This window comes from Shewanella sp. Sh95 (assembly GCF_001308045.1).
In the GTDB taxonomy this organism is placed as follows: domain Bacteria; phylum Pseudomonadota; class Gammaproteobacteria; order Enterobacterales; family Shewanellaceae; genus Shewanella; species Shewanella xiamenensis.
The window spans coordinates 1-41,610 of the sequence record NZ_LGYY01000272.1 but is presented as its reverse complement, the minus strand read 5'-3'; the positions used below and the strand labels follow the sequence as shown (position 1 = coordinate 41,610).

Annotated in this window: 25 protein-coding genes and 2 riboswitches; of the genes, 5 read left to right on the top strand and 20 right to left on the bottom strand. The window is 45.4% G+C overall.

Annotation, left to right across the window (positions count from 1 at the left end):
- Positions 1–520 precede the first annotated feature (520 nt).
- From AEA42_RS20005 to AEA42_RS19945, 13 genes are all read right to left on the bottom strand, one after another.
- A complete protein-coding gene (locus AEA42_RS20005; RefSeq protein ID WP_037428423.1) occupies positions 521–739 on the bottom strand; it encodes a hypothetical protein in 219 nt (72 codons plus the stop codon).
- 362 nt (positions 740–1,101) lie between these two features.
- Complete coding sequence (locus AEA42_RS20000; protein ID WP_197278467.1) at positions 1,102–2,604, bottom strand: sensor domain-containing diguanylate cyclase; 1,503 nt, start codon at positions 2,602–2,604, stop codon at positions 1,102–1,104.
- A gap of 382 nt (positions 2,605–2,986) precedes the next feature.
- Positions 2,987–3,370, bottom strand: coding sequence for an MAPEG family protein (locus AEA42_RS19995; RefSeq protein WP_037428426.1), 384 nt, complete (start codon positions 3,368–3,370; stop codon positions 2,987–2,989).
- 91 nt (positions 3,371–3,461) lie between these two features.
- On the bottom strand, positions 3,462–4,286 hold the full coding sequence (locus tag AEA42_RS19990) for a cobalamin-binding protein (RefSeq protein ID WP_037428429.1): 825 nt from the start codon (positions 4,284–4,286) through the stop codon (positions 3,462–3,464).
- A gap of 15 nt (positions 4,287–4,301) precedes the next feature.
- Positions 4,302–5,339, bottom strand: coding sequence for a DUF2235 domain-containing protein (locus AEA42_RS19985; protein ID WP_055648651.1), 1,038 nt, complete (start codon positions 5,337–5,339; stop codon positions 4,302–4,304).
- A 155-nt stretch (positions 5,340–5,494) separates the two neighbouring features.
- A complete protein-coding gene (gene cobO, locus AEA42_RS19980; RefSeq protein WP_037428432.1) occupies positions 5,495–6,118 on the bottom strand; it encodes a cob(I)yrinic acid a,c-diamide adenosyltransferase in 624 nt (207 codons plus the stop codon).
- A 15-nt stretch (positions 6,119–6,133) separates the two neighbouring features.
- Positions 6,134–7,666, bottom strand: a complete 1,533-nt coding sequence (locus AEA42_RS19975) for a cobyric acid synthase (protein ID WP_156312383.1) — start codon at positions 7,664–7,666, stop codon at positions 6,134–6,136.
- A gap of 219 nt (positions 7,667–7,885) precedes the next feature.
- Positions 7,886–8,491, bottom strand: coding sequence for a bifunctional adenosylcobinamide kinase/adenosylcobinamide-phosphate guanylyltransferase (gene cobU / locus AEA42_RS19970; protein ID WP_055648649.1), 606 nt, complete (start codon positions 8,489–8,491; stop codon positions 7,886–7,888).
- Positions 8,488–9,276 carry an adenosylcobinamide-GDP ribazoletransferase gene (locus AEA42_RS19965; protein ID WP_037414785.1) on the bottom strand — a complete coding sequence of 263 codons (789 nt, stop codon included), beginning with the start codon at positions 9,274–9,276 and terminating at the stop codon, positions 8,488–8,490. The genes cobU and AEA42_RS19965 overlap by 4 nt, the downstream gene beginning before the upstream one ends.
- A gap of 107 nt (positions 9,277–9,383) precedes the next feature.
- The gene (gene cobT, locus AEA42_RS19960) at positions 9,384–10,436 is read right to left on the bottom strand and encodes a nicotinate-nucleotide--dimethylbenzimidazole phosphoribosyltransferase (protein WP_037414788.1); all 1,053 of its coding nucleotides are present in this window, start codon (positions 10,434–10,436) and stop codon (positions 9,384–9,386) included.
- A 144-nt stretch (positions 10,437–10,580) separates the two neighbouring features.
- Positions 10,581–11,720 carry an iron ABC transporter permease gene (locus AEA42_RS19955; protein WP_050991353.1) on the bottom strand — a complete coding sequence of 380 codons (1,140 nt, stop codon included), beginning with the start codon at positions 11,718–11,720 and terminating at the stop codon, positions 10,581–10,583.
- The gene (locus tag AEA42_RS19950; RefSeq protein WP_037414795.1) at positions 11,717–12,604 is read right to left on the bottom strand and encodes an ABC transporter ATP-binding protein; all 888 of its coding nucleotides are present in this window, start codon (positions 12,602–12,604) and stop codon (positions 11,717–11,719) included. Before AEA42_RS19950 ends, AEA42_RS19955 begins: the two co-directional genes overlap by 4 nt.
- Before the next feature lie 123 nt (positions 12,605–12,727).
- Positions 12,728–12,952, bottom strand: a riboswitch (cobalamin riboswitch).
- Between the two features lie 175 nt (positions 12,953–13,127).
- Positions 13,128–13,850 (bottom strand): histidine phosphatase family protein, encoded by a 723-nt coding sequence (locus tag AEA42_RS19945; protein WP_055648648.1) that lies wholly within the window; start codon positions 13,848–13,850, stop codon positions 13,128–13,130.
- Between the two features lie 230 nt (positions 13,851–14,080).
- On the opposite strand from AEA42_RS19945, the gene metH reads away from it, so the two are divergent.
- Positions 14,081–17,815 carry a methionine synthase gene (gene metH / locus AEA42_RS19940; protein ID WP_055648647.1) on the top strand — a complete coding sequence of 1,245 codons (3,735 nt, stop codon included), beginning with the start codon at positions 14,081–14,083 and terminating at the stop codon, positions 17,813–17,815.
- Positions 17,816–18,241: 426 nt separating this feature from the next.
- On the opposite strand, the gene AEA42_RS19930 is transcribed toward metH, so the two are convergent.
- The 5 genes from AEA42_RS19930 to AEA42_RS19910 all read right to left on the bottom strand — a co-directional run bounded on the left by AEA42_RS19930 (position 18,242) and on the right by AEA42_RS19910 (position 29,730).
- Positions 18,242–22,006, bottom strand: a complete 3,765-nt coding sequence (locus AEA42_RS19930) for an SIR2 family protein (RefSeq protein WP_055648645.1) — start codon at positions 22,004–22,006, stop codon at positions 18,242–18,244.
- A gap of 402 nt (positions 22,007–22,408) precedes the next feature.
- Positions 22,409–22,831, bottom strand: a complete 423-nt coding sequence (locus AEA42_RS19925; RefSeq protein ID WP_055648644.1) for a hypothetical protein — start codon at positions 22,829–22,831, stop codon at positions 22,409–22,411.
- Between the two features lie 233 nt (positions 22,832–23,064).
- Positions 23,065–25,920 (bottom strand): thrombospondin type 3 repeat-containing protein, encoded by a 2,856-nt coding sequence (locus AEA42_RS19920; RefSeq protein ID WP_055648643.1) that lies wholly within the window; start codon positions 25,918–25,920, stop codon positions 23,065–23,067.
- A gap of 871 nt (positions 25,921–26,791) precedes the next feature.
- On the bottom strand, positions 26,792–28,372 hold the full coding sequence (locus AEA42_RS19915) for a Na+/H+ antiporter NhaC family protein (RefSeq protein WP_037414811.1): 1,581 nt from the start codon (positions 28,370–28,372) through the stop codon (positions 26,792–26,794).
- 83 nt (positions 28,373–28,455) lie between these two features.
- A riboswitch (Lysine riboswitch) is annotated at positions 28,456–28,627 on the bottom strand.
- 140 nt (positions 28,628–28,767) lie between these two features.
- Positions 28,768–29,730: a dienelactone hydrolase family protein gene (locus tag AEA42_RS19910; RefSeq protein WP_055648642.1), complete on the bottom strand. Its 963-nt coding sequence runs from the start codon at positions 29,728–29,730 to the stop codon at positions 28,768–28,770.
- Positions 29,731–30,012: 282 nt separating this feature from the next.
- Between AEA42_RS19910 and AEA42_RS19905 the strand changes: the two genes are divergently transcribed.
- The 4 genes from AEA42_RS19905 (at position 30,013) to AEA42_RS19890 (ending at position 37,782) form a co-directional block, all read left to right on the top strand.
- On the top strand, positions 30,013–32,286 hold the full coding sequence (locus AEA42_RS19905; protein ID WP_055648641.1) for a hypothetical protein: 2,274 nt from the start codon (positions 30,013–30,015) through the stop codon (positions 32,284–32,286).
- Positions 32,287–32,298: 12 nt separating this feature from the next.
- Positions 32,299–34,032, top strand: a complete 1,734-nt coding sequence (locus AEA42_RS19900; RefSeq protein ID WP_055648640.1) for a hypothetical protein — start codon at positions 32,299–32,301, stop codon at positions 34,030–34,032.
- Between the two features lie 127 nt (positions 34,033–34,159).
- Positions 34,160–36,472, top strand: a complete 2,313-nt coding sequence (locus tag AEA42_RS19895; RefSeq protein WP_055648639.1) for a toxin-antitoxin system YwqK family antitoxin — start codon at positions 34,160–34,162, stop codon at positions 36,470–36,472.
- Positions 36,473–36,684: 212 nt separating this feature from the next.
- A complete protein-coding gene (locus AEA42_RS19890; protein ID WP_055648638.1) occupies positions 36,685–37,782 on the top strand; it encodes a calcium:proton antiporter in 1,098 nt (365 codons plus the stop codon).
- Between the two features lie 41 nt (positions 37,783–37,823).
- Here the strand turns inward: AEA42_RS19890 and AEA42_RS19885 are convergent, their stop codons facing one another.
- Both AEA42_RS19885 and pbpG read right to left on the bottom strand, forming a co-directional pair.
- Positions 37,824–39,401, bottom strand: coding sequence for a rhomboid family intramembrane serine protease (locus tag AEA42_RS19885; protein WP_055648637.1), 1,578 nt, complete (start codon positions 39,399–39,401; stop codon positions 37,824–37,826).
- A gap of 211 nt (positions 39,402–39,612) precedes the next feature.
- Positions 39,613–40,578: a D-alanyl-D-alanine endopeptidase gene (gene pbpG / locus AEA42_RS19880; RefSeq protein ID WP_037414829.1), complete on the bottom strand. Its 966-nt coding sequence runs from the start codon at positions 40,576–40,578 to the stop codon at positions 39,613–39,615.
- Between the last annotated feature and the right edge of the window lie 1,032 nt (positions 40,579–41,610).

Here is a 41,610-nt window from a genome sequence, read left to right as displayed (position 1 = left end):
AACACGCATCCAGGAACATACGGGAACTGCTTGGCATGGTATGGCATTTTATGGGAACCGTTTCCCCATTTCCTGGCAGTGGGCATGGCACGGCGAAAATGTAGCAGTATTCGGATCAGCTATTTACCATGATCACAATCCCTGATTTACGGTTGGATTAGTGTAAAAGTATAGTAAGGTTTTCCTTAATTGCACTTTTATGAAACAGCACTACTAGGGCGTGCGAGGTTTCAGGATTATTTTGCAGCATTTGACTGACACTTATACAAAGCAAAGTCCGTGCGATGTCATGACTCAATCTAAACAGGCGATAACATAGCAGACACGCCAACACGTCCTAAATCCCCAAAGCCAGCAGCATATAATGCATTCAAAGCAAACAAATTTCTCATCTGTCGTTTATGTAAGCACCTAAAATCAAAGAGGGGCAAACAATCCTATTTGCCCCTCTGATGCAGTGACACTGTGGCGAATCAGTTAGTTACTTATGCGCAGCAAGAACAAACTTGATACATCGCCATTATTGAGTACATGTTTTTGTCGTTTGGCAATCAACCTGCTGCTTAAGTTGCTGTGCATATTGCTCCGCTGCTGCTTTTGCCTTTCGGGCTTCCACTTTTTGCTGCACATCTTCAGCTAATGCCTTATCAAAGGTCTCCATGCCAAAATAGTCGGCAACATCCAAATAAATAAACCAAGCGGCAGCGGCAACGAGGCCATAGGTCAGTAGACGTAACATGGTATTTAAACCTCAATAATTGTATCGACATCTGCAATATAGCTGAGGTTTTTTATAAAGAAAACTGTCAATTTAATGACCAAAAAATGTCAAATAAATACCATTAATCAATGAGATACAAAAACACAAAAACCTTAAATTACAGAGTTTTAGCATTTTAAGATTAAAGTCTGCATTAAACTGTCAAAATTAATGATTTACCATGGAAAAAGATCGATTATTTGACATGTTTTTATAAAGTGACAATAAACCATAATCTCCTTAACTAACGTCAGGAAATCGACGATAAAATCATCAAACCCTATTTTTGGCATAAAAAGCTAAACCCAGCGATAGCCAATTAGGTTAACTTCAAATTCTGTTTAGCCTAAGTGCCAGCAATCCCTCCCAGCAGCTTTACTGCGATATAATGCCGCATCAGCGCTCTCAAATAATTTTTGGGGCAACTTTGGGCCAATGGCAATACCTATGCTTAAGGTTACCCGACACTGTTTCTCACGCCATTGTTGCAGACGGATAGAATCTAATAACCGATTAAGATTGTTCACTAATTCAGCTTTATCTTCCAAAGGGAATAAACAGGCAAACTCATCGCCACCAAAGCGATACACTTGTCCACGAGTGAAAGTCACCGCCAAAATATCTGCGACACGTCGCAGCACAGAATCTCCAAACTGATGACCAAACTGATCATTTATCTGTTTAAAAAAATCGACATCAATCAGGACTAACACATAGGGCGGCTGATGCATTCCAAATTGATTAAGATCTTCATCAAATGCACGACGATTGCCTATATTCGTTAAGGGATCAAGCCTAAGTTTTAAATGTTGCGTTGCTAGTTTATTTTTAATTTTTCGCAGGCTTTTATCCACGAACCAAGATGAATTCACTAACTTATCTTCAGATAACACGCCATTTAACTGTTCAACTTCTAACTCAATTAATTTAAGTTCTTGTCTAAAAACTTTCATTAGTGACCTAGTTCCCATAGCGGCAACAATAAAAAATGCAGCAATAGGAAGTAATAGTAAAACAAGCTGTTCCACAAGTGCCTTTTGGAACCTAACTGCTGGCACATAAATACCTACTTCCCAATCAGCATAGGCTAAAGGTTTCACTAGCAATATGCCATTCAGTAAACCACTAACACAAACTAAAGATTGATTTGCAGAAACAGTATCGAACTGTAATAGCTCACCATTCACTACTGACAACATTTCTTGGCTTTGACGATCACGAATAAAAACTGAAATATTTAAATTGGTCGACATTCGCTCCAACACTTTATCCAAGGTATCAAGAGACATATCAACCAGCATAACACCAATAGGTAATCCACTGTCAGACAATACTTTTTGCCCAAGACTTAGTACTTTTTGATGGCTATTAAATTCCTCATAGGGACCGATCCAAACTGGGGCATTTGATTCAGATTTAAGAATATGAAACCAAGGTCGCGTCTCAGGATTAAAATCAGCGCTTTTTTCCCAATGAGGGTAGCTATCAATATGTCCATTTAAGGCATTATAAAAATAAATATAATGCTCTTCTTCCATTTTAATTTTATGCCCTACAGCCCAAACGGGATTAAATACAGACTCACCTGCAAGAATAGCATTCTGATCAAGCATAGAAATTAAGACTGAATGTTGCTTTTCATTTTCTTTAACTAGCTCATAGATATAGGTACTTTCAAGTACATTCAGTATTTCCTCATACCCCACCATTCTTAATCGAACATGGTTTTGATAATTTAACACTGCTATTAATAATGTAATAATCACAATCGCAATGCTGGCAAATAGAAATGCTTTAGTAAGTAAGTGATGTTGTTTTAGATGAGGTAATAAGGATGATGGCATCGTGTATCTAGATAAAGTAATTTGTACGAATACTAGGGGGATCATCCTCTCACTTCATTGATAGTTATCAAATTTGAAGATAAAAAACGTTAACATTTAAAGCTTTTAAACGCCGAAGCTTACAAAAAGAAAATAGTTTTATGAAATTGTTTAAACCACAAGAAACTGAAACAAAAATAACATGTTTTCAACCACAAAAATCAGCATGGATTTACATATTATCGACAAACGGTTGAGGCAGTTCATAATTCTTTGGCTGCCATACCAGCGTTTTTTATAAAACGATTAATTGATGCTGATTCGATAAAAAAATACTCAAATGCGACTCAAGATCACAACAACATTCCTAAGGTAAGCTCCACCCTCAAAGGGTTTACTCGGCTTAAAAAGCTTGAAAAAAGATCCCAAAGGCACTGAAAATCGCCACAAACCAAGAGAGGGATCGTAAGGTGCCTTTATTCAATAGATATAAAATCTGATACGCAAAGCGCGCCACAATATGCACAATGGCTAACCATTCGGCTGTAGGTGTCACCTTGCCGGTTGCGATTACAGTCAGCACCGCCAAGCCAAATATCAGCAGTGATTCAAACGCATTTTGATGCCCCGCTAACGCCCGAGCACCAAATCCAGTTAACTGCGCCTGCTGGCTGCGAGGATGATGGTTATCATAACCACCCGCTTTAGCCATCGCCCAGGCCACAGGACCTTTGGCTAAGTACGGCAATAACATGGCGACAAACAAACAAGTCAGTAGTGTATTCATAGGATTCCCTTATTGCTTAGAACAATAAATGCATATCAAACAGTGCGTTGTAGTGCTTATAACAGTGAATTTACTAGCAAAAGGCGATTGATTAACGTGCCTTATCTAAGGCATCGCAAACGGCCTTTACACCAAGTAAAGCTCTAGGCGTCGCGCGGTGTAATAAATCGGCATTTAATTGATAAATATGCTGGTTTTTAACGGCGGGGATTTCGGTCCATTTACGCCAATCAATCCCTTTAACATTGCCTTCTTCTTCGCTTTGTAAAATCACCTCGGGCAAGGTCAGTAGCACATTCTCAAGACTCACCTGCGGATAATCACTCGCCGCATCATAAAAGACATTTTGCCCATGGCACACGCCAATAATCTGCTGGATCCAACTGTTTTTCGCAACCGTCATTAAGGGCGTCGACCACAACTGATAAAACACTTTAGGCTCAGATTTAGCGGCGTTTTCATTGCGGAGTCGAAGCAGCTCGCGGCGATAATCCGTTGCCACTTGATTAGCCTGCTCCACATGCCCCGTTAATTGGCCTAACTCTTCAATTTCTTTAGCAACATCCTCAAGGGTGTTTGGGGAACTGCTGTACAGTTTAAAACCTAAGTTTTTGAGTTGGTTGATATCCTCGGCTTTATTGCCCGTATCCCACACCACAATCAGATCGGGATTAAGCTCTAATACGCGCTCAATCTGAATACCATAATAACCACCAATACTAGGGATTTTTTTCGCCGCTTCGGGATAATCCGCATAATCTGTGGCGGCCACAATCGTCTCTCCCGCACCAATGGCATAAAGCATTTCAACCGCGTGGGGAGACAACGCAATAATACGTTTTGCTGGCTCTGCGATAGCTGATATAGGTAACAGGGCAAGACTGACACCTAGGATAATAATGCGTCGAATTAACATGATATTCCTTATGATTTAATCGATTAACTTTTCTGGCCAGCCATATTTTTCAAGGTAGGTCTGCAAGTTTTTAGGGCGATACTGAGGATCTTGATCCCAACGCACCTTGACCGAATGATGCAACAATACAGGCGCAACATTCGGGTCAAGCGCCCGCAAATACGGCTGCTTAATCCGATAAAAACTACGGCGTGAATCGTGCAGCGTCGCCAAGGGATTAGGGCGTAAACTGGCCATTAAATGTGGCTCGAGACTTAAATTAAACCGCTCAGCCTCAGCGATCATCCACTCAAGGGCATTATCTGACAATAAAGAGCCATCTTTATCCGGCTGATAACTGCCGCCAATATTGCTATGGGCGCCAGCAAACCACACCTGCTGCATATCCATATTGTCGCGTAATTGCCAGATAGTGGGCTCAAAGTCGCTGCGATGCTCGTCTATCGCCAAGGCATGGCGGGCAACACGCACATTGCGACCGATTTTAGTGTCGTAAAACTCATCTTTATCTTCAAATAAGCCGAGGAAGGAAATCGGGATCCCCATGGCGCCTACCGTATCCCACACCCCAACAAACTTAATCTCCCGTGATTCGTGGCTGTGCTTTTGTCTAAACTCAACGGATTTATCGCCGCTTGGAGCAAAGGGCGCGCTGCTTTTTTTATAGTGGTCAAAGGCTTGTTGGATAAGCCTAGCATCGGGGCGCTTAAGAATACCGCAGTTATTGATAAGGCCACACAGGCAACGCACTGTGTATGCGCCTCGGCTAAAGCCAAAGAGATAAATCTCATCGCCAGGGGAGTAGTTCTGCACTAAGTAGCGGTAACCATCCATGATGTTTTTATGTAGTCCACGCCCCGTCGCGCCGCCGATGGCTTGATCGTAATAGGAGCCAACGCCCCAGTCATAAAACACCTGCTGGGGTTTTCCATCGGCCGCCATCGGGCTGATGGCCCGCGCCAGACGCAGCACATTCGTGGGAAAATCCACTTTAAGGTCTTTCTCTGGCCGATTCCAAGTACCGTCGGCACAAATCACAATACGTTTATTCATCGCATCATCCTTGAGTTACCCATGCTACTCACGCTAACGGCTATAGATAAAAACGCTAACCATAGTGACGCTAACGGATTTTACCGAGGAACAACAGCCCTAATGGGGCTTAAAGAGCGGTTTGCTGTGTAACCAATCCGCCTAAGCCGCGCTGTTTAATAGTCGAATCCAGGCTGCGCTTTAATGCCCGCTTCGAAGGCATGTTTAATGGGTTGCACTTCACTTACCGTATCGGCCAGCTCGATAATCGCTCGGTGGCAGGCGCGGCCAGTGATAATCACATGCTGCATAGATGGACGGTTTTTAAGTGCAGTCAGTACCCGTTCGACATCAAGATAGTGATAACTCACCATATAGGTCAGCTCATCGAGCATCACGCAATCAATGCTCTCGTCTTGCAGTAAAGCTTCAGCTGCTTCCCAAGCGACTAGGGCGGCTGCGGTATCCTTTTCTTTATCTTGGGTTTCCCAAGTAAAGCCGGTGCCCATCACATGAAAACTAACGCCTGCGCCTTCAAGTAGATTACGCTCACCGCATTCCCAAGTGCCCTTGATAAATTGCACTACCGCCGCTTTTTTGCCATGACCCACCGCGCGGGCAACAGTACCAAAACCTGAGGTCGACTTGCCTTTGCCATTGCCCGTTAGGACTAACAAAATGCCCTTTTCATCCTGAGCGGCGGCAATTTTTGCATCAACCCCCGCTTTGAGTTTTTGTTGGCGCGCTTTGTGGCGTTCAGCCTTTAATTGTTCTTGGTTATTATCGTTTGCTGTTGTCATGGTTTGGTATTCATCCTACGGCTTAACTGATGCGGTTAAGATTGCCTGTAATTGTGGTAAATCTAGATGCTCGGCTAGTACATCAGCCAAACGATTCAACTGTTGTTCGCGAATTTCATTGATATCAATTGCTTGCGCATCTTCTAATCCCGCCCAGCGCAGAATTAACTGGCACGCCTCAGGGCTGTCGAATAGCCCGTGTAAATAAGTGCCTAGCACTTGCCCGTCCTCACTTAAGCAGCCGTCAGCAAAAGACTTTTCCGCCTGTTCATCGTAAGTTAGCTCATTGTTCAAGCGTAATGGTGCGCCCTTGGCGGCATCACTGGAGGTGAGATATTGGGACTCACCGCAGTGGATCTCATAACCTTTGACCGCCACAGTCTGCCCTAACAATCTCAACTCACCTGCGACGCTACGTAACTGCTTTTCAGCTTTAAATTCGGTGGTTATGGGTAAATAACCCAACCCTTGGCTAGTCCCGAGCACATCTTCAATCCCTAACGGATCGGCAATGCGCTCACCCAGCATTTGATAACCACCGCAAATTCCCAGCACTTTACCGCCGTAGCGTAAATGCTTAGCAATTTGCTTATCCCAGCCTTGCTCCCGCAAAAAAGTCAGATCGGCTCGGACATTCTTACTGCCGGGTAAAATAAGTAGATCGGCGGCGATCTCCGGCGTCTGAGCTAAGGCTTGCGTCTGGAGTGACACATAATCAAAATCGATATCGGGATGCAGCCTGAGCGGATCAAAATCCGTGTGATTGCTGGTGCGTGGATATACCAGCACTCGCACTTTAAAACGACTCTTGGCCTGCTTAGTTGGCGAGTCAGTGAGCGCATCCTCGGCGTCTAAGTGCAAATCATGCAAATAGGGCAGCACGCCTAATACTGGCTTTTGCGTATACGCCTCAAGCCAATCAATACCAGGCTGCAACAGGCTGATATCACCGCGAAAGCGATTGATCACAAAACCCTTTACCCGCGCCTGTTCTGACTCGGATAACAACGCCAAGGTCCCGACCAAATGGGCAAAGACGCCGCCTTTATCGATATCGGCAATAATAATCACCGGGCAGTCAACCGCTTCAGCAAAACCCATATTGGCAATATCCCCTGCACGCAGGTTGATTTCAGCTGGGCTCCCCGCCCCTTCAACCACTATGGTGTGATATTGCTGACCTAGGCGTTCAAAGGAGTCCAGCACAGCATTAAGGGCCATGGCTTTATAATCTTTCGATTTTTCACCAAAAAAAGCCGAGGCTTCGAGTGTCGTTAACGCTTTACCCTGCACAATAATTTGGGCGCCCGTATCTGAACTGGGTTTGAGTAAAATCGGATTAAAATCAGTATGTGGCGCTAAATAACAGGCCGCGGCTTGCAGCGCCTGTGCGCGGCCAATCTCGCCACCATCAACAGTCACAGCACTATTAAGCGCCATATTCTGTGGTTTAAAAGGCGCGACGTTGACACCCTGACGGGCTAGCAATCGGCAAATTCCCGCCACCAACGTACTTTTACCCGCATCTGAGGTGGTGCCCTGCACCATTAATACTTTGGCGCCTTGGGACGGTGTTTGAGGCAAACTAGCGGTTGACGTTTGATTGGTTGCCGTGGGATCTGCAACGTTATGTGAATGCATGGGCAAGGACATCACTCAATAGATGAAATAAGATAAAAGGCGCTTCTTTTTATACGAACTAAATGCAAAAGCGGCTCAAAATAACATTCACAACTTGATTTAAATGCACCAGCTCATTTAAGTGCGCTAACTCGATTTAAGCGTCAGCGGTAAACCCGCCACCACTAAGGTCACATTATCCGCAACCGCAGCAACATCTTGGTTTAACCAGCCAGCTTCATCCACAAATTGGCGACTCAGTTCCCCCAAGGGCACAATGCCTGAGCCTACTTCATTACTGATTAAAATCACCACACCTTCAAGTGTATTTAACGCACTGACAAAATCCGTTTTTGCCTGCCGCCAGTGGGCTAACACATCGTGTTGAGATGATGTCGCAACCGCTAGGGCAAAATCTGATTCGGTCGAAGCTGGCTCAGCCTGTGGCTGGACTGCAAGCAATTGATTAGTTAACCAAAGCGTTAAGCAATCCACCATAATCACCCGCCCCGGCTTAGCTAAATGCTTAAGCTTGGCGGTTAATGTCAAGGGTTCTTCAATCAACTGCCAGTCGATATCGTCCTTGGCACGACCATCTTGATGCAAACGGATCCGACTGGCCATTTCAGCATCGAGTGCCTGCGCGGTTGCGACGTAGCAGGCATCGAATCCTAAAGCCGTATACTGGCGTACTAAGGTTTCACCGTAACGGCTCTTACCGCTACGAGCGCCGCCCAGCACTAAATGGATCACAGAATGCTACCTACAACGAGCAGCACGAAGTAACACACAATTTCACAAATTTGCTGCGCAGCGCCTAAGGTATCGCCTGTATAGCCGCCAATTTGACGTCTAAAGATCACCACGATCAAACGGCGCAATCCGATCATAATCAACAACAGCGACAGTGCAGCAATCCCCTTTAACACTAACAGCACTAACACACCACTGGCGATCAAAATAAACAGTTCATTAATGCCTTGGTGCTGCGCTAACGGCTTAGATTTACTGGACTCATCATCGCGCACATATTTTTCGGTGAAAATAAGGCTCGCGGCCACGACTCGACTCACAGTATGGGCGACAATCATCGCCGAACCAGCAACCACAGGGTCATAAAGCGCTAATTCCACCAATAATTGCCATTTAAGCATCAAGACAATAATCAAGGCCAAGGCACCATAACTACCAAGGCGCGAATCCTTCATAATGCGCAGCTTGTCTTCAGCCGTCCAACCGCCACCAAACCCATCGAAGGTATCGGCTAACCCATCTTCGTGGAAACCGCCCGTTAACAGCACGCCCGTTAACATCGACAGCAATACAGACACCCCAGCGGGTAACCAATTTTGAGTCAGCCAAAAAACGATGGCGCTTAACAGTCCCACCAGTAAACCCACTAAGCCAAAGTAACGACTGGCTTTATTGAGTTTATCGGCATCGACTTCGACCCATTTGGGCATAGGAATACGGGTAAAATAGCCCATGGCCACAAAAAATAAATCTATCTCTTTGTGCCAGCTTTCGCGTTCTGACATAAAGCATCCTTAGTGAATACACACTTGCAGCAAGGTTTAAAGTTAAAACGGTTAGCTAAAAGTTATTATTTTAAATTAAGTTAAATAAATAACTTAGCAGGGCTACATCATACAACAGCCTCAATCCCTGCATCACTAAAACTCGCCATTTGATTGTAAAAATTTACTGCGGCTTGAATTAACGGCAATGCTAAAGCTGCCCCCGTGCCTTCACCTAATCTAAGCCCCAAAGATAACAAGGGTTTAGCTTGCAAATATTCCAACATACGTTGATGGCCTTGCTCCTCGGAGCAATGGGCGAAAATCAGATAATCCCGCACATTAGCATTGATCGTCACCGCGACTAATGCGGCGGCGGTCGCAATAAAACCATCCACAACTACCAACATCTTGCGCTCAGCTGCAGCCAGCATGGCACCAGTCATTTGCACAATTTCAAACCCGCCAAGACAAGCAAGCACTTGTTTTGGCCCACTAAGCGCACTTTGATGCGATAGCAACGCCAGTTCTACCAAGGTTAACTTACGCGCTAAAGTGTCGCTATTAATGCCTGTACCGCGCCCCACACAGTCAGCTACATCTAATTGCATAATCGCCGCCATAATTGCCGCGGCAGAGGACGTGTTGCCAATCCCCATTTCACCAAACGCAACCAGATTACAGCCTGCTTGATGGTGACGCTCAATAAGCTCGCGCGCCATATCAAAGCCCTTATCCACACTCGTTAAAGGCATGGCTGGCTCCAAATGAATTGCAGCAGTACCCGCGCCAAGACGTTGATCGATAATCCCTTCTAGCCCCTCAACGGGTGTCAAAATACCGCAATCGATCACTTCAAGCGTAAAACCTAATTGGCGACAAAACACATTAATGGCCGCGCCGCCGTGGGCAAAGTTTTGCACCATTTGGTGGGTGACTTCACTTGGGGCAATCGAAACCCCTTCAGCGGCAATGCCGTGATCCCCTGCAAATACCAACATGGTCGGTTTGACTATCTGCAATTGTTGTGGCCCTTGAATGCGAGCAATTTGTAATGCTAAGGATTCGAGTTGTCCCAATGCACCTGGCGGCTTGGTCTTAAGATCGATTTTTTGTTGAATAACCTGATCCTGCGCTTTACTCACAGGCTCGATTTGAAATGACAGGCTTGATTGAGACATTCACACTCCAGTGACTAATTCGATTTCAATAACTCGTTCGATTTCAATAACTCGTTCGATAACAACTACGACGCATACAGCGGCTATTTTCCATACGCACTTAGTACTAAATTAGCTAATCCTCTGCGAAAAACGCGAGTTCAATTAGTTGCGCCGACGCAAAATCAGCAAAAAGAAAAAACTACCTATCGAGGCGGTGATAATACCAACGGGCAGTTCTTGATTACCCAGTAAACATCTCGCGAGCACATCAATCCACACCATAAACAAGCCGCCCACTAACGCGGTGAGCAAAATGGGCTGACGCCCGGGAAATAACAAGCGCACAGTATGGGGGATCATTAATCCAACAAAACCTATGCCACCACAGGTCGCCACTAAAACGGCGGTAATTAGCGAGCAGAGCAATAACATATTGAGGCGTAATTTAGGTACATTCACCCCTAAGGTGTGAGCCGTTTCATCCCCCGCCTGCAGGGCCATAATCTGCCGCTTCCAACCGAGGATGATAAAAAAACTTACCAATACAACGATGGATGGCAAAATTAAGAGCGGCCAACTGGCCTTAGCAAAACTGCCCAAACTCCAAAAAAGCACTGATGCCGTGGCCTGCGGGCTGGCAAAATACAACAGCAAGCTGGTTAATGCGCCAAACATAAACGATGTTGCCACCCCAGAGAGCAGCATGCGCTCAACTTGGCTGTTGAGCCCAAGCCCTGACAAGGCGAGAACAATAAGAACGGATAAACTGGCACCAATAAAAGCGCCGAAAGGCAAACTAAACCACAGGAGCCCAGCAAACATTCCCGAGCCACTAAAAATCCCCGAATTGGCAATAACGCCAGCATTACCGAATAGACCAGAGCCAGTAAACAAGGTCAGCATCACCACAGCGCCAAAGGAGGCACCTGAACTGATGCCAAATAAATAAGGGTCAGCAAGGGGATTGCGAGTTACGGTTTGCAGCACACTGCCCGCTAAAGACAGCCCCGCCCCCGCCACAAACGCGAGCAATATCCGTGGCAACCTTAATTCCATCACAATCCGCTCCGTCATCGAGGCGGTAGTTGACGCACCGTCGTTGGCGAAAAATTGATTGAATAATTTAATAAACACATGCAACACATCTAAAAAGCTGATATTTGCCGCGCCAAAACTGGCGGCCGCAATCGGGGTCAGCAGGGCAAAACCCACCAAGCCAAGAATCAGCCATTGCTGGCGGGTTAATGGCGTTAAAATATGGGTTAAAAGATTCATCATTATCAGCTTAAACGTGTGAATCATGGCGTGTTTATCTCCCCGTTGATGTTATGGGGAGCGGATACAACCACATCATCCGTCGGTGATTTTTGATAACCATAAAAGTAATTAATTAAAGGATTGGCATGTTGTGGATGGGGCATCACTTGAGCGCAAACACCAAAAACTTGGGCAATGCGCTCCTCTGTTAATACCTCACTCGGCGTGCCCATGGCGCTCACTTGCCCCTTATCCAGTAGCAGCAAACTATCACACAGGGCACTTGCTAAATTCAGATCATGAATAGAGGCAATGACACTAATGCCAAGGCTTCGAACCAACTCCAAAATTTGTATTTGATAGCGCACATCGAGGTGGTTTGTGGGTTCATCTAAAATCAGTAACTGAGGTTGTTGCACGATAGCGCGGGCAATCAGTGCCCGTTGTTTCTCACCGCCGGAGAGCCTTTCATATTGCTGATAGCGCTTATGGCTAAGACCTACCTTTTCAAGCGCCTTGATAATTTTTTCACTATCACCGCTGGAATTAGTATCGAACATCCCTTTGTGGGGCGTGAGCCCCATAGCAACGAGTTGCTCTGTGGTCATATCAAAATAGTGCGGCGTATCCTGCTGCACCACAGCTACTTTGCAGGCAAATGCCTTGGGCGAAAGCTCGTTAATGTCCTGCGAAAACAAACTGATTTGCCCCAGAGTTGGGCGAATAAAACGATATATACAACGCAGTAAACTGGATTTACCCGCACCGTTAGGGCCGATTAATCCCAGCATTTCACCGCGTTGTAGGGCAAAGTTAATCCCTGAAAGAATGGTTTTGCCTTCGATGGTCCAACTTAATTGGCTGACATTGAGTGCCACATTAGCTAGCACCGCCGAAGATTGCACATCTGTTGACGTGGAAGGCTTCATTTAAAGCAGCTCCCACAGGCATATTTTGTACCCAAACCCAGTAGCACCATGGGCCACAGGGCGAAACGTATCAATATCATTTTCTGCTCCCTCGAGTCACCCGCTCGAGAACTAAGGCTGCACGCAGCGAAAACAGAAATAGGCAGGTCTCCTGACTTGTAGCAAAGAAGGTTCTAGGTTCTAGGTTCTAGGTTCTAGGTTCTAGATTCTAGGCTCTAGATTCTAGGCACTTCTTTTAACTACTCACAGTTGCGGGTACAGTTCGGGCTGGCTGATGGGCAGCACCCCGATTCCCTATTATGTTTGGGTTGATCCGGCGTTTATAACGACTATTGCCTTAAGCGAATAGCGCAGGATAAAGCGAAATTCCCAACACCTATTTCTGCGACATTTAAACTTAGCGAACACCATGTGCTATATGGCTCAAACGTCAGGGAAAAGCATTATCCTATATCTTGCTCATTAGGCAATGCAGTTTAAATCAGAAAATTTTCATCATCCCATTTAGCATGAGATTTCTAACTCAATCAGCATGGCCCGATGGCCAGTCTAAGCGCCAGTATCGAGTTCCATGTTTATCTTCGAGTACATTAATCGTCACCACCGCGGCAACCGGTAAAGTCAGTTGACTGTAAAACCCTACCGTTCTCACCGCCCCCAATGCTCTTGCCATTAAATGACGGATCACTCCGCCGTGGGTCAGAATCCAGATATTGGCTGTGGGTACATTGGCATTACACTCGCCGTGGGCCTGTTCATCATCCAACGCCAGCAGGGCAAACTCTTTATTGAGGATCTGCTCTATTGCGCCATCGATACGAGCCTCGAAACTTGCCATCGTTTCACCATTGGGCGGCGACACGGCCCAAGGATCTTGCCAATAGGCCGCCATGCGCTCGCCATCCTGTTGATATAACTCATCGAGCAAGCGACCATCCCAATCGCCAAAATCCATTTCTTGTAGATCCTCCAGCAGGTTGACCTCAAGCGACGAAGGCGTTGGTGCCGCTAAATGTGAACTCTCAGACAAGCTGGAATGCGGCTCCAGCGCCAACACCTTGGCAAATTCAGCGCAGCGCTTTGAGGTAGAGCTGTAAATACCGTGGCACACAGTCGCCTGCGCCGCCACTGCTGCCGACATCTGCCGCCAGCCCTTCTCGCTCAGTGGAACATCGACTCTGCCACGTAAAATCGCCCCGCCTTCGCATTCCCCGTGGCGTAACAGTAATAAGCGAACTTGTTTCATATATGCCTTTTAAAAATCTTAGGACCTAAACTCTAGATTCTAGATTCTAGATTCTAGATTCTCGCTCCTAATGACTTTCACCTTGCCCTGACAATCCGATGTCGCGTATTATGGACGTCTATACGTATAAATGTCCAAATCATAACGAACGACATTCAATAATAAAATGCAATTTACCGCAGAATTGCATATTTTTGGACTCAACTTAGCTGTAGTAAAGGTAATCATTTATGGCGATATCTCTCCATCGAGCCAGCCAAACACTGGCAGACATTCGCAACCAGTTGTCAAAGCGCATTCTGATTTTAGACGGCGCCATGGGCACTATGATCCAAGGCTACAAGCTAGAAGAAGCCGATTACCGTGGCGAGCGTTTCAAGGATTGGCATACCGACGTTAAGGGCAATAACGATCTCTTAGTGCTCACACAGCCACACATCATCAAACAAATTCACACCGACTACCTATTAGCCGGTGCCGATATTATTGAAACCAACACTTTCAACGCCACCACTATCGCCATGGCCGACTACGATATGCAGTCGCTGTCCGCCGAAATTAACCGTGAAGGTGCGCGCCTCGCCCGTGAGGCCTGTGATGAAATCGAAAAAGCCACGGGTAAACCACGTTATGTCGCCGGTGTGTTAGGACCCACTAACCGTACCTGCTCTATCAGCCCCGATGTTAACGATCCCGGATATCGCAATATCCACTTCGATGAGTTAGTGACCGCTTACTGCGAATCGACCCGCGCCCTGATTGAAGGCGGCGCCGATATCATTATGGTCGAGACCATCTTCGATACCTTAAACGCTAAGGCCGCCTTATTTGCCATCGAAACCGTGTTCGATGAACTCTTTGGCGCTAACTCGCCAGCACGTTTGCCAGTGATGATCTCCGGCACTATTACCGATGCCTCGGGCCGAACCCTGACCGGACAAACCACCGAAGCCTTTTATAACTCCCTTCGCCATATCAAGCCCTTATCCATTGGCCTTAACTGCGCTCTCGGCCCAAAGGAGCTGCGCCCCTACGTCGAAGAACTGTCACGCATCGCCGAATGTTATGTCTCGGCGCACCCTAACGCGGGTCTACCAAACGAGTTTGGCGGTTACGACGAAACCCCAAAAGACATGGCCAGCGTTATCCAAGAATGGGCCCGTGAAGGCATGCTCAACATTATCGGCGGCTGCTGTGGTAGCACGCCCGAGCATATTAAGGTCATTCGCGAAGCCGTGGAACCGTTTGCACCACGGGTACTACCCGAGATCCCCGTCGCCTGCCGTTTATCGGGTTTGGAACCGCTCACTATCGACGCCCAAACCCTGTTTGTGAACGTGGGTGAACGTACCAACGTCACTGGCTCGGCTAAGTTCTTAAAGCTGATCAAAGAAGGCAAGTTCGAGCAGGCGCTCGATGTCGCCCGTGAACAGGTAGAAAGCGGCGCGCAGATCATCGACATCAACATGGACGAAGGCATGCTCGATGGCGTGGAGGTGATGCATAAGTTCTTAAATCTTATCGCCTCTGAGCCGGATATCAGCCGAGTGCCGATTATGATCGACTCCTCAAAGTGGGAGGTGATTGAAGCGGGTCTCAAATGTATTCAAGGCAAGGGTATTGTTAACTCTATCTCCTTGAAGGAAGGCGAAGAGAAGTTTATCGAGCAGGCAACCCTCGTTAAACGCTACGGCGCGGCGGCCATTATTATGGCGTTCGACGAGCAAGGCCAAGCCGATACAAAGGCACGCAAAGTCGAAATCTGTACCCGCGCCTACCGCGTGCTGGTCGATAAGGTCGGCTTTCCGCCCGAAGACATTATCTTCGACCCGAATATTTTCGCCATTGCCACGGGTATCGATGAGCACGATAACTATGCTGTCGATTTTATTGATGCCATTAAAGAGATTAAGGCCACCCTGCCCCACGCGATGATTTCAGGCGGGGTGTCGAACGTGTCGTTCTCGTTCCGCGGTAACAACCCAGTGCGTGAGGCGATTCACGCGGTATTCCTGTACCACGCGATTAAAGTCGGCATGGATATGGGGATTGTCAACGCGGGCCAGTTAGCGATTTTTGACGATATCGACCCAGAGCTTAAAGTACGGGTCGAGAACGTGGTGCTCAACCAGCCTTGCCCGGTTGAGGGTTCGAGCAATACCGAGCAATTGCTTGAGATTGCTGAAAAATTCCGTGGCGATGGCTCAAGTGCCGCCAAAAAAGAAGATTTAGAATGGCGCTCATGGCCAGTTAATCAACGTTTAGCCCATGCGCTGGTCAAAGGCATCACCGAATTTATCGACGAAGATACCGAAGCGGCGCGCCAACTCGCCTCCCGTCCGCTGGATGTGATCGAAGGCCCGCTGATGGACGGTATGAATATCGTCGGCGACCTGTTTGGCTCGGGTAAAATGTTCCTGCCACAGGTAGTCAAATCCGCGCGGGTGATGAAAAAGGCCGTGGCCTACCTCAATCCCTTTATTGAAAAAGAAAAAGTCGCAGGTCAGTCGAACGGTAAGATTTTGATGGTGACCGTAAAAGGCGATGTGCACGATATCGGCAAAAATATTGTTGGCGTGGTACTCGCCTGTAATGGCTTTGAAGTGTTCGATTTAGGCGTGATGGTGTCGGTAGAGCGCATTCTTGAGGCGGTGAAAGAACACAATATCGATATTATCGGCATGTCAGGGCTTATCACCCCAAGCCTTGATGAAATGGTGCATAACGTCAAAACCTTCCACCGTGAAGGGCTCACCATTCCGGCGATTATCGGCGGCGCAACCTGCTCGAAAATCCATACCGCGGTGAAGATTGCGCCCCATTATCCCCATGGCGCGATTTATATTGCCGACGCCTCCCGCGCCGTGCCCATGGTCAGCAAGCTAGTCAGCAATGAAACTCGCCAAGCAACCATTGATGAAACCTACGCCGACTATGACGATATGCGCACCAAGCGTTTATCCCAAGCTAAGCGTAAGGAAATCGTCTCGCTAGAGGCCGCCCGCGAAAACCGCTGCCAGCACGATTGGGCCAACTACACCCCGTTCACACCCAAGGTGCTCGGTCGCCAAGTGTTTGATGATTATCCATTAACCGACTTAGTAGACCGTATCGACTGGACCCCCTTCTTCCGCGCGTGGGAGTTGCATGGCCATTACCCTGAAATCTTAACCGACAAAGTAGTCGGCGTTGAGGCGCAGAAACTGTTCGCCGATGGTCAGGCGATGCTTAAAAAAATCATCGAAGAAAAGTGGCTCACCGCCAAGGGCGTGATTGGGCTGTTCCCCGCCAATACCGTCGGCTTCGATGATATTGAGCTATATACAGATGAGACTCGCACCGAGGTTGAGCTGACCACCCATCACCTGCGGATGCAGCTTGAGCGGGTGGGTAACGATAACTTCTGTCTGGCCGACTTTGTCGCGCCCAAAGACAGCGGCGTTGCCGACTATATGGGCGGCTTTGCGGTCACCGCAGGACATGGGATTGATGAGCATATCGCCCGCTTTGAGGCAAATCATGATGACTACAACGCCATTATGCTCAAGTGTTTAGCCGACCGTTTAGCCGAAGCCTTTGCCGAGCGGATGCACGAGCGCGTACGTAAAGAGTTTTGGGGTTATGCCGCCGATGAGCAGCTCGATAACGAAGCCTTAATTCGTGAGAAATACAAAGGCATACGCCCAGCACCGGGTTACCCCGCTTGCCCGGATCACACCGAAAAAGGCCTGTTGTGGGAACTGTTAAAGCCGAATGAAACCATCGACTTAAACATTACCGAAAGCTACGCCATGTTCCCTACCGCCGCAGTATCTGGCTGGTACTTTGCCCACCCGAAATCCCGCTACTTTGGCGTGAGTAATATTGGCCGCGATCAGGTGGAGGATTACGCGAAGCGTAAGGGGATGACAGTCGCCGAAACGGAAAAGTGGCTAGCGCCAGTGCTTGACTATGACCCTGAGTAGGGAGTGATCCTGACTGATTTTTAGAAATAGTCAGGATCGGACTTACGCTAACGCGGTTTGAAAAGCTGATTCAAACTTCGTTTGAATAAAGCGTTAAAGTCGTGGGGCTTCACCCCACACCCGACCAAGGAGGACTGCTCGTCCTATCCTCCTTGGATGCTCCAAGACGCCCCTAGCGAAGTTACATGCATTAGTGAGTGGCTTCGTGCTTATTCGAAAATCGCTAACGCTTCCGATGGGGCGTCCCTTCCCCCCGAAAGCTACGCAGACGTCCTGTCTGCGTCACGCGATTTCCTTCAACGCCCTTCAGCAACTTCGCAGGGGATTGGTGAACTTCTGTGGCATTAGAGTTAACTTTTCACCTTTAAAGAGTTATGCGTTTCCTATCTCTTAGCCAATTTAACAATGGGTAGCTTGTTAAACCTTTCAAACACTACGCCACGCGGCTCTTACCTCTGCAAATTCATTTGTTGTCTCACTAATTTGACGCCAATAATCAATCACTGATGTAGATTTGATCTCAAGATTTGGCAAATGGACAGCAAACTCAGAAGCTAATGTCACAACCACTTTCCTTAACTCTATTTTTTCATTGAAAGTGAGGTTTAAGCGCTCACTGTCATAACAACTTTCATCCTTTAATCGTTCGATAAGTTTTAAGGCTGCAAATTGCAGTTTCGGTGGCAATTTTTCTTTCATCTCGCGAACTAACCTGATAACAATCCACAAGCTTTGAATTAAAGTTTTACTGCGATCCCAAAGGAGAATTTGGCATAGTAGCAATACGGCTTCTGATTGAAGCCCTTTCAAATCTTTCTGGATAATCAGTAATATGGCCTTTAAAGCATCAACTACCTTCTGGTAGTCTGAACTCTGACTCGCATCGGTTATTCGCGCCAATAAAAAATCAGATTCAATATCAACAATATGACAGCAAGCCGCTTGAGCTTCCAACGTATTTAATTTTTGATCTCGCATTTCGTCGAGTAGTCTTAATAAATCCATTTTTGTTGTGCTTGACGCTCGGTTATTAAGAGTTGGTCCAATAACAATGGCTAACACCGCTGAAATCCGCTGCAATCTGGAATGAAACTCCTTATCCCCACCAAAAATACTGGATTCTCTAGGTTTTGAATTTCGTTCATTATCTAACCTATTTTTGTCTGAATCCCACCAATTCATTAATTGCTTTAAAAGCTTATTGGCCTCTTGAATAGTCCAGAACGGCTTTCCTTTTCTTTCGACTGAAGTTAACTGCGCAGAGCCGAGCAATTCATCAATTTCCTCCGAATGGCCATTTGTAATAGTGAAGCCAGTTTCTCCAGATTTTTGAACAGGGAATGCAAGCGAACTGAGATAACTCCTATACTGCTGTTCTTGCTCTTCTGTCGTAGGTAGATATTCTAGAAAAACAAATTTGTAGAACAGCTCGCATTTGGGTAATCCAAATGGATCTGCCTGCTTCCAACATGCCTCTGCAAACTGCTCAATTTGGTTTTCGGATAATGCACCAATCTCAAGCAAAAACATAAGAGTACTGACAGCCCAATCTCTCAAACTTGAATTGTCTGAAGCCACATCTCGTAGCAAATAGTCAATTTCAGGTTGGATTTCAGTCAAGTCAGTGGTGGAAATTCCTTGTCTTCTCGTCAGCCCTACAATCTTTAACAAAGGTAGAAATTCATTCTTGGTTCGAAAATCTAAATCTCTAGGTTGCTTAATTTTGAGAATGACGGGTAGGAATCGAGAAAGCTCAGTGTTTGTAAGTGAATCGAGAAATCGCTTCGATAGGTTCTTCACCCCGCCATAATTTGATTTATATGGTGACTGGTAGATGAAATCTATCAAAGAAAGTACCTCTGACTTCACAGCGGCACTGCACTTGCAACATAATCTTGAAATTACCTCGGGTAGAATTAACGCTAGACTCTGCTCAAAGGTCTTTTTCTCTAACGTATAATCTGATGAACTGGGCTGATAACTTTTTAGAATCTTTGTGAAACGTAAGATCAGTTGATCGCAGTACTCAACCGTTAATCGAAACACAGATTCCCGATTGAAAAGCTCATCAACCACTTTTGGTTCTCCAGACCTCAACATGGTAATTAGCGCCCAAGTTGATGAGTACTTCGCGATACGGGGAAGTGTTGCGATAAATGTGTTTTTAACGAACGTCGTATTTGATACACGACATGGTAAACCAATATCCTCAGCAAACCGCAAAAACGCATAGGCATTCAGCGCATCTAAGTCATCGGTTCCAAAATTTGATGAGGTATTTTTTCTACCCAGATCGAAAGCATCCTTTTCAACTACTTGCTGCTGGATATCGACAGGTTTTCCCAACATTAACTCAAACAACTTCAGTTCCGCCCAAGGGTCGCAACAAACAGCTTTTAGTTCATCCCATCGTTGATTGCGATGCTTTTCGTTTAACTCTGTTTGTTCATTTCGGTCACTACGTTCTCTCCATCCAAGCAAAGCCTCAGGTATCCATCTGCAATGAACCATTTGATAAGCCTCATCTGATTCTGACTGATAGGAAACTCCAGCTATTGTATTCTTTGCTTGCTCTTTGGTATCGAAAAGCGCTTGCAGTAGGCCATCACCGAGTTCAAAACTTTTATCCTGCATCGTTAATTGGTAAAGCAAACCTAATTCGGCTGCTGCACAAAAACGAATACTTTGCCAATACGGCTTTGACAACGCAGGCTGCCATAGCGCTAGCTGCTCTCGGGCACCACTAAAATTCAGCTGGAAGAACTGAAACAAGTAACTTTGATAATGCAAAAACTCATTCTGTTCATCGGAAAGATAATTTCGCAGCGAATCAATTCTATTGAATAATATTTGCCAATTGTCTTGTTGATCATCTTCTCGATAAAAGCGCAACAAAGCACAGGCGAGTTCTAACCATGCGACCCGAATCGCTGGCCAATCCAAATACTGAAATTCTGGGAGTTCTTGGGTTACTTCATAATCTGTTGAATATGACGTTGAAGGAAATGGCCAATACTTTTTCAATACAGCTTCAACTTTCTCAGCAATATCGTCAAAAAGTGGCAATAAACATCGGTCTAAACGCCAAACCAATTCAAATAAAAACAGTAGGTCATTACCACTTTTAGTACTTTTGGCATCTTCGGTAAAATCAACTTTCGCCCAAGAACGAGTACAACTTAAAAGATTTTCTCTCTTACTTTGAGGTAACACACGCCAACCCGGATATGCCAAGCGCTGAGAGCTCCAAGCAGCAATTCTGCTTGTAAAATCACTCTCTTTGACAAGAAAATTCTCTGGTCTAGCGTAATCCGGTTTAGGCCAATCCAAGCTATATGGATTACGGCCTTTCATGAAATTGAAAAAACGCTCAATGGCTGCTGCGTGATCACCCACCGCAAAACCGTTGCAAAGAGTCATATCAACAACAATTATCTGTCTCTTGGCCAACACAGCCTGTTGGGCTACAGATATTTTACCAGTCGCAATTAAATAAATCGGTTGGCATTGATCGCCGCCAAGCTGGTCACGAATCCAGCCTATCCAATGCAGAAAGTTTGGATCGTCTCCTGAAAAGCCAATCAAACAGAGGGTGTTCTCTAATAGAGCCTGCCGAACCGTATTTACAAAAGGCGCTCGTTTTTGCGGGTATTCTCGGTAATCTTCTTCTGTAATAACAAAAGGACGATGACTGGGGAAACTGCCATGTAATTTGATAATCCTAGGTTTCTTTTGGAAAGCCAAATCATCTTGGTGAAAAACTGTAGAGTAACGACGACTGATTACCTTTCTTTGTGCTCGCTCGAGTAAAGTATCGTAATTAGTGGTAAGGACGTCAGCCCAAGGTAATTCTAAGAGCGTTTCATGCAACACTGATGGGTCTACAGTGTTATCGGGAATATGTTGCATTAAAACCGCATCGAGCGCTGGACGCTTTATTACGGCTTCTGCATCTTCAGCCACTTTTAATAAGCTTAGATAGGATTTTTCGTTCGTATCAGGCCTTCTGCCGTGAGCTTTTTCAAAGAGAATGTCACCCAATTCAAACCAACTTGGATACTTGGCACTGGCGTTTTTGCTAAACCCAGCACCTACCATAACAACGGCTCTGTCACTCCAAAGCCGTTCTGCGATCTGCTCCAAATGCGCTCTAATCGTTTCAGGAAAGTTATCTTGCTTGTTTTTAGCCATTTGCAAACACCATTTTAAAAAGATCGGACAGGCACATTTTTATGCCCTAACAATCGACCAATAACACCTGAGCCGAAGGAGTACACCATCCCCTCGGAGTTGCCGCAGGGCGAATAGGCAAATTGCGTGAGTCTCGCCATGGTCGTTATCGTGCATCCATACACGTCACGACATTCAGGCATCCTGCCTATCAGATGGCGAGCTAGCTTTCGCAGGTGCAGGGACGCATCCTTCGAAAGCGATAGCAAATTTGCCAATGAGCACAAGGGGCTTTCAACTCCGTTAAGGGCGGCAAGGGAGATCCAAGAGGGAATTGCTGTTGCTCCCCTCTTGGTCGACTCTTGTTTAAAAATTAGGGGTGAAGCCCCACAACTTTTATTTATGCTAAAAATTTCGACTACTTTATTTCGAAAGTACCAATTCACCAGAGTCATACGCCTTATCAAATTCTGCTTTGGCATCGGCTTTATGGTTTAGGCAGTTAACCATATGTTCATCTGACTTATAGTTTTTGCAGTCTTCGGGGACGATATAATATTTGCGCCATGCTTCGGCTTTGCGTATACGTGCGGCTTCGTTTTGCTGAGCGATACGTTGCTGTTCCGCAGCCTGTTGCATTGCAATTTGTTGCTTTTGATATTCAGCAAGCTGACGCTCTTTTACAGCTTGTTGATGAGCTTTTTCTCGCTGTTGTTGCTGTAGCGCGATTTCGTTTATTTCTTGCTTAACCCGATATTCGACATAGCTTAGATAGCCAATTCGCACTAACAAAGTGACCAAACCCGCTAACAAGATCCCTAAGGTAATTTGTAAAACTGATTTCATTCCAAAATCCATTTCTATTCCGAACAGCTCTTTTCATCAGAAAACATAAATACTACGGGATACACCAGAACTGGCATTGTTGCACCAGTGACGTTGAGAAAAATGGGCAGGTCATAGTAATACTAACCTGCCATTCCTGTGCTTTACATTCCATGAGTCATTTCTGGTTATTTAGCAAACTTGCATCCACTGTTTAGCAATTAGAGCTTTAACAATTAAAGAATGTAGCATAATCAGTTTAATCTAAACTCTATTGCACCAATATCAATGACTTTTGTTCCATTGTTATCACCGTCAATTGGTCTTGCTACACCATATAGATCGACATCTACTTTCAAGGGCGCACCTGCATCGATTGCTGGTGAGTTACTAAAAGGATATCCATTACTATCAAGCAAAGGATCAGCAAAAAGAGTATTCACCTCAACTTGTTGATCCTGCATATCTATATACAAGCTATTAACTTCATTGACTAAATTGTTATTCAAGCTAATGCTAGATTCTGGAGTAAAACTATACAAAGTACTAGCATAAGAAGCATTATCAATTAACGATCTGGATTTTGAAACGATATTGTTATCGATTGATATTTTATAATATGGCTCATTAACCCCATGATAAATAAGCTTCACCACAGATTCTAAACCCAAAAATGTATTATTATAAACTTCTAACTCAGAGGACATACTTGCATTGATAAGCTGACATCCAAAATATAAATCAGGCGCATCAAAAAGATTACCAAAATATATATTATTGACTAGTCTAGTCTTAGTGTTTTGTGCAACAGCATAATTACCGCTTTCAATCCTAGGGCAATGGTAATCATCATCCAAATTACTAGATACGTAACCATTATCGAGAGCCTTACCTATCAATATATTTTGTTCAAAAAGCATTTCACCACTATTTAAAACGTATACTGAACTGAGGTTGCTTGGTGTACCATCGAATAAATTACGTGTAATAGTACCTCCACTACTCCCTACCTTTATATAGTGATTAGCCAAGGTAAAACCATTTAAACTACTGTTTTTATCAATAATTAAACTTGGTTGCCAAAATGAAGTTTCACCGCTATAAAGCTTAGCACCTTTAGATTCAGCTTCTAATAGGGTTTGCTTTTTAGATAAATCTAAATCACCAATATAAATTCCTGCCGAGACATTAACTTTTTCACCATCGGCCGCCATATCAATCTGTTTTTGTAATGCTTCTGTAGATTGACCAACCACTATTGGAAATGGTATTGAAGATAACACTTTATCACCAGTTATAGAACTGAGTGAATTGAATACTAACTTTCCTTCCCCTTGACTATCTCCCCTAATATCAAGTGTAAAACTATAAGCCTGTTGATAGTCTTTAAAAACAATTTCGTTTCCAACCAAACAATTATACTTTTCATGACTATTAACACATTCGGCACTTAATAATGTGATATGTTCAGGTATGTCTAGTCTAATTTTGTTGCCAGTTACAGTGTCAAAGCCACCAAATTTAGATTCTTGTTGATGAATTATAAATGCTAACTTTTGTGAAGTATCAACTAACTCCATCATGTACTCTTGACGGTTATCAATCCACAATCGATAAGATACATCAGCAGCATGTCTTGCTACATCAATCGTTGCTTGGTTATTCGACAAATCCTCATCATGTCCAAGATGCTGTATTTTTGCAGTGATAACACTCTTAATCTCTGATCCATTAGCTGAGTCAGCATTTAAATAGATCTCTTGAACAGCTTTATATCCTGGAGATATATTATCCCATTTACAGGTCAGTTCGAGTAGATTATCTGATAAAGTACAAAAATTTGAATGAGCATAACTATCGCTATCAAAATAAATCGGAAGAGATGTTGAGTAGGTCGTCAACACTGTTCCGCTGTCAGTTGATTTTACATCACTTTCGACTTCAGCTTTTACGATAATTTTTTTAGAATAGCCTTGGGTTTCATGGGATAAAGTAACTCCGAGATCAGCAATTTTAGGAAGTATTTTTTTATCGTTAGGATGACCAAAAGATAAGAACTCTTGCAAATTAGTAAAACCATCACCATCTAAATCTTGAGTTGCATCCAAAGCCGATGTTGGATTTAAACCAAAAGCTAACTCCCAACCATCAGTTATTCCATCGTTATCTGTATCCTCAAATGAGGTCAATATGGAGGGTTTATAGTATTCCTTTAAAAAAGCATATTCTTTATTTACCATGCCACTATGTAGCATAATTTTATAATAGGTATAATTAGAGTTTACGTTTCCTCTTAACTCCTTATAGAATTCAACTGAAAATGTAGCTTGGCTACTGTTACTTCCCCTAACAACAAACTCACCACTTTCTTCATAGGCATGTACCATAGTGTTAAGTTTAAATAATTCATTCGTTTGGACATCCCAGAACCCTAAAGATGAATCGAATACGCGACCTTGTATCCTAAAACCATCATTTCCACATAAAACCATCTCATTACCAGTTCTAATATATTTAAAATTTGAAAATAAGATTTGTTTTTTATTATTAACATCTGAAAAAATTAAATTATATGTTGCTTCAGTTTTTGCACAAGTTAAGTCCTGCTCTACATATTGTGCAGTACCAGCAAGTAAACTGTGACCTAAAGTACCTTTTACATCAACATCCTCAAAAATCACGGTACTATCAATAAGTATTCCATCGGTGGAAAATCGGTTTGCTCTCACAGTAGCTTTACCGTTAGTTGTCATACCATCTTCAACGCAATTAGTGAAAGCAATATTTTTTTCTTTATCTGAGCTTCCATTCGAAATTTTAATCGTTCCACCACCAGAGCAAGTCGAACCCAGTTCGCCACTTTGATCGTTATAGTCCGGTAGTAATTCAGGAATGAGTGTAAAGATGTACTTGTACACTTGGCCTAATGTTTCTGTATTCAATGGAGCTGCAGACTCAATACCTGCATATTGGTCTTTAATATTGATAAATTTAGACAAGGGATCTTTGGTGACAGGAGGTGGGGTAGGTGTTTCTGCTGAAGAATCTCCACCACCGCCACCACATGCTGAAAGACATAAACACAAAAGGGGTACAAGTGCATATTTCATATCATAACATCCATTTATTTGATTTTATTAAATTATTTAAAATATTCGGATAGGTATAACTTTCATTGTTTATAACTGACACTGAGGTTAAAAAAATTGGACAGGCACTTTTATGCCTTAACAATCGACCTATAACACCTGAGCCGAAGGAATACACCACCCCCTCGGAGTTGCCGCAGGGCATTTGCGTTCGTTGCGTGAGCGAGGCATGGATGCCGAGATAGCGTCAGTCGAATCAGGGACGAGCGTCTGACGCGATAGCATAAGAACGCTTAATGCCCAAGGGGCTTTCAACTCCGTTAGGGGCGGCAAGGGAGATCCAAGAGGGAATTGCTGTTGATCCCCTCTTGGTCGGGTGTGGGTTGAAGACCCACGACCTTGATTCACCTCGGCCGAAAGGCCGCTAAATAACCAGTTCACTACTTTGTGAACCGACAAAAATCTTTCCATGGCTACCGCACTTGGCCAACACCCATTAGCCAAGGGATTGCACTGCTGTAATGCTTTTATAGAATCTAGAATCTAGAATCTAGAATCTAGAATCTAGAATCTAGAATCTAGAACCTAGCACCTAGCACCTAGCACCTAGCACCTAGCACCTAGAGACTTATCGCATATTGTTCAGGAGGTGTTCTTGCGAAATAAAGATACATCTTCCTGATGCAAGTGAACTGAATCGAGGTCACGATTAAGTTTCATCCTTGTTAAAAACCTAAGATAACGTTGTGCTGAACATCTGTCTACCACTTTCACATTACAAATTAGATAGTTAAGTGATGACTTAAGTTTATTTGAATGGATGCAGATTTACTCAAGCCCACCAAAAACCAAGGGGCCCGTGGGCCCCTGGTTGATAGCGTGTAAAAGTGCCTTATGCCGTAGCTAACAAAGGCTGATTTTTCGTTTTACGCAGATGATAAGCAGTGAAGAGCACAAACCACAGGGCGCTTACGGCAAATCCAGCTAAGGTTGAATGCATAATCCCCATGGCCAAATAGCCTAAGGTGGCGCCAAAGGCGATGGCTAACGCATAGGGTAGCTGGGTCATCACATGGTCAATATGGTGGCAACCTGCCCCCGTGGCCGACAAAATACTGGTGCTGGAAATCGGCGAGCTATGATCGCCAAACACTGAGCCCGCAAGCACTGCGGCAAGCATAGGCAGCATTAATGCGATATCGCTGGCTGCGGCCATGTCGCCAGCCAGTGGCAACATAATACCAAAGGTGCCCCAACTGGTTCCGGTGGCAAATGCCATGGCGCAGGACAACACAAACACCACCGCAGGCAACACTTCCATTGGCAAGTTACCGTTGGCGAGGGAGGCCAGATATTTGCCAGTCTCAACATCGCGAACAACCGCACCAATCGCCCATGCAAATAGCAAGATATTGATCGCAGGTAGCATGGCCATCACTCCTTGCGGGGCGGCTTTAAGCCAGTTTTTAGCGCCCAATTTTAACCGCAGCGCAAGCACAATTGACACCGCCAAGCTGCACAGCGCGCCATACACTAGCGAGGAGCCCACATTGGTGTTTTCAAAGGAGCCAAGTACGCTAAATGGCAGCCCTTTTTCATCCAACACTGCCGCACCAGAGGAAATCATAAAATACACGGTCGCGCCTGTGAGGGTTAGGATCGGCAATACCATATCGATCATGCCACCGTTACTTTCTTCAGGGCTTTCCATATCTAAGCCGATTGGACGAGGCTTAGACGGATCCCAAAGCTTCCCCTCCAGCGCCCATGCTTCATGTTTACGCATCGGGCCGATATCCATTTGAAAGATAATCACCACCAACACCATCAACAGGGTAAACACGGCATAGAGATTCATCGGGATCATCTCAACAAAGGCTGAGATTGGACTTTGCTCGCTAATGCCGTGGGCGGCCATAATGCCACCGATAAGCGCGATAATATAAGCGCCCCAAGAAGAAATGGGCATCAATACGCACACGGGCGCAGCGGTAGAATCTAAAAGATAAGCCAGTTTGGCGCGGGAGATTTGAAAGCGATCGGTCACCGGACGGCAAATAGCGCCAACCGACAAACTATGAAAAAAGTCGTCAATAAAAAACGCAAACACCATCACACCAGTTAAGCCTTTTGCGCCGCGACGGGTCTTAGCGCGCTTAGCTGCCCACTCGGCAAAGGCGCGGGTGGCGCCAGAAACCGTCATCAGACTAATGAGTCCACCAAGCAGTAACATAAACAGCAACATATTGATATTGTCGCGATTAAGTGCGCCATCGACCCAAAAAATCTTCAGCACGGTATTGAACATATAGTGCAATGAATCAAGGGGAGAAAACTGATTGAGTAACAAACTGCCGGCCACAATCCCTACGCCAAGGGATAACAGTACGCGACGAGTGATGATCGCCAAGGCGACGGCTAACAAAGGGGGAAGTACTGACCAACCTGAGTCAGCAAAATGACTAATGTCCATGATCTCTTTTCACCAAAAAACGGGTGGAGATCTACCGAGAGGATAAAGAAACAAAACCTATAGGGAGGTATTACTCCTCAGCCCCTTCAGGTAGCGCTCCATAGTGGATGACTATGGCAGTCTTGCACCTATTTGATGCAAAACCAGCAGCTCGGTTTGATGACCTGGCTACTTCGGCGCTGACTCCTTTCCTTGTACATCTGCGGCATCACCCTCCGCACAAGTAGTCATAGGCAGCGCGCCTCTACTTAAAGGTATTCGAGCGGGCATTCTAGCGAGATGGGAACTGATAGCAAGTATTTTGATCCCACTCGCGTATAAAACAATGAATCACCTACAAGTTGGTAACACAAGAAACATCCACCTTTCAAGCGTTGCAATAGCGCTAAATGGACTTATACGAGTAAATGTTTACCAAAAAAATCTAAGGTTCTTGTCCATGCGAGCTCAGCCGTTGGCTCATCATAACGGGCGGTGGAGTCATTATGGAAACCGTGATTCACATTCGGGTAAAGATAAGCGACGTAATCGGCTTTATTAGCCTTTAGCAGGGCTTCATACTCGGCCCATGTATCGTTAATCCGTTGATCTAATGCGGCAAATTGCAACATCAACGGGCCTTTCACACGGCTGCGCAGCTCAGTTGCTGCGGGTGTGCCATAATAAGGCACGCCTGCCGCAAGCTCATCGGGAATGGTGGCGGCGAGCATATTGACGATATAACCACCAAAGCAAAATCCGACAGCACCGAGTTTGCCATTACTCTGCGGGTGCGCCCTTAAAAAACGCGCGGCGGCGATAAAATCCTGCTCGATTTTGGCTCTATCAAGGCTCGCTTGCATGGCGCGACCCGCATCATCATTACCAGGATATCCACCAAGGCTGTAAAGCGCATCGGGGGCAAAGGCGATATAGCCCTTGGCCGCTAAGCGGCGGGCAACATCTTCGATATAGGGATTTAAGCCTCGGTTCTCGTGCACCACCAATACCACAGGGGCTTTTTTACTGAGATCTAAGGTCTTAGGATCGCCCGCCTTTTGGCCTGGGATCAGCAACGCGTTTGGCAAGACTAAATAACCGCGACCTTCACCATAACCATCGGGGGATGGAAATTTCACATAACTGGCTTGAATGCTGGGATCGTTAAAGGAGACTTGCTCGGCTAAGGCGTAATTAGGCATTAGTGCGCCCGTCAGCGTGGTCATGGTAAAACCCAGTGCCACTAAACCTGCGAGGCGAGCCATAAACTCACGGCGGTCGATAATGCCGTGGGCATATTCGTCATACCAGTCAAAGGCTTCCTGAGGAATGACAGGGAAAGGTGGTGTGGTTAGTTCTGGCTTATGATCTGGGCTCATCGTTCTTTCTCCATTTAACAAGCTAACCACTGGTTTATATTCCCTAGCTTGTGAGTTATCTAGCGGCCTTACCAAGAGTAAAGGATGAGAGCTTGTCAGGGCAATTAGCTTTATGCCGCACCTTTAATAATTCTCCACTCATCAATAGCCAATTTATGGTTGATCATGCGCCCAAATTGGCGTGAGCTTTTTATTCCCTAGGGGCATTTTTGTGTATAATGTCGCCAAACAACATATTAATATCATTACATTTCAATAACATAAGTTACCAATGGAGTTCAAATGGCTATAGGGATATGCAGGGTACTTTGTACCACTGTCACGCTCACGCTTGGGTTAACGGCTTGCGATAATCAGGTTTCTGATAAGTCAGCAAGTATTCCCGCTTCGCGCGAGTATCAGATTATTTCTACTTCACACCTCAACGATAGTTTCGAAACTCGTAAAGTGTTGCAGGCACGATTGCTGCTGGATTACCAGTTACAAGATACAGAAGGTAAGACGGCCAGCTTAACCACACCACTAACCCATAATGCCCGCTTTTTTATCCAACCTAACCTGCTGCAAATTAGCGATTATGGCATGCCGATCCCAGTGAGTAATATCGACCCAAAAGCCAAATCCAATGAAATCGCTCAGTTGGTTAAAGATGGCTTTAATGTGGAATTTAACAATGGTGAAGTCCGCCAATTAACCCCCATTGCCAAGATGGATCAAAAAGATATCAAGGAGTTATTTGAGCGCTGGCAAAATCTTAATAACTTGTTTAAACAAGCCCCAACCTTGCCTGTGGCGCTTGAGCCTCGCGTCGGTTACAGCACAAGCGCCCCGATGGATGGGCGCTTAACTTGGACGGTTGAGCAGGTCAGTGAAGATAAATTAATCGCCGTGTTACAAGGTGAAAAAGGCAAGTATAAGGCCTATGGCAAGTTCGAAGTTAACCGTAAAACCGGTTGGTTAGAGAGCATGGCGTTTTTTCAACGGGAAGAGCGCCAAGGCAGTACTTTCACCCACCGTACCCTGATGGCGCCTAAGGATAGGCCGTATATCATGAGCACGCTTTGGCATGCCGATGATAGCTTTGATGCTGAGCGCGATAGGGATGATCGGCAAAAGGAGCTATACCGCATTAGCGAGGTACCGCAGGAGTATCGCCCCAATAATGAGGCATTTATAAAATCCTTATTACCAGACCAACAAGGTATTTTAGATAATGTTGGCCCTTGGGGTACTGATACCCCTGAAGATCTGCAATTACGCTTTGTCCACAATATGAGCCCGCAATATGTGGAAGCCGATGTACGTTATGAGGACTTAAGCGCTTTTGATGCTAACGGTAAACCGATTGATATTCACTTCTGGCAGCACGGTAAAGGTTGGGCGAGGAATTATAATCCCTCGATTGAATCTGCAACCGATATTATTGCGACGGGGTGGGATAACACTGCGAATAAACTCAAGCAGATAGACCATATTAATGCCAAGCTAACGCTTATCCCACAGACGAATAAGATCGTCGAAAAGTCGTGGGATGAATTGCTGGCAACACCTTACACCTTTGGCGATGCCAGCCTAACAATCCAAGTGCTCGATGCCGAGGCGAAACTGTTTAAAGTCATATCAAAACAGAGTGAGGATCAGAGTATTAATCTGCCTTTCCAACAGTTTAAAGGCATGATCGCAGATGCCCGTCGCGAAGGTAATTATCCCTCCTGGTTAACGGCGACGGAAAAGGAGCTGCTAGAACAATTAATTGGAGCCGATGAGAGCCATCACCTCACCAGCAACGCACTCTTACTCAAGCTCGATGAGACCCCAAAAACCGTGGTGTTAATCGAGAAACAACCCCAGCCGGAGTTGACTCAAACCAAGACGATTCGCTTTGTACAATTTACCGAGTACAACAAAAATCTGGCGAATCCTCCCACCGAGTTTGGTAACGCCAGCCTAGGTAGCTTCACCAATCCGACGCTAGATAGCGCTCAAAATGAGGTCAATACGATCCAAGGGATAAAACCTGTGTCTGACAATGGTCATAATCTGTATATTCCCATGTCAGCGGCTTTGGCGACCGCCTGTAAACCTGAAATAGAACAGGGTTTTAATGAGGGTAAAAATCCCGTCACTTGGCAGTTTATTCCCAATGCCCTAAGCGGCAGTGCCTATATGTTGATGACTCCGGATCATGTGCGGCAGTTTTTCTACGATAAACAGATCAAGGGTAAGATCCGTTGCCAAGGTGATATCCATTGGCAGCCTTTAGAATTGGCCGCGACAGACCGCCCTTGGTTAATCGATTTACACTCTTGGCTGATGCAAACGGGATATGGCAATGAGCCGAGTAGCTATCTTAACAATTACTTTAAGGTCGAAGATGCCCAAGGCAATCTGTTAACCATTCGACTCCCCGAAAATACTCAGCAGCCGATTAACGAAGTGCTAGTCGATGGGCGCTATTTAAGTGTTGCAGGCCCCGCCGCCAAGGTGAGTTATATGACGATCGCCAAAGAACCCAGCGATATCCCCTATGAATTCACCTTTAAACCTTTGCCATAAAAAGGAGCTGTTATGCGTCTACTTACCGTAAAACTGCTCCTAGGAGCACTCGTACTTATCAGCTCCCATGCCAGTGCACAAAAGGTGTTACTCGATGCCCATTGGAAGGTTGTCAAAGATGAAAAACAGGCTCAGTACTATCTAAAACAATTGACCGAAGTGATCGACGGCCATTATAAGGCTGAGGTTTATTACAAAAACAAAGATATGCTTTTTTGCGCCAGTGCCCTCGCCGATAACAACATAGGTAAAAAACTCACCAGCGAACAATTTCGCGGTGCATATCAATGTTACTTTGAGGATGGCAAGCCGTACGAGCAAGGCTTTCGTAACGAGCAAGGCCAACTTCATGGCTTGCTTAAAAAATACATTGCCACCGGCCAACTGTATGTTGAATCGCACTATGAAAATGGTGTGAAACAAGGTCTCGAAACGGGTTATTGGAATGGCGGCAATATCCGCTACAAAACCACCTTTAAAGATGGCCAAGAAGTCGGCATCAGCGAACATTTTGGCCCCGAAGGTGAAGTCACCGCCAAGATCTGCAATGACCCAACCTGCGTGAGTCAATATTTTAATCTTGGCAAACTTAACCGTGAAGAACATCGCGTTGATGGTCTATTGCAAGGTACTGAGACTACTTGGGGCCTAAATGGGCAAGTCATCTCGACCCAAGAGTATGTTAAAGACAAAAGACACGGTGACTATTTTGAGTATTTTGACAATGGCAACGTCAAACGCCATTACCAATATCAAGCTGATTATAAGGTTGGTGAGCAACTAACTTACTATGAGAATGGTCAGATCCAATTAAAGGAACTGACTAACGATAAAGGTGATGCCCTCCAAGCCATTGAATACGATGAACAAGGGCAAATTAAAAAAACCACCGACAGCAAATACCAAGGTAATCGTTGGGTTTATCGTAAACAGCAGCGCTTTAGTAAAGGCCAACTGATTGAGAGCACAGAAAACGATCTACTCAAAAACTGGTCACTTAGCGAAGACTACGAGCAAGGCGAATTAGTGAATCGTCGCGAGGAACTCGATAAAAAATTAACTGGCTTGTATGTCGAATCCGTCAAGAGCCGTAGTGGTACAGACGTTATCACCCGCGAGCATTTTAACGCAGGCAAGCGTGAAGGCCCCTATGAAATGGTGAAATTCGACCATGAAACGGGTAAGCGTTGGGTAGCTGAACAGGGTCAATATACCAATGACAAGCCCTCGGGCAAATGGAAGAAGCAGCAAGAAGATGCCAGCCTCACCTTTAGCTATGATGACAATGGTGAACTCCATGGCGAGTTTCGTAATGAAACAAGTTCAGGGCAACTGCTTGAATTAATAAACTTTAACCATGGCAACCCCGACGGCTTAGTGCAACGTTATGCCAACAATGGTCAACTGTATGAAAAAGGCGTATACCGCAATGGTCAACAGGATGGCGATTGGATATTTACCGATGGTGAGTACGGTTTCCGCCCAATACCCAACCCTGAAAGACGTTATTGGTATGGTCGCTTCGATCAAGGTAAACAAGTCGGCCATTGGGAACTGCGCTCATCTGAAGATTATGTGCTTCAAATCGCCAATTATGACGAGCTGGGCAGGCTTGATGGTAAGCAATACGAGTTTGAGGAGCATGGCTGGATAGAGGTGATTAATCGCTACAATCATGGGCAGTTTTTGAATCAGGAAACACCGCCGCCGGTGGTGACTCCTGACCCTGTTTTCTCAACGTTTTAGCTTAATCAATTAACGTAAACCTTGGCGCAGGGCACTGCATTATGTCCTGCGCCAAAGACATAAATTCAACAGAGTAATTATATAGGCCGCAAAGGCGCTGCCTTAAGACCCAGAGCAAGGAATCAGCATGTTCTATACGCCATTTCGCTTTATCAGCCTCGCGACTGCCGCAGCCAGCCTAGTCAGTGTCCATGCTCTGGCAGCGCAAAATCTATCTTCCATGATGGTCGAAATCCGCCAGCAGAACGGGATCCCAAGCTATTACAATCTCGCCACGGGTATGCCGTTAAATGGCGATATCGCCATCGTTCGCGATAACCAAGGCTATACCTTAGGGCAATTTTCTCAGGGAATACCTAATGGGAAATGGCAAGTATTTCATACTAATAACAGCAGAATCGTTGAAGGTAATTACCAACAGGGCTACCAAGATGGTACTTGGCGGCTGTTCGACTTAGATGGCACGATAACCGAAGAACAACAATTTGCTAAGGGCGTCCCCGTTGGCGAATGGAAAGAATTTAGCCCCAACGGCCATGTTAACCAAAGCACTGTCTACCAAAATGGCCAAAAATCCCAAGTTAAGCGCTTCTTCCCCAGCGGTAAATTGCAGGCACAAGAAAGTTATCTTGATAACCTGCGCCATGGTAAATGGGAAAGCTTTTATGAAAACGGCACCCTCTCCCAAAGCCAAACCTACGCCAATAACCAACTCACTGGCCCCTATCTTGAACAAAACTCCGAAGGCCAAGTGGTCGTAAGCGGCCGATTTGATGCTGATGGTCGTCGCCAAGGGTTATGGGAAACCTTTTTCGATGACGGCACCAAAGCCAGTGCCAGCCAATTTAATCTTGATAAACTTGAGGGTGAAGAACGCACCTTTTATCCCAGTGGTGAACTGGCGAGCCTGTGCCACTATCAAGCGGGGCTGCGCCACGGTAAGTGCCAGCAATTTAATGAACTGGGCAAACTCCAAGTCGAAGAGCAATACCTCAACGATGTGTTAGAGGGACGCCAGCAGTACTTTAGCCTTGAGGGCGTACTGACCAGCGATTTGAACTACAAGCAGGATATGCTCGCAGGCGTGCAAAAGTACTTTCACCCTAATGGCCAACTTAAAGAACTGCGCACCTACCAGGACTCGCAACTGGCTGATAATGGTCAATATCCGTTGCACGGCCCTTCTGAGCGATATGATGCGGACGGTAATCTTATCGAAAAAAGCGGCTACAACATGGGCTTAAAGGATGGATTATTTGAGCGCTATAACGGCGGCAAACTGCAAACCGCAGAGGTATGGAAGCTAGGTCAACGTGACGGAGAATTTCGCCGTTACCACACCAATGGCCAGCTCCGCAGCTTAGATGTTTATGTGGATGGCAAACTCACCGGCCGCTCCGAATCCTTTTACCAAGATGGCACAGTCAATGAGCGCGGCGAGCGTATCGAGGGCGCTTGGGTCGGTAAATACGAGTCTTTTTATGATAATGGCAAACCGAAAGAACTTGCTCACTATGCCCGCAGCAAAGCGGATAACAGCAATAGTTATCCCCTCGACGGCCACTTTAGCCGTTGGTACTACAATGGCGACCTTAATGAAGAAGGCGAATATAAAGCAGGCTTAAAAGAAGGCCTTTGGGTCCAATATGCTTCTGGCCTTAAGCAAAAAGAACAAACCTTTGTTAACGGCAAACTCAATGGCGATTACGCCGAATATTACCAAGGTCGCCGCCGCGTCACCGGCCAATACGAGGATAATCAAAAAACTGGCCTGTGGATTGATTACCGCTATGAAGCCAAAGATCCAACCTACGGCGCGATCCCCGAGGGCAATATCAGCCAAAAAACCTACTGGAAAGATAATAAACGCCACGGCACTAGCGAGTACTACAGCTTTAAACAAGTGGTTTATCGCTTAGAAACCTATGATAACAATGATAAAACGGGCACCTATGCCGAATATTATCCCAATAATGGCCAGCTTAAACTTAGCGGCACTATGGATAAAGGCCTGCAAACAGGATTATGGGAAAGCTGGTATGAGGATGGCATTTTAGCCGCCAGCAGCGAATTTTTAGATAATCAGCAGCATGGCAGCAGCAAAGAGTATTACAGCAATGGCCAGCTCAAACTCGAAGCCCAATACACAAAAGGCGAACTCGACGGCGAGCGCAGGGAATACCATCAAAATGGTAACCCTAAACTGAGTGAAACTTGGCTAAAGGGTCAAAAAGAAGGCGAAGCTAGCTATTATCACGTCAATGGCAAACTCGCCGAACAAGGCACTTATCTGAAGGATCGCAGGGAAGGCTTATGGCAACAGTTTTGGCCCAATGGCGAAAAACGCAGTGAAGGCAGCTATATAGCCGATCGCCAAGCGGGTGATTGGAATCATTACGATCAGCTCGGCAAGTTGATCAATACCGAGCACCATGGCTAAGAAATTACGTTAGCTTGCATGCAGTTTGCCTAGTTTGTGACTCGCAAAATCGGCTAAGCAAAAGGTATTAATCGATAACTGGGGTTTTGAATAAAAAAGCGATCTCGCTCAAAATTTTATGCCTAACCCCAAATCTAAAAGAATATTCATGCAAAGTGTGCCATAACCAATGTCTATACTAACGGCCTTTTTCCGCTTTGGATCAACTGCCTATGAAGACATTTATCAAAGACGAATTTGCCCTGCTACTCGGAATACTCACGTTAGTATTCTTCAAGACTGGCGGTGAAAGTTTGCTCGCCGATGGCACGGCTCTCTCAACCTATATTCCCGTTTCACTCGCCCTACTCGGAGTGGTAACTTGGGCGATTTTCTCCGTGGTGCGTCACTCGGATGCGCTTGCCATCAAGCTCGGCGACCCTTACGGTACCTTGATTTTAACCCTGTCGGTAATTTCGCTCGAAGTGGTGATGATTTCTTCGGTGATGTTAACGGGCGAGCCAAATCCAGTGATGGCAAGGGATACCATGTTTGCCGTAGTCATGATTATTACCAATGGCTTAGTTGGTATCACTCTGCTACTTGGTGGCTGGCGCTATCACACTCAGCACTTTAATTTAGATGGGGTGAAATCCTATTTAGTGGCGATTATTCCCCTCGCCCTGCTCTGTTTAGTGCTACCTAACTTTACCGAGGGCGGCACCATTGGCAGCATGTCCAAGCCCATGTCTTGGATGCTCATCATCATCTCGATTTTGCTCTATGGCATCTTTTTGGTGATCCAAACTAAGAGCCATAGCCACTTCTTTGTCGATGCCGACCACGAGGACCACGAAGAGCATCACGGCATACTGCGCAGTAATATCTACCACACTATGCTGTTGATTGGTTATTTGCTGGTGGTGATTCTGCTCGCCAAAACCCTTGCTATGCCCATTAATTACAGCGTGGCCTCTCTCGGGGCGCCGCCAGCACTGGGCGGCTTTATTGTCGCCTGTTTGATCTTATCTCCAGAGGCCGTAGGTGGCTTTAAGGCTGCACTCAATAATCAACTGCAGCGGGCGATGAACCTCTATTTTGGTTCAGTGCTCGCCACCATAGCTCTCACCGTGCCCGCAGTATTGATTGTCGGAAGTGTGATAAATCAAGAGGTACACTTAGGCCTTTCTGCGGCGGATATGGTGCTTTTAGCCACCAGTTTAATGGTCTGCAAAGTCAGTTTTAGCAGCGGTAGAACCAATGCTCTCCATGGTGCGACCCATATAGTGCTGTTTATTGTGTACCTTTTCCTGATGTTTGAGCACGCCTAAATACCGCTTACATTTAATAGTAAAACCCATTAGCCGAGGTTTTACCTCGGCTTTTTATTGGCCTGCGGTTGCATCTTATTTGGCCGTAGCAGGCTCCCAAGCAATAATCCACAGCCCAAACCGCCAAGATGCGCGGCATTATCCACGCCGCCAAAGAGCCCCATCACAAGACTTGCAGTAACAAATAGGGTCAGATTCAGAGCAAGTGGCATATTGTCCGCCAAGGGCAATAAGCCCAACCAAATCCACATGATCAACACCCCAAATAATCCCATAATGGCACCCGAGGCACCGATACTGATCATCGCCTCATACCAGCTAATACTGGCAATGCTCGCCACTAAACCACAACATAAATAGACCCCGAGTAAACGCCATTTACCCAGCAGAGGCTCCAAAAACATCCCCGCAAAAAACAGTCCGTATAAGTTAAAAACCAAATGCATCAGGCCGCCATGTAAAAACACATTGCTGATCAACCGCCAAACTTGTTGATCCAAAACCAACTGGCGAAGGTTTGCGCCCCAATCGAGCAACAGACTGTTTGGAAAGGCGATAAAGTGCTGGCTAGCAAAGGCCATCAACATAAATATCAAGCTATTGATATAAAGCAAGATTGGCGTGATAACAAAACCCTGCCGAGGTTTAAATTCAGCCAAAAAGCCATAAAGCTCTGCCTTAGGTTTTTCTATGCTTAGCTGCGCCACCAAAGCCTTAGACGCCTGTGTCTCGTCCAGTTTTAGCATCAAGCTCATCAGTAACCATACAATGGCAGCAAAGCTTAACCAGGCGATAATCCACGCTAATTTATGGCCATTACGCGCCTCGAAGGGCTTATTCACTGGCATCAAGACAGTTTGATAACCATCGAAATATACTGAGCTTTTTTGAGCAGCGGTCAGTAGCTGAGTGTAGCGGGTCGACGGACCGATACGGTCAAGATAGACAAAGTCTTCAGGCTTAAAGGCATTAAAATCCTGCTGGCTCTGATGAATAAACTCTTGAAATAGCGCTTCTTTCTGCTGCGGTTCGAGTCTATTACTGATCGTTTTCTCATAAACTTTGCCATACCATGCCAAGGCTTTAGCACCGACCAACCAACTCTCGTTACGTTTAGCAAAAATCGGCATCGCAATATACAGGCTCATACGCAACTCACTATTACCCTTGCCAATCGGCTCAATATTGCGCTGTACGCCGATATGTTTTTTATCGATATAAAACTGATTTAATTGGTAATACTTGGTTTGCGGCTGGTGCAATAGTGCATTGATGGACTCGAGTTGAGTCAACTTGCCCGTTGCGCTATTAAGGTATTCCTGCGCCACGATAGTGGGCACGGCTAGCAACAGCACGGCAATCACAAAATAGATAAAACGGCTATTACTCTTGGTAAAGCGGAATAACTTAAGCCGAGGTCTTAAGTAGAAAAACAGCAAGGGCCAAGGCAATATCAGCGGCAGCCAAAAATTGATAATCGATTCGTCAATGCTCAGCAGTTGGAACTCGATAATCAACAGCCAATGGAGCAAGCTGTAGACTGAGACAAATATCAGGCAGAGCAGTATAAAGGGCACATAGATCAACTGGAGTTTTTTTAAGACTATCGCCACACGCATATCATCCTTGAGAGAAAAAACCTGCCAATAATACGGTGTATCGCCACGCAACGCACCCTCTACGGGGTGATTGATTGACTTTTAGTTAAGCCTATCAATCATCTACAACACAAGTGCTAGAAAAATGACAATAAAAAGGCCAGAACGATTCTGGCCTAAAAACGGTCAACCTATCCTGTGACGGGACATGGATAAGCAGGAAACGCCTGTCTTAGGTCTCGCTGACCTTAGCAAATTGCTGCTGATTGCGCTGCTTCTTATATTGCTTAGCATCCGCGGGGATCGGAGTGACTTTGCCTGTTTCTAACCAAGTACGTAAACGGTTAGCATCGGCCATATGGGTATACTTACCATAGGCATCGAGCACAACAAAGGCCACTTGGCGTTTGGCCATTTCGGTACGCATCACTAAGCAGTGCCCTGCTTCATTGGTAAAGCCCGTTTTAGTGAGGTGGATATTCCAGTTATCTTTATAAACCAAGCGATTGGTATTTCTAAAATCGAGGCTGTACTTTGGTTTGCCAAAGGTTACGGTTTTCTTTTCGGTTGAGCTTAACTGGCCTAACATGGGATAGCCTTCGCTAGCCTTTAGTAACACCACCAAATCCCGCGCGCTCGAGACGTTCTTCTCTGACAATCCAGTCGGCTCTACATAGCGAGTGTTTTTCATCCCTAGGGCTTTCGCCTTAGCATTCATCGCTTTAATAAAAGCTTTATGGCCACCGGGATAATGGTGGGCAAGACTTGCGGCGGCACGGTTTTCAGATGACATTAATGTCAGCAATAACATTTCTTTACGGCTAATTTCACTGCCAATACGCACCCGCGAATATACGCCGCGCATTTCCTTAGTATCATTGATATTGATAGTAAGCTTTTCATCCATAGGTAACTTAGCATCTAAGGTCACCATCGCGGTCATTAGCTTAGTCACAGAGGCAATGGGCCTTACGGCATCGGGATTGCTGGAATAGAGAATTTCATTAGTTTTAAGATCAACGACTAATGCACTATTAGCTGCCACCTCCTGCTTAGCAGGGGCTTTTTTAGCAGAAGTTGCTTTGGTGGCGGTGCTTTTTGTAGTGACAGAGGCCGAATCGGCTGAATGCGCTGTCGCGGCAACAGTTAAACTGCTGCATACCAAGATAAAACTACCAAGCAGAGAAGGGATCTTCATGTAGAATTCACTGAGTCGTTAATAAGTCGAATGTGCTACGGCACAGGGTTGAGGCTAAGTATAAGAGGTATATGCCGAAAGGAATAGAACTGAACACGACTTTTATCAGCAATATCAGCACTTTTTACACTCACTTTATGAGAAAAATCTTAATTTTGAGCCAACAAACACATCAGAGTAAAAGTGCCTATTAACAAACAATCGTAAATCGGCAATCATAAAAGCTAAAAAAGATTTAATATTCAGAATGATAAACTAAATACATTTGGCTTATCGAGATTATTAATCACCTATTCATTGATGTGCAGACAAGCCGCCATTTCGATAAAAGCCTTAGCAAACGATCCGAATGGAAGATAGAGCTACCTTTCTTAATTTCCTCAAGCTCTATAGCCATAACATTAATGAGTTTAAAACACCTCAATAGTGAAAAATGAAATATTGCCAATGAAGCTCATCACAAAAACCAACAACTGGCGCAACAAAATCACACTTTAAATTACAAACAGATAGCGGGCCGATACAAGTTAAGCTATATTGCGCAACATCAAGGATAGTAGGTTTAGCTTACTGATTAAATAGCACTTTTTACTAATCATTTGCCATATGGAATCACGTAGGCTTGTGTCAGGATGATGTTTTTTCTGTTCATCCCCCGCACATCCCCTTTCCTTGAAAACAGGAGTTAATACCGAGTTAATCAGTATTAATGGATATAGAGAGCCGACTCCACAGGCTTGTTATCATTTTTAAATTAGGGATTGATGATGTTAAAAAAACTACTTACCCCCATGTTAGCTGTTTGCCTATTTCTGACTGGTTGTGCTTCAGTGCCGATGGCATCACAGGAAGAAGATGCCAAATTAAAAACATTCCAAAAACCGGCTGACAATAAAAGCGGTATCTATCCGTCATTCCGCACCTAATTTTCGATTTAAAAAACTTGACGGCGATCGGTCATTCTGATCTATTACTCTCTTTTGCAGGTAATTCATCATGGCCGCTCCCGCTATCTCTATCCGTAACCTCGAC

What these genes read in the sequence shown, in the direction of transcription:
- AEA42_RS19915 (WP_037414811.1), bottom strand. Translation starts at nt 28,372, where the DNA reads ATGGACATTAGTCATTTTGCTGACTCAGGTTGGTCAGTACTTCCCCCT.
- AEA42_RS19955 (WP_050991353.1), bottom strand. Translation starts at nt 11,720, where the DNA reads ATGATTCACACGTTTAAGCTGATAATGATGAATCTTTTAACCCATATT.
- pbpG (WP_037414829.1), bottom strand. Translation starts at nt 40,578, where the DNA reads ATGAAGATCCCTTCTCTGCTTGGTAGTTTTATCTTGGTATGCAGCAGT.
- AEA42_RS19985 (WP_055648651.1), bottom strand. Translation starts at nt 5,339, where the DNA reads ATGAATAAACGTATTGTGATTTGTGCCGACGGTACTTGGAATCGGCCA.
- AEA42_RS19895 (WP_055648639.1), top strand. Translation starts at nt 34,160, where the DNA reads ATGTTCTATACGCCATTTCGCTTTATCAGCCTCGCGACTGCCGCAGCC.
- AEA42_RS19975 (WP_156312383.1), bottom strand. Translation starts at nt 7,666, where the DNA reads ATGGTGCAGGGCACCACCTCAGATGCGGGTAAAAGTACGTTGGTGGCG.
- cobT (WP_037414788.1), bottom strand. Translation starts at nt 10,436, where the DNA reads ATGTCTCAATCAAGCCTGTCATTTCAAATCGAGCCTGTGAGTAAAGCG.
- AEA42_RS19905 (WP_055648641.1), top strand. Translation starts at nt 30,013, where the DNA reads ATGGCTATAGGGATATGCAGGGTACTTTGTACCACTGTCACGCTCACG.
- AEA42_RS19950 (WP_037414795.1), bottom strand. Translation starts at nt 12,604, where the DNA reads ATGAAGCCTTCCACGTCAACAGATGTGCAATCTTCGGCGGTGCTAGCT.
- AEA42_RS20000 (WP_197278467.1), bottom strand. Translation starts at nt 2,604, where the DNA reads ATGCCATCATCCTTATTACCTCATCTAAAACAACATCACTTACTTACT.
- AEA42_RS19945 (WP_055648648.1), bottom strand. Translation starts at nt 13,850, where the DNA reads ATGAAACAAGTTCGCTTATTACTGTTACGCCACGGGGAATGCGAAGGC.
- AEA42_RS19900 (WP_055648640.1), top strand. Translation starts at nt 32,299, where the DNA reads ATGCGTCTACTTACCGTAAAACTGCTCCTAGGAGCACTCGTACTTATC.
- AEA42_RS19995 (WP_037428426.1), bottom strand. Translation starts at nt 3,370, where the DNA reads ATGAATACACTACTGACTTGTTTGTTTGTCGCCATGTTATTGCCGTAC.
- AEA42_RS20005 (WP_037428423.1), bottom strand. Translation starts at nt 739, where the DNA reads ATGTTACGTCTACTGACCTATGGCCTCGTTGCCGCTGCCGCTTGGTTT.
- metH (WP_055648647.1), top strand. Translation starts at nt 14,081, where the DNA reads ATGGCGATATCTCTCCATCGAGCCAGCCAAACACTGGCAGACATTCGC.
- AEA42_RS19910 (WP_055648642.1), bottom strand. Translation starts at nt 29,730, where the DNA reads ATGAGCCCAGATCATAAGCCAGAACTAACCACACCACCTTTCCCTGTC.
- AEA42_RS19925 (WP_055648644.1), bottom strand. Translation starts at nt 22,831, where the DNA reads ATGAAATCAGTTTTACAAATTACCTTAGGGATCTTGTTAGCGGGTTTG.
- AEA42_RS19885 (WP_055648637.1), bottom strand. Translation starts at nt 39,401, where the DNA reads ATGCGTGTGGCGATAGTCTTAAAAAAACTCCAGTTGATCTATGTGCCC.
- AEA42_RS19930 (WP_055648645.1), bottom strand. Translation starts at nt 22,006, where the DNA reads ATGGCTAAAAACAAGCAAGATAACTTTCCTGAAACGATTAGAGCGCAT.
- AEA42_RS19990 (WP_037428429.1), bottom strand. Translation starts at nt 4,286, where the DNA reads ATGTTAATTCGACGCATTATTATCCTAGGTGTCAGTCTTGCCCTGTTA.
- AEA42_RS19920 (WP_055648643.1), bottom strand. Translation starts at nt 25,920, where the DNA reads ATGAAATATGCACTTGTACCCCTTTTGTGTTTATGTCTTTCAGCATGT.
- AEA42_RS19890 (WP_055648638.1), top strand. Translation starts at nt 36,685, where the DNA reads ATGAAGACATTTATCAAAGACGAATTTGCCCTGCTACTCGGAATACTC.
- AEA42_RS19965 (WP_037414785.1), bottom strand. Translation starts at nt 9,276, where the DNA reads ATGTCAGAACGCGAAAGCTGGCACAAAGAGATAGATTTATTTTTTGTG.
- cobO (WP_037428432.1), bottom strand. Translation starts at nt 6,118, where the DNA reads ATGACAACAGCAAACGATAATAACCAAGAACAATTAAAGGCTGAACGC.